Annotated in this window: 47 protein-coding genes (2 of these 47 cut by a window edge); 27 read left to right on the forward strand and 20 right to left on the reverse strand. The window is 71.3% G+C overall.

What is annotated here, in order from left to right; all coding sequences use genetic code 11:
- A protein-coding gene (locus ACZ3IJ_RS03860; protein ID WP_467466060.1) for a VanZ family protein crosses the window boundary here: on the reverse strand, window positions 1-107 show its start. Its footprint begins 475 nt before the window's first position; 107 of the gene's 582 nt are visible here — the first part of the coding sequence; the start codon lies at window positions 105-107; its stop codon lies off the left edge, out of view.
- A 113-nt stretch (window positions 108-220) separates the two neighbouring features.
- On the opposite strand from ACZ3IJ_RS03860, the gene ACZ3IJ_RS03865 reads away from it, so the two are divergent.
- Window positions 221-910 carry a DUF4230 domain-containing protein gene (locus tag ACZ3IJ_RS03865; RefSeq protein ID WP_467466061.1) on the forward strand — a complete coding sequence of 230 codons (690 nt, stop codon included), beginning with the start codon at window positions 221-223 and terminating at the stop codon, window positions 908-910.
- 34 nt (window positions 911-944) lie between these two features.
- On the opposite strand, the gene ACZ3IJ_RS03870 is transcribed toward ACZ3IJ_RS03865, so the two are convergent.
- The 4 genes from ACZ3IJ_RS03870 to ACZ3IJ_RS03885 form a co-directional block, all read right to left on the reverse strand.
- Window positions 945-1,298 carry a UBP-type zinc finger domain-containing protein gene (locus tag ACZ3IJ_RS03870; protein ID WP_467466062.1) on the reverse strand — a complete coding sequence of 118 codons (354 nt, stop codon included), beginning with the start codon at window positions 1,296-1,298 and terminating at the stop codon, window positions 945-947.
- On the reverse strand, window positions 1,295-2,746 hold the full coding sequence (locus tag ACZ3IJ_RS03875; RefSeq protein ID WP_467466063.1) for an ATP-binding protein: 1,452 nt from the start codon (window positions 2,744-2,746) through the stop codon (window positions 1,295-1,297). Before ACZ3IJ_RS03875 ends, ACZ3IJ_RS03870 begins: the two co-directional genes overlap by 4 nt.
- Complete coding sequence (locus tag ACZ3IJ_RS03880; protein ID WP_467466064.1) at window positions 2,743-4,419, reverse strand: NAD(P)/FAD-dependent oxidoreductase; 1,677 nt, start codon at window positions 4,417-4,419, stop codon at window positions 2,743-2,745. The genes ACZ3IJ_RS03875 and ACZ3IJ_RS03880 overlap by 4 nt, the downstream gene beginning before the upstream one ends.
- Window positions 4,420-4,753: 334 nt before the next feature.
- Window positions 4,754-8,128: a pyruvate carboxylase gene (locus ACZ3IJ_RS03885; RefSeq protein WP_467466065.1), complete on the reverse strand. Its 3,375-nt coding sequence runs from the start codon at window positions 8,126-8,128 to the stop codon at window positions 4,754-4,756.
- A gap of 314 nt (window positions 8,129-8,442) precedes the next feature.
- Between ACZ3IJ_RS03885 and ACZ3IJ_RS03890 the strand changes: the two genes are divergently transcribed.
- The 3 genes from ACZ3IJ_RS03890 to ACZ3IJ_RS03900 all read left to right on the forward strand — a co-directional run bounded on the left by ACZ3IJ_RS03890 (window position 8,443) and on the right by ACZ3IJ_RS03900 (window position 13,049).
- Complete coding sequence (locus ACZ3IJ_RS03890) at window positions 8,443-9,657, forward strand: 4-hydroxybenzoate 3-monooxygenase (protein ID WP_467466066.1); 1,215 nt, start codon at window positions 8,443-8,445, stop codon at window positions 9,655-9,657.
- A gap of 122 nt (window positions 9,658-9,779) precedes the next feature.
- Entirely contained in the window at window positions 9,780-11,600 is a 1,821-nt protein-coding gene (locus ACZ3IJ_RS03895; RefSeq protein WP_467466067.1) for a methyltransferase, read from the forward strand.
- A gap of 201 nt (window positions 11,601-11,801) precedes the next feature.
- Complete coding sequence (locus ACZ3IJ_RS03900; protein WP_467466271.1) at window positions 11,802-13,049, forward strand: geranylgeranyl reductase family protein; 1,248 nt, start codon at window positions 11,802-11,804, stop codon at window positions 13,047-13,049.
- Between the two features lie 18 nt (window positions 13,050-13,067).
- On the opposite strand, the gene ACZ3IJ_RS03905 is transcribed toward ACZ3IJ_RS03900, so the two are convergent.
- Complete coding sequence (locus ACZ3IJ_RS03905; RefSeq protein ID WP_467466272.1) at window positions 13,068-14,300, reverse strand: AI-2E family transporter; 1,233 nt, start codon at window positions 14,298-14,300, stop codon at window positions 13,068-13,070.
- Window positions 14,301-14,587: 287 nt separating this feature from the next.
- On the opposite strand from ACZ3IJ_RS03905, the gene ACZ3IJ_RS03910 reads away from it, so the two are divergent.
- The 3 genes from ACZ3IJ_RS03910 to ACZ3IJ_RS03920 are packed head-to-tail and all read left to right on the forward strand — an operon-like array spanning window position 14,588 to window position 16,992.
- Window positions 14,588-14,743, forward strand: a complete 156-nt coding sequence (locus ACZ3IJ_RS03910; protein ID WP_391796139.1) for a hypothetical protein — start codon at window positions 14,588-14,590, stop codon at window positions 14,741-14,743.
- Between the two features lie 50 nt (window positions 14,744-14,793).
- Window positions 14,794-15,978, forward strand: a complete 1,185-nt coding sequence (locus ACZ3IJ_RS03915; RefSeq protein ID WP_467466068.1) for an alcohol dehydrogenase catalytic domain-containing protein — start codon at window positions 14,794-14,796, stop codon at window positions 15,976-15,978.
- A 48-nt stretch (window positions 15,979-16,026) separates the two neighbouring features.
- Complete coding sequence (locus ACZ3IJ_RS03920; RefSeq protein ID WP_467466069.1) at window positions 16,027-16,992, forward strand: LLM class F420-dependent oxidoreductase; 966 nt, start codon at window positions 16,027-16,029, stop codon at window positions 16,990-16,992.
- 88 nt (window positions 16,993-17,080) lie between these two features.
- Here ACZ3IJ_RS03920 and ACZ3IJ_RS03925 read toward each other — a convergent pair whose 3' ends face one another.
- Window positions 17,081-17,980, reverse strand: a complete 900-nt coding sequence (locus ACZ3IJ_RS03925; protein WP_467466070.1) for a TauD/TfdA dioxygenase family protein — start codon at window positions 17,978-17,980, stop codon at window positions 17,081-17,083.
- Between the two features lie 40 nt (window positions 17,981-18,020).
- Here ACZ3IJ_RS03925 and ACZ3IJ_RS03930 point away from each other — a divergent pair, with 40 nt between their 5' ends.
- On the forward strand, window positions 18,021-18,161 hold the full coding sequence (locus ACZ3IJ_RS03930) for a hypothetical protein (RefSeq protein ID WP_467466071.1): 141 nt from the start codon (window positions 18,021-18,023) through the stop codon (window positions 18,159-18,161).
- Between the two features lie 31 nt (window positions 18,162-18,192).
- Here ACZ3IJ_RS03930 and ACZ3IJ_RS03935 read toward each other — a convergent pair whose 3' ends face one another.
- From ACZ3IJ_RS03935 to ACZ3IJ_RS03960, 6 genes are all read right to left on the reverse strand, one after another.
- On the reverse strand, window positions 18,193-19,569 hold the full coding sequence (locus tag ACZ3IJ_RS03935; RefSeq protein WP_467466072.1) for an LLM class flavin-dependent oxidoreductase: 1,377 nt from the start codon (window positions 19,567-19,569) through the stop codon (window positions 18,193-18,195).
- A gap of 74 nt (window positions 19,570-19,643) precedes the next feature.
- A complete protein-coding gene (locus tag ACZ3IJ_RS03940) occupies window positions 19,644-20,600 on the reverse strand; it encodes an ABC transporter permease (RefSeq protein ID WP_467466073.1) in 957 nt (318 codons plus the stop codon).
- Window positions 20,597-21,457, reverse strand: a complete 861-nt coding sequence (locus tag ACZ3IJ_RS03945; protein WP_467466074.1) for an ABC transporter ATP-binding protein — start codon at window positions 21,455-21,457, stop codon at window positions 20,597-20,599. Before ACZ3IJ_RS03945 ends, ACZ3IJ_RS03940 begins: the two co-directional genes overlap by 4 nt.
- Before the next feature lie 4 nt (window positions 21,458-21,461).
- Window positions 21,462-22,526, reverse strand: a complete 1,065-nt coding sequence (locus tag ACZ3IJ_RS03950; protein ID WP_467466075.1) for an ABC transporter substrate-binding protein — start codon at window positions 22,524-22,526, stop codon at window positions 21,462-21,464.
- Between the two features lie 283 nt (window positions 22,527-22,809).
- The gene (locus ACZ3IJ_RS03955) at window positions 22,810-22,971 is read right to left on the reverse strand and encodes a putative leader peptide (protein WP_467466076.1); all 162 of its coding nucleotides are present in this window, start codon (window positions 22,969-22,971) and stop codon (window positions 22,810-22,812) included.
- A gap of 595 nt (window positions 22,972-23,566) precedes the next feature.
- Entirely contained in the window at window positions 23,567-23,794 is a 228-nt protein-coding gene (locus tag ACZ3IJ_RS03960) for a DUF5133 domain-containing protein (RefSeq protein ID WP_391796131.1), read from the reverse strand.
- Window positions 23,795-24,067: 273 nt separating this feature from the next.
- Between ACZ3IJ_RS03960 and ACZ3IJ_RS03965 the strand changes: the two genes are divergently transcribed.
- From ACZ3IJ_RS03965 to ACZ3IJ_RS03980, 4 genes are all read left to right on the forward strand, one after another.
- On the forward strand, window positions 24,068-28,105 hold the full coding sequence (locus ACZ3IJ_RS03965) for a HAMP domain-containing protein (protein ID WP_467466077.1): 4,038 nt from the start codon (window positions 24,068-24,070) through the stop codon (window positions 28,103-28,105).
- A gap of 156 nt (window positions 28,106-28,261) precedes the next feature.
- Window positions 28,262-30,730, forward strand: coding sequence for a GAF domain-containing SpoIIE family protein phosphatase (locus tag ACZ3IJ_RS03970; protein ID WP_467466079.1), 2,469 nt, complete (start codon window positions 28,262-28,264; stop codon window positions 30,728-30,730).
- Window positions 30,731-30,790: 60 nt separating this feature from the next.
- Window positions 30,791-31,159 carry an STAS domain-containing protein gene (locus ACZ3IJ_RS03975; RefSeq protein ID WP_467466081.1) on the forward strand — a complete coding sequence of 123 codons (369 nt, stop codon included), beginning with the start codon at window positions 30,791-30,793 and terminating at the stop codon, window positions 31,157-31,159.
- A 66-nt stretch (window positions 31,160-31,225) separates the two neighbouring features.
- Entirely contained in the window at window positions 31,226-32,425 is a 1,200-nt protein-coding gene (locus ACZ3IJ_RS03980; protein WP_467466082.1) for a PP2C family protein-serine/threonine phosphatase, read from the forward strand.
- A gap of 192 nt (window positions 32,426-32,617) precedes the next feature.
- Here ACZ3IJ_RS03980 and ACZ3IJ_RS03985 read toward each other — a convergent pair whose 3' ends face one another.
- Window positions 32,618-33,130: a MarR family winged helix-turn-helix transcriptional regulator gene (locus tag ACZ3IJ_RS03985; protein ID WP_467466084.1), complete on the reverse strand. Its 513-nt coding sequence runs from the start codon at window positions 33,128-33,130 to the stop codon at window positions 32,618-32,620.
- Between the two features lie 107 nt (window positions 33,131-33,237).
- Here ACZ3IJ_RS03985 and ACZ3IJ_RS03990 point away from each other — a divergent pair, with 107 nt between their 5' ends.
- Window positions 33,238-34,443: a PP2C family protein-serine/threonine phosphatase gene (locus ACZ3IJ_RS03990; protein ID WP_467466085.1), complete on the forward strand. Its 1,206-nt coding sequence runs from the start codon at window positions 33,238-33,240 to the stop codon at window positions 34,441-34,443.
- 138 nt (window positions 34,444-34,581) lie between these two features.
- The gene (locus ACZ3IJ_RS03995; protein ID WP_467466086.1) at window positions 34,582-35,025 is read left to right on the forward strand and encodes an ATP-binding protein; all 444 of its coding nucleotides are present in this window, start codon (window positions 34,582-34,584) and stop codon (window positions 35,023-35,025) included.
- A gap of 11 nt (window positions 35,026-35,036) precedes the next feature.
- Here the strand turns inward: ACZ3IJ_RS03995 and ACZ3IJ_RS04000 are convergent, their stop codons facing one another.
- Entirely contained in the window at window positions 35,037-36,839 is a 1,803-nt protein-coding gene (locus ACZ3IJ_RS04000) for a glycoside hydrolase family 15 protein (protein ID WP_467466087.1), read from the reverse strand.
- A 202-nt stretch (window positions 36,840-37,041) separates the two neighbouring features.
- On the opposite strand from ACZ3IJ_RS04000, the gene ACZ3IJ_RS04005 reads away from it, so the two are divergent.
- A complete protein-coding gene (locus tag ACZ3IJ_RS04005; protein WP_467466089.1) occupies window positions 37,042-38,598 on the forward strand; it encodes a M12 family metallo-peptidase in 1,557 nt (518 codons plus the stop codon).
- Between the two features lie 85 nt (window positions 38,599-38,683).
- Here the strand turns inward: ACZ3IJ_RS04005 and ACZ3IJ_RS04010 are convergent, their stop codons facing one another.
- The gene (locus tag ACZ3IJ_RS04010) at window positions 38,684-40,192 is read right to left on the reverse strand and encodes a DUF4246 domain-containing protein (RefSeq protein WP_467466090.1); all 1,509 of its coding nucleotides are present in this window, start codon (window positions 40,190-40,192) and stop codon (window positions 38,684-38,686) included.
- Between the two features lie 165 nt (window positions 40,193-40,357).
- On the opposite strand from ACZ3IJ_RS04010, the gene ACZ3IJ_RS04015 reads away from it, so the two are divergent.
- A complete protein-coding gene (locus ACZ3IJ_RS04015; protein ID WP_467466091.1) occupies window positions 40,358-42,754 on the forward strand; it encodes a bifunctional serine/threonine-protein kinase/ABC transporter substrate-binding protein in 2,397 nt (798 codons plus the stop codon).
- 30 nt (window positions 42,755-42,784) lie between these two features.
- On the opposite strand, the gene ACZ3IJ_RS04020 is transcribed toward ACZ3IJ_RS04015, so the two are convergent.
- Both ACZ3IJ_RS04020 and ACZ3IJ_RS04025 read right to left on the reverse strand, forming a co-directional pair.
- On the reverse strand, window positions 42,785-43,207 hold the full coding sequence (locus ACZ3IJ_RS04020; protein ID WP_467466092.1) for an ATP-binding protein: 423 nt from the start codon (window positions 43,205-43,207) through the stop codon (window positions 42,785-42,787).
- A gap of 114 nt (window positions 43,208-43,321) precedes the next feature.
- Window positions 43,322-44,128 (reverse strand): phosphatase PAP2 family protein, encoded by an 807-nt coding sequence (locus ACZ3IJ_RS04025; protein ID WP_467466093.1) that lies wholly within the window; start codon window positions 44,126-44,128, stop codon window positions 43,322-43,324.
- Window positions 44,129-44,270: 142 nt separating this feature from the next.
- Between ACZ3IJ_RS04025 and ACZ3IJ_RS04030 the strand changes: the two genes are divergently transcribed.
- The 5 genes from ACZ3IJ_RS04030 to ACZ3IJ_RS04050 all read left to right on the forward strand — a co-directional run bounded on the left by ACZ3IJ_RS04030 (window position 44,271) and on the right by ACZ3IJ_RS04050 (window position 49,024).
- On the forward strand, window positions 44,271-44,552 hold the full coding sequence (locus ACZ3IJ_RS04030; RefSeq protein ID WP_467466094.1) for a DUF3253 domain-containing protein: 282 nt from the start codon (window positions 44,271-44,273) through the stop codon (window positions 44,550-44,552).
- Between the two features lie 151 nt (window positions 44,553-44,703).
- On the forward strand, window positions 44,704-45,078 hold the full coding sequence (locus ACZ3IJ_RS04035; RefSeq protein ID WP_467466095.1) for a PRC-barrel domain containing protein: 375 nt from the start codon (window positions 44,704-44,706) through the stop codon (window positions 45,076-45,078).
- Window positions 45,079-45,301: 223 nt separating this feature from the next.
- Complete coding sequence (locus ACZ3IJ_RS04040; RefSeq protein WP_467466096.1) at window positions 45,302-45,967, forward strand: HdeD family acid-resistance protein; 666 nt, start codon at window positions 45,302-45,304, stop codon at window positions 45,965-45,967.
- A 156-nt stretch (window positions 45,968-46,123) separates the two neighbouring features.
- A complete protein-coding gene (locus ACZ3IJ_RS04045) occupies window positions 46,124-47,290 on the forward strand; it encodes an esterase-like activity of phytase family protein (protein WP_467466097.1) in 1,167 nt (388 codons plus the stop codon).
- 213 nt (window positions 47,291-47,503) lie between these two features.
- On the forward strand, window positions 47,504-49,024 hold the full coding sequence (locus ACZ3IJ_RS04050; protein ID WP_467466098.1) for an APC family permease: 1,521 nt from the start codon (window positions 47,504-47,506) through the stop codon (window positions 49,022-49,024).
- Here ACZ3IJ_RS04050 and ACZ3IJ_RS04055 read toward each other — a convergent pair.
- Window positions 48,987-50,639 (reverse strand): helix-turn-helix domain-containing protein, encoded by a 1,653-nt coding sequence (locus ACZ3IJ_RS04055; RefSeq protein ID WP_467466099.1) that lies wholly within the window; start codon window positions 50,637-50,639, stop codon window positions 48,987-48,989. The two genes, ACZ3IJ_RS04050 and ACZ3IJ_RS04055, sit on opposite strands and share 38 nt — an antisense overlap.
- A gap of 121 nt (window positions 50,640-50,760) precedes the next feature.
- Between ACZ3IJ_RS04055 and lysA the strand changes: the two genes are divergently transcribed.
- From lysA to ACZ3IJ_RS04085, 6 genes are all read left to right on the forward strand, one after another.
- The gene (gene lysA, locus ACZ3IJ_RS04060) at window positions 50,761-52,074 is read left to right on the forward strand and encodes a diaminopimelate decarboxylase (protein ID WP_467466100.1); all 1,314 of its coding nucleotides are present in this window, start codon (window positions 50,761-50,763) and stop codon (window positions 52,072-52,074) included.
- 391 nt (window positions 52,075-52,465) lie between these two features.
- Window positions 52,466-53,950, forward strand: coding sequence for a sensor histidine kinase (locus ACZ3IJ_RS04065; RefSeq protein ID WP_467466101.1), 1,485 nt, complete (start codon window positions 52,466-52,468; stop codon window positions 53,948-53,950).
- 1 nt (window position 53,951) lies between these two features.
- Window positions 53,952-54,359: a roadblock/LC7 domain-containing protein gene (locus tag ACZ3IJ_RS04070; RefSeq protein ID WP_467466102.1), complete on the forward strand. Its 408-nt coding sequence runs from the start codon at window positions 53,952-53,954 to the stop codon at window positions 54,357-54,359.
- On the forward strand, window positions 54,356-54,712 hold the full coding sequence (locus tag ACZ3IJ_RS04075; protein ID WP_467466103.1) for a DUF742 domain-containing protein: 357 nt from the start codon (window positions 54,356-54,358) through the stop codon (window positions 54,710-54,712). The genes ACZ3IJ_RS04070 and ACZ3IJ_RS04075 overlap by 4 nt, the downstream gene beginning before the upstream one ends.
- Window positions 54,693-55,319 carry a GTP-binding protein gene (locus ACZ3IJ_RS04080; protein ID WP_467466104.1) on the forward strand — a complete coding sequence of 209 codons (627 nt, stop codon included), beginning with the start codon at window positions 54,693-54,695 and terminating at the stop codon, window positions 55,317-55,319. Before ACZ3IJ_RS04075 ends, ACZ3IJ_RS04080 begins: the two co-directional genes overlap by 20 nt.
- On the forward strand, window positions 55,316-56,770 hold the full coding sequence (locus tag ACZ3IJ_RS04085; RefSeq protein ID WP_467466105.1) for a cytochrome P450: 1,455 nt from the start codon (window positions 55,316-55,318) through the stop codon (window positions 56,768-56,770). Before ACZ3IJ_RS04080 ends, ACZ3IJ_RS04085 begins: the two co-directional genes overlap by 4 nt.
- Window positions 56,771-56,875: 105 nt before the next feature.
- On the opposite strand, the gene ACZ3IJ_RS04090 is transcribed toward ACZ3IJ_RS04085, so the two are convergent.
- Window positions 56,876-57,671, reverse strand: partial view of a terpene synthase family protein gene (locus ACZ3IJ_RS04090; RefSeq protein WP_467466106.1) — the 3' portion only. It continues 227 nt past the right edge of the window; the window shows 796 of its 1,023 coding nt (coding positions 228-1,023); its start codon lies off the right edge, out of view — the gene reads right to left on this strand; its stop codon occupies window positions 56,876-56,878.

A 57,671-nucleotide genomic window follows, 5' to 3' on the forward strand; every position in this document is an offset into this window, starting at 1 on the left:
ACCCGGCCGGGCCCGCTCCGCCGCGGTGCCTCCTCCGGTGGCGCCTCCCGGGCCTCGTGCTTCTCCCTCGCCGCCTTCTCGACCCGCACGGCTCTCCACGCCTTCATGTCCGTCCCCTCCTCGCAGAGCCCTTCTCGGCTGAACCCGGTTACCCGGGACACGGCCCCGCAATCCGGAGGCCGTTCGGAATGACCGCGCGTACGGAGGGCACCAGACTCCTATGCGAGAAGACACAGAGACCAGACCCTCGCGCATACCGTCGCCGCGTGGACGAGAACGTGGCACCCCACGGTGGCCCGCCGTCACCGCCGTACTCCTCGCCCTGGCCCTGGCCTTCGTCCTGCTGGGGCGGTTCCTTCAACTTCCGGGCCTGGGAGACCTGTTCGGGACCGAGAGCAACGACCGCTCGGGACCGGCCGTGCTGAAGTCGATCCAGGACATGAACCGCCACGAAGGCGCTCTTGGCACCTACCAGGTCGTGGTGGACCTCGAGAAGGACGCCCGGTTCCTGCCCGACGCGATCCGCGGCACCCGCACCCTGTACGTGGCGTACGGCAGCGTCGGTTCGTACGTCGACCTCTCCCGTCTGCGCTCCGACGCCGTCACCGTCGACGAGGAACGCACGACCGCCACCCTGCGCCTGCCCCACGCGCGGCTCGGCGACCCCGCCCTCGACCCCGAGCGGTCCTACACCGTCTCGAAGCAGCGAGGGCTCCTCGACCGGTTGGGCGACCTCTTCTCCGACAACCCCGCCGGCGAGACGGCCGTCCACCGTCTCGCCGCCCAGCACATCGGTGAGGCCGCCCGGGAGAGCGACCTCACCAGCCGGGCCGAACGCAACACCACCGCGATGCTCCAGGGGCTGCTGATCGCGCTCGGCTTCGAGAAGGTCACCGTCACGTACGGCTGACACCATGGAGGAGGCGCTTCACGTGGCTCGGTCCTCAGCGGTGGAGCATGCTCTGCCAGTCCTGGGGGACGCGGTCGGCGGGCCCGGGCGCCGACTGGTCGGCCGGGTGGCCGCCGGGAGGGGTCAGCGGGGGGCCGGACGCGAACATCTCGTTGGTGGCGTAGTTCCAGTACCACTCCTCGCCCGGCTCGAAGCTCTGCACCAGAGGATGCCCGGTGGACTTCCAGTGGGCCGTGGCGTGCTGGGCCGGTGAGGAGTCGCAGCAGGCGACGTGGCCGCACTGGGCACAGCGCCGGAGGTGGAACCACCAGCCGTCCAGGGCGTCGCAGTCCGAGCAGCCGGTGCCGCTGGGCGGGACGGTCGGGTCGATGCCGTCGATCTGGGTCATGTGGGCTCCTCCGCGGTCTCGGCGGCGGTCAGCGGCAGCAGCACCTGGAACCGGGTGTCGCCGGGTACGGACTCGACCTGGAGGCTGCCGTGGTGCTTGCTGACGACGATCCGCCAGGAGATGTCGAGTCCGAGACCGGTGCCTTCGCCGACCGGCTTGGTGGTGAAGAACGGGTCGAAGATCCGGCTGCGGATGTCCTCGGGGACACCGGGGCCGGTGTCACGGAACTCGACGAGCAGCCGGTCGCCCTCCCGGGCCGTGCGGACCGTCAGGGTGCCCTCGCCTCCGGTCGTTCCGATGGCGTGCACCGCGTTGTCGATCAGGTTCGTCCACACCTGGTTGAGCTCGGCCGGGTAGGCGGGTACGGCGGGCAGGGAGCGGTCGTACTCCTTGACCACCCGCACCCGCGGTCCGATCTTGGCGGACAGCATCAGCAGCGTGCTGTCGAGGAGTTCGTGGACGTCGACGTCGCGGTGCGGGGCGCGGTCGAGCTGCGCGTACTGCTTGGCCGCGTCCACCAGGTGGGAGATGCGGTTGGTGGAGTCGTCGATCTCGTCCATCAACAGCTCTGTCTCCACCGTGTAGTTGAGCCAGCCCACGGCCCCCGGCAGGATGTCGTCGGCCACGGTCGCCGCGACCTGCTCCAGCCAGTCCGTGTCGAGCCCGGCCTGGACGAAGGTGGGCGCGATCCGCCAGCCCTCCGGGATGCCGTGGTCCTCCAGCCAGTCCGTCAGCTCGTCCTCCCGGTCCGACGCCTCCAGGGGCGTCAGCACCGGCGCCTTGGCGACGCGCTCGGCGGTTCGCTCCTGGATCTCGATGAGCGAGGCGAGGGCCTCGCGCGAGTACGGCCCCTGGGCGATCACCGCCAGCTTGTGCCGCATCTTGCCGACCCGCTCACGCAGGGTCGCGGTGGCCCTTACGGCCGCCGCCGCCGGGTTGTTGAGCTCATGGGTCAGTCCGGCGGACAGCGAGCCGAGCGCCAGCAGGCGCTCCCGCTGGCCGATCGCCCGCTGGGTGTTCTTGGAGCCGAAGAAGAGCCCTTCCAGCAGGTGCGCCGCCATCGGGAACCACTCCTGCATGATGTCCGCGAACGACTGAGCGGGCAGCACGAAGAACCGGGTGGGCTCGGTCACCCGCATGGTGTTGTTGTACGTCTGCGGGACCCGGTCGCCGAGGTACGCCTGCATGGCCCCCGCGTACACCCCGCGCTGCGAGGTGCGGCTGACCTCCACGTCGTCGCCGCCCACCCTGCGGGAGAGCACGACCGTGCCCTCCACCATCACGTAGAAACACGTGGCCGGGGCGCCCTCGACGTACACCGGACCGGGCTCGAACAGCTCCATGCGCCCCTCGACGCACAACCGGCCGAGCTGTTCCGGAGTGAGCTTCTCGAACAGGAACAGCGAGCCGATCTCGTGCGGATCGCAGGGCGCGGCCTGATCGCTCATGACTGCTCCAGATAGCGGTGGACGAGCATCACGGCCATGGCTCCCTCGCCGACGGCGGACGCCACGCGTTTCGCCGACTGGGCGCGCGCGTCGCCCGCCACGAACACGCCGGGAACACTGGTCTCCAAGTGGTAGGGCGGCCGGTCCAGTTCCCACTCGCCCGGCGGCCGGCCGTCCGGGGTGAGGTCCGGCCCGGCCAGGATGAAGCCGTGCTCGTCGCGCAGCACCGTCCCGCCGAGCCAGTCGGTCAGCGGTGCCGCCCCGATGAAGACGAACAGCCACTGGGCGTCGACCACCTCGCTGTCGCCGCTCACCGCGTCGCGGAGGGTCAGCCGCTCCAGGTGGTCCTCGCCGTGCGCCTCCTCCACGACGGTCCGCGGCCGCACGGTGATGTTCGGCGCCTCCTCGATCTGCTGGATCAGGTAGTACGACATCGACGCCGCCAGGGACTCCCCGCGCACCAGCAGCGTCACGGACTTCGCGCCGCGCGCCAGGAACACGGCCGCCTGCCCGGCGGAGTTCGCGCCGCCGACGATGTACACGTCCTGGCCCTCGCACGAGGACGCCTCGGTGAGGGAGGAGCCGTAGTACACCCCGCGGCCGGTCAGGCCGTCGCAGCCCGGCGCCCGGAGCTGCCGGTAGGACACGCCGGTCGCCAGGATGACGCTGTGCGCGGCGACCTCGGAGCCGTCGGAGAAACGCACGACGCGCGCCGCACCGTTGGCCTCGAGGCCCGTGACCTCGCGCGCCGTGAGGATCTCGGCGCCGAAGCGGGTCGCCTGACGGCGGGCGCGATCGGTGAGCTGCGCCCCGGAGACGCCGTCCGGGAAGCCCAGGTAGTTCTCGATGCGGGAGCTCTGCCCGGCCTGTCCGCCGGTCGCCGACCGCTCGACGAGCACGGTCCGCAGCCCCTCGGACGCCCCGTACACCGCGGCGCCGAGCCCGGCCGGACCGCCGCCGATGACGACGAGGTCGTAGAACTCCGCGGCCGGCGTGGTGGCGAGCCCCACGTGGGCGGCCAGCTCCGGTGCGTCCGGCTCGATCAGGACCGATCCGTCCGGCGTGAGCACCAGCGGCAGCCGGTGTCCGTCGGTGCCGGCCGCCTCGAGCAGCCGCTGCCCCTCGGGCTCGTCGGACGCGTACCAGCGGTACGGCACCTGGTTGCGGGCCAGGAACTCGCGGACGCGCGAGGAGTGCGCCGACCAGCGGTGGCCGACCATCTTGGTCTCGGGCACCGGCCGGTAGTCGCTGGAGCGCCAGGCGGTGAGCAGGTCGTCCAGGACCGGGTAGAGCTTCTCCTCCGGCGGGTCCCAGGGCTTGAGCAGATAGTGGTCGAGATCGACGACGTTGATCGCGTCGATGGCCGCGTTGGTGTCGGCGTACGCGGTCAGGAGCACGCGGCGCGCGCCCGGGTACACGCCGAGGGCCTGTTCGAGGAACTCGATGCCGTTCATCTGCGGCATGCGGTAGTCGGCGAGGATCACGGCCACCAGGTCGCCGCGCAGCTTCAGCTCGCGCAGCGCGTCGAGTGCGGACTCGCCGGACTCGGCGCGCACGATCCGGTACCCGCCGCCGTAGCGCCGCCGCAGGTCACGGGCGATGGCGCGGGAGACACCCGGATCGTCGTCCACCGTCAGGATCACGGTTCGCGCCGCGTCGCCGGCCTGTGCCATGCCTCTCCGCCCTGCGAGCTCCGGACCGACCGGCACGCCGAGGTGCCCGCCGGCTCCCGTCCATCGTAAGTTCGATCGCCCGGCCCCGCTCTGGACCGCCCCGGCGCAGCCCGGCCCCGCTCTGGACCGCCCCGGCGCAGCCCGGCCCCGCCCGGCCCCGCTCTGCCTAGCCCGGTCCCGCCCTGCCTGCCCAGCCCGGCCCCGCCCGGCCCAGCCCGGCCCCGCTCTGCCCCGCCCCGGCCCCGCCCCGGCCCCGCGCGGCCGGTACACCCCGATCGGTGTACCGGCCGTCCGCGTTCCGGCGGTGGCGCACGGCGCGCCACCGCCCGCCCCGTCAGCCGATCTCCACGAGCAGGTCGCCGCCCTCCACCTGCTGGATCCTGCTGATGGCCAGGCGGGACACCCGCCCGCTCCTCGGCGCGGTGATCGAAGCCTCCATCTTCATCGCCTCGATGGTGGCCACCGTCGCACCGGCATCGACCTCGTCGCCCTCGGAGACGGCCAGCGTGACCACACCGGCGAACGGAGCGGCGACATGGCCGGGGTCGGACCTGTCGGCCTTCTCGGTCACCGGGAGATCGGCGGCCGCCGCGTTGTCGCGCACCTGGATCGGCCGCAGTTGGCCGTTCAGGGTGGACATGACGGTACGCATCCCGCGTTCGTCGGCCTCGCCGACGGCCTCCAGCTCGATGAGCAGCCGCACACCGGGCCCGAAGTCGACGGAGTACTCCTTGCCCGGGCGCAGCCCGTAGAAGAAGTCCTTGCTGTCGAGCACGCTGGTGTCGCCGTACGCCTGCCGGTGCGCCTCGTAGGCCTGCGTCGGACCGGGGAAGAGGAGCCGGTTCAGCGTCGCGCGCCGGTCCTTGGCGAGGCCGGTACGGTCCTCCGCGGTCAGCTCCCGCATCGGCTTGGGCCCGGCGCGGCCCTCCAGGGCCCTGCTGCGGAACGGCTCCGGCCAGCCGCCGGGAGGTGTACCCAGCTCGCCGTGGAGGAAGCCGACGACCGAGTCGGGGATGTCGAAGCGGTTCGGTTCCGCCTCGAAGTCCTCGGGCGCCACCCCGGCGCCCACGAGATGGAGCGCGAGGTCGCCCACCACCTTCGACGAGGGCGTGACCTTCACCAGTCGGCCCAGCATCCGGTCCGCCGCGGCGTACGTCGACTCGACGTCCTCGAACCGGTCCCCGAGGCCGAGCGCGACCGCCTGCGTCCGCAGGTTGGAGAGCTGTCCGCCCGGGATCTCGTGGTGGTACACGCGACCGGTCGGCGAGTCGAGACCCGCCTCGAAGGGGGCGTACACCTTGCGGACGCTCTCCCAGTACGGCTCCAGGTCGCCGACCGCCTGCAGGTCCAGGCCCGTGGGCCGGGCGGAGTGGTCGGTCGCGGCGACGATCGCCGACAGCGACGGCTGGGAGGTCGTACCGGCCATGGAGGCCACCGCGCCGTCCACCGCGTCCGCTCCGGCCTGGATCGCCGCGAGATACGTGGCGAGCTGCCCGCCCGCGGTGTCGTGGGTGTGCAGGTGCACCGGCAGGTCGAACTCCCTGCGCAGTGCCGAGACCAGCGTGGCCGCGGCGGGGGCGCGCAGCAGGCCGGCCATGTCCTTGACCGCCAGTACGTGCGCGCCCGCGGCGACGATCTTCTCGGCCAGCCGGAGGTAGTAGTCCAGCGTGTACAGCTGCTCCGCCGGGTCGGAGAGGTCGGAGGTGTAGCAGAGCGCGACCTCGGCCACCGCGGTCCCGGTCTCCCGAACGGCCTCGATGGCGGGACGCATCTGGTCGACGTCGTTGAGCGCGTCGAAGATCCGGAAGATGTCGATGCCGGTGGCCGCGGCCTCCTGCACGAAGGCGTCGGTCACCTCCGTCGGGTACGGGGTGTACCCCACGGTGTTGCGGCCCCGCAGGAGCATCTGCAGACAGATGTTCGGCACGGCCTCGCGCAGGGCGGCGAGGCGCTCCCACGGGTCCTCGGCGAGGAAGCGCAGCGCGACGTCGTAGGTGGCGCCGCCCCAGCACTCCAGGGACAGCAGCTCCGGCAGGTTGTGCGCCACCGCGGGTGCGACGGCCAGGAGGTCCTTCGTGCGGACCCGGGTGGCGAGGAGGGACTGGTGCGCGTCCCGGAAGGTCGTGTCGGTGACGCCGATGGTCGGCGACTCGCGCAGGCTCCGGGCGAAGCCCTCCGGCCCGAGCGCGAGGAGCCGCTGACGCGAGCCGGCGGCCGGCTCGCCGGCGCGCAGCGCGGGCAGCTTGGTGGCGGGGGAGATCAGCTCGGGCCGGGGACCGTGCGGCTTGTTCACGGTGACGTCGGCGAGGTAGGTGAGCAGCTTCGTACCGCGGTCGGCCGAGTGGCGCGAGGTGAGCAGGTGCGGGCGCTGCTCGATGAAGGCCGTGGTGACGTGACCCGCCTGGAAGTCCTCGTCGTCGAGCACGGCCTGCAGGAACGGGATGTTCGTGGACACGCCGCGGATCCGGAACTCGGCCACCGCGCGCCGGGCGCGGTCGACTGCGGTACGGAAGTCCCGGCCCCGGCAGGTCAGCTTGACCAGCATCGAGTCGAAGTGGGCGCTGACCTCCGTACCGGCGTGGGTGGTACCGCCGTCGAGCCGGATGCCGGAGCCTCCCGGAGAGCGGTACGCGCTGATCATGCCGGTGTCCGGGCGGAAGCCGTTCGCGGGGTCCTCGGTGGTGATCCGGCACTGCAGCGCGGCGCCGCGCAGCACGACGGACTCCTGGGCCAGGCCGAGGTCGGCGAGGGTCTCGCCGGAGGCGATGCGCAGCTGCGACTGCACGAGGTCGATGTCGGTGACCTCCTCGGTCACCGTGTGCTCGACCTGGATGCGCGGATTCATCTCGATGAAGACGTGGTTGCCCTCGCGGTCGAGGAGGAACTCCACGGTGCCGGCGTTGCGGTAGCCGATCCGGCGGGCGAACCGCACGGCGTCGTCGCAGATGCGCTGCCGCACCACCGGGTCGAGGTTCGGGGCGGGCGCGAGCTCGATCACCTTCTGGTGGCGCCGCTGCACCGAGCAGTCGCGCTCGAACAGGTGGATGACGTTGCCCTCGCCGTCTGCGAGGATCTGCACCTCGATGTGGCGCGGGTCGACGACGGCCTTCTCCAGGAAGACGGTCGCGTCGCCGAAGGCGGACTCCGCCTCGCGGGCCGCCGCCTCGATGGACTCGCGGAGCGTCGCAGGGTCCTCGACCCGCCGCATGCCCCGGCCACCGCCGCCGGCGACGGCCTTGACGAAGACCGGGAACCCGATGCCCTCGGCGGCCGCCACCAGTTCGTCCACGTCGGTGGAGGGCGCCGAGGAACCTAGGACGGGTACGCCCGCCTCCCGGGCGGCGGCCACGGCCCGCGCCTTGTTGCCGGTCAGCTCCAGGGTCTGCACGCTCGGGCCGACGAAGGTGATGCCCGCCTCCTCGCAGGCGCGCGCCAGATCCGGGTTCTCGGACAGGAATCCGTACCCCGGGTAGACGGCGTCGGCGCCGGCCTTGCGGGCCGCCCGGATGATCTCCTCCACCGAGAGGTAGGCGCGCACGGGATGTCCGGGCTCGCCGATCTCGTACGCCTCGTCCGCCTTCAGCCGGTGCAGTGAGTTGCGGTCCTCGTGGGGGAAGACGGCCACCGTACGCGCACCCAGTTCGTAGCCGGCGCGGAACGCGCGAATCGCGATCTCCCCGCGGTTGGCCACCAGTACCTTGCGGAACATCCTGATCCCTTCACCCTGCCGGTGATGAGCACAACGGATCGCCGTCACGTCCCCGCGCACGTGGTGCCCCGGGATCGGCACTCGCGCGTCGCGCCCGGCCTGTTTCGGCAACGCTAAGGGCTGCGCGGTGGCCTTCTGAAGATCCCACGACAGTGACATGGATCATCGGCATGCCGCCTTCCCCGACGGGTAAGGAGGACGTGTCCGGCGCGCGAGGAGCGGCATCGCCCGGGCAGAATCCTTTTCGCACCATGTACTGCATTCGGGTGATATCCGACCGGCCCCGCAATATTCGGTGCCTATGATCCACTGTTGTGACAGAGAGTCAGTACGCCCGGTCCGACCAGGACTCGGCCGACGTGGTCATCCTCGGAGCCGGCCCGGCCGGCCTGGTGCTGGGGAACCTCTTACTTCGCAGCGGAATCGACTGTGTCGTGCTGGAACGCGCAGGCCGTGACCACGTCCGGAACCGGGCACGGGCGGGCTTCCTCGCCCCGAACACCGTGCGGGTGCTGGAACGCCACGGCCTGGACGCGGGACTGCGCCGACGCGGACAGGAGCACAGCGTCTGCGAGTTCCGCACCGAGGACGGCCGGTTCCGCCTGGACTACCGAGGGCTCGGCCGGGGGGAGCCGCACACGGTCTATCCGCAGCACGAGCTGGTCACCGATCTGCTGGCCGAGTTCGTCGACGCCGGAGGGCGCATCCGCTTCGAGACCGAGGCGGTCGCCGTCTCCGGTTCGGACGGCCCCGCGCCCACGGTGACCGTACGGGAGGAGGACGGGCGTCCCGGACAGTGGCGGGCACGGTACGTCGCCGCCTGCGACGGCCGCCACGGGGCGGGACGGCGCTCGCTGCCTCCCGGCGCGGTCCGGCGCCACCACCGTGACCACGGGGTGTCCTGGCTGGGCCTGCTCGCCGAGGCGCCGCCGAGCCTGGACGCCGTGGGCTACGCGGTCCACCCGCGTGGCTTCGCCGGCCACATGGCCCGCTCCAGCGAGATCACCCGCTACTACCTGCAGTGCGACCGCGGGAGTCGGGCGGAGGAGTGGGGCGAGGACCGCGTCTGGGACGAGCTCGACCTGCGCATGCGCGCCACCGAGTACGGACCCCTGCTCCGCGGCCGGATCGTCCAGCGCGCCGTCGTCGACCTCGAGTCCGACGTGCTCGAACCGCTGCGCCACGGGTCGCTGTTCCTGGTGGGCGATGCCGCCGCCCTGATCAGTCCGTCCGCCGCGAAGGGTGCGAACCTCGCGGTGCTGGAGGCGGAGATCCTGGCCCGGGCCCTGACGGACGACCTCACCCACGGCGACCCGGAGGGGCTCGCCTCGTACTCGGCGCGGTGCCTGGCCCACATCTGGCGGGCCCAGGAGTTCTCACACTGGATGATCCGCCTTCTGCACGGCGATGCCCAGGGCTCTGAGACGGCCTCCCTCTTCCAGGAGCGCCTGCGCCGCTCCCGGATCGACTCGCTGCGCACCTCGCGCACCCAGCAGGACTGGTTCGCCGAGAACTACGTCGGCATCTGAACCGACCCCTTCCTTCTTCCTCTCTCTTCGTCCCGTTCCGGGCCGCCCCGGGGCTGCCGTGCGCCTGCACGGCGTGCTCCGGCGGCTCCGCCCGGGCTTCCTCCTTCACCCACGGACAGGGAATGCATCCCGAACATCCCTTCACCATGCCCGCGGACGCGGCACTCGCGATCCCGACGCCCGCGGACGCGACCCCCGCGATCCCGACGCCCGCGCGGCCCGCGCCCGCCGGAGGCGACGCGGAACGTCTCGGCGCGACAGCCGGATTCGTCCGTGAGCAGGACACGTCCGTCCTGCTGTCACGCGTGCTGCCAGGCCTCGACGGTCCCGAACTGCGCGCGCTGACGGACCGGTGCCGGTTCGCGCACGCGGCCGTACTCGTGTTCCCGCCCGACGAGCCGTCCCTGCGCGCCGACCTCGCGGCGTGCGGGCTGTCGGCCGACGCTCCGGCGCAGCCCAGCGTCGTCGTACGCGAGCGCCTCGCCGCACGCCATCGCCGCGATCCGGCCGATCTCGACGTGAGGATTCTCCGTCCCGTGGTCCGCGGTCCCGCCGAAGAACCACGGGCGGTCGAGGTGTTCGCGCTGACCGTGCCACCGGGTTCCGGACTGTCCGTCATCGCCGCCGAGGAGCGCCGCCACGACCACGAGGCGCACCTCGCCTTCGACGTCGCCCGCCCGGACCCGCTGGTGCTGCGGGGGCTGTTGGCGAGCTTCGAGCGGCACGGCGCCGCGGCCGACGGAGGCGGCTACAACCCGCACGAGGACGGCACCGTCTTCTACTTCACGGCCCCCGCCGACACGAAGACCGCCTACCGGCGCGTCGAGCTGTACGCGAGCGGAGACCACCGTGACGTGCTGGCCGAGCACCTCGCCCGGCCCCTCGCGGCTGCGGGGCGCACGCGCGGGACCGGCGAACCGCAGCCCGCCGAGAGGCTCCTGTGGCTGCTGACCGGCGCCTGGACCACCCAGGCCCTGGCGGCGTGCGCGCGGCTGGGGCTGCCCGAGGCCATGAACCGCCACACCGGGGTCGACGGTGCGCGGCTGGCCCGGGCCGTCGGGGCCCACCCGCAGAGCACGACGACCCTGCTGCGGTACCTCGCCATGCTGGGGGTGGTCTCCGAAGCACCGGACGGATACCGACTCACCGACGTCGGCGCGCTCCTGCACCCCGAGGCCCCGGGCTCGATGCGGCCGCTGGCGCTGATGTACGGCGGCCCCTTCTACCAGTCCTTCGGGCACCTGACCCACACCGTGCGCAGCGGAGAACCCGGCTTCGAGCACCTCTACGGCGAGAACCACTTCGACCACTTCGCCCGCGACCCCGAACTCGCCGCCCTCTTCGACCAGTCGATGGCGTCGAGCGCGGCCATGTTCGACCCTCTCCCCTCGCACCCGGTCCTCACCGCGGCCACCGCCGCCACCGCCTCCGGCCGCCTTCGTACCGTGGTCGACGTCGCGGGCGGCACCGGAGAGCTGCTCGGCCGCATCCTGACCGCCCACCCCACCCTGCGGGGCGTCCTCCTCGAACGCCCTCAGGTCCTCGCGGCGGCGCGGACGTACCTGGACTCCACCGGTGTCGGCGGGCGGTGCGACTACCGGGCGGGCGACTTCGCGGACGTGCCCCCGGGCGGCGACGTCTACATCCTCTCCCGTGTCCTGCACGACTGGGACGACGACCGGTGCCGCGTCATCCTGGGGCACTGCGCCGAGGCCATGCCCCGGAAGGCTGACCTGCTCATCGTCGAGCGACTGCTGCCCGACGACGCCGGCGGCGAGCCTTCGCTCGCCACCGCGTGGGACCTCCACATGAGGTGCAACACCGGAGGCCGCGAGCGCACGGCCGGCCACTACGGCCGGCTGCTCGAGGAGCACGGCCTCGAACTCACGGGCCACACCCCCCTCGCGCTGGGCGCCCACGTCCTCCACGCCCGCAGGCCCTGACGCGCCGCCGGTGTCCGGAGGAGAGCGACTCCTCCGGACACCGGCGCTGTGCGAACCGGCCGTCGGTTCGGCCGTGCCACACGTTCCGCCGGCCCCGGCCGGGGGCATAGTGGTGGGGTGATCACCAAAAGTGACGAGGCCGGCAGCGGCCGCGACGCCGGCAGCGGCCCCGAAGGCGCCGGCGACGAGGAGGCACAGGTCATCGTGGTCGGGGCGGGACCCGCGGGCTCCGCCGCCGCGGTGCACCTCGCGCGAGCCGGTGTGGACGTTCTGCTCCTGGAGAAGAGCGGGTTCCCCCGGGAGAAGGTGTGCGGCGACGGGCTGACACCGCGCAGCGTCTACCAGTTGGTACGGATGGGCATCGACATCGACGCACCGGGCTGGATGCGCAACAAGGGCATGCGCTGGGTCTGCGGAGGCCTCGAAGCCGAGCTGGACTGGCCGCGTCTGGGCGCGCTTCCCGACTTCGGACTCACTCGGAGCCGGCACGACTTCGACGACCTGCTCGCCACCCACGCGAGCGCCACCGGGGCGCGCCTTCGCACCCATGTGAAGGTGACGGGACCTCTGACCGACCGGGCAGGACACGTCGTCGGCGTCTCCGCCACGCGCGGAGCCGGCAAGGAACCGGTCCGCTACCGGGCCCCGTTGGTGGTCGCGGCCGACGGAGCCTCGGCGCGCACGGCCCTCGGTCTGGGTTTCGAGAGGGACGGCAAGCGACCCGTCGCGGCGGCCGCCCGCCGGTACTACCGCAGCGAGGCCCGTACGCACGACCCCTATCTGGAGCTCTGGGCCGACCTGCGGTGTCCCGCCACCGGACGGGACCTGCCCGGGTACGGGTGGGTGTTCCCGATGGGGGACGGTCGCATCAACGTCGGCCTCGGCGCACTGCCGCAGCAACGGCGGCGCAGACCGGTGGACCTGCGGGCGGCCCTGGAGCACTGGCTGCCCCGCCTGCCCGAGGAGTGGGGGGTGCGCGAGGAGAACGCCGACTCACCGCTCAGGAGCGCGCCACTGCCCATGGGACTGAACCGGCGACCGCAGTACGGTCGCGGCCTGCTGCTCGTCGGCGACAGCGCCGGCATGGTCAGTCCCTGGAGCGGCGAGGGCATCGCCCAGGCGATGGAGGCCGCCGAGGTGGCGGCGGACGTCATCGCCCTGGCGCTGGCACGGCCGGCCGGGCCACGCCGGGAACACGCGCTGCACCAGTACCCGGTCGAGATCCGGCGCCGATGGGCGCGCTACTACCGGCTGGGCAACGCCGTCGGTGATCTGGTCTTCTCCCGTTACGGCTTCCGGCCGGTCCTCCACCCCCGTGTGATGGCCTCGCCCCACGTGCTGCGTACCCTGGCCCGCCTGCTCACCCACGTGACCGACGAGCCCGCACAGGACACCATCGACGCCGTCCTCCACGGGCTGCTGCGCCTCGTTCCCACGCCACGACGGTAGCCCGCGTACGGGGGACGGTCACCGCTCAGCCGCCTCCGCGTCGCCTCCGGTGGGGTGGGCGCGGAGGTACCCGACGACGGTGTTGCCCACGGCGACGAGCGGTACCGCCACGACGGCCCCGCCGATCCCGGCGACGGTGCCGCCCGTGGCGACGGCCAGGACGACGGCCAGCGGATGGACCCGGACGGCGCGGCCGAGGATGAACGGCTGGAGCACGTGACCCTCGATCTGCTGCACCACGAGGACGACCATCAGAGCCATCAGCGCGGTGAAGACCCCCTCGGTGACGAGCGCGACGACGACCGCGAGGGCCCCGGAGACGACGGCACCGACGAGGGGTACGAAGGACGACAGGAAGATCACCACGCCGATGGGAACGGCCAGCGGTACGCCGAGGAAGTAGATGCCCAGGCCGATGAAGACCGCGTCGATCATGGCCACGATCATGGTGCCGCGCACGTACGCGGTCAGCGTCCGCCAGGCGCGCGGACCCGCGCCCGCGACGCCGGGGCGCGCTCCGGCGGGGACCAGCTTGAGGGTCCACCTCCAGATGCGCTTGCCGTCGTACAGCAGGAAGAGGGTGGCGAACATGGCGAGCAGCAGGCCGGTGATCACCTCCACGAGCACGGTCACGCCCTGGAGGCCCGTGGACGCGAGTTCACTCGTGCTCGTGCCGATGCTGTCGCTCAAGTTGTCGGCGATGTCGTTGATCTGTTGCTCCGTGACGTGGAGCGGGCTTTTGATCAGCCACTGTTTGAGTTCGTCGATGCCCTCCTGAACGCGGTCGGAGAGGTCGCCGAGGTTGTCCAGCACCTGCCAGACGACGAACCATCCGACGAGTCCGAGCAGCACGAACCCGCACGTCGCCGTCAGCGCCGTGGCCGGCCCCCGGGAAAGGCCGCTCCGGTGCAGCCGGGCCACCGTCGGCTGGAGCAGAGCGGTGACCAGGAGGGCCACGACGAAGGCGAGCACGACCAGGCGTACCGCCCCGATCACCCGCATGAGCACCCAGAGCGTGGCAGCGAGCACCAGGAACCGCCAGCCGGCCTCCGCGGCCACCCGCACAGGCCACGGGACCGACGCCGCCGGCCCTCGTGCCGGGGGATCGACCTCGCGCCGTTCCGGAGGAAGCGACTCCTCCCATGCCCGGTGGTCCTCCGCGTCCCGCTCGGCCTGCAGCCGTGCCCGACGCTCGCGGAGCGCCGCGGCACTCTCCTTCACACGTCCGGGCCACCGGCGCAGGCGGGGCAGTCGAGGTCGGTCCACCGAGGAGACCCTCCAAGTCGCTTCCCAATTCGGACGAGGTTCCCCCCAGGCTGGCGCGTGCGCGGCCGTCCGGCACCCCGGGCGGGCGCCGTGTGGACCGACTCGGGGTCGTCCCGGGCCCCGGACGACCCGGGGGAAACCGTCGCCCGGCACCCATACGGCGGCCGGATGGGGGTAGGCGCCGTTCGTGGGTGACGGGACATCTGCCCTGTCGCCCGCGGGCGTCGGCCGACTCGCCGGGAGTCCGGCCCCTCCAGAGACTGAGGTAAGCCATGATCCTTGTCGGAGTCATCCTGCTCATCATCGGACTCGTCGCCGGGATATCGATCCTGTGGACCATCGGGATGATCCTGGTCCTCATCGGCGCCGTCCTGTGGGTCCTCGGAGCCGTGGGACACGCGGTAGGCGGCCGGCGTCACTACTGGTAGACGCCACGACCGGTAGCACCTGTGCCCAGCAGGTTAGGAGGAGACAGGTCATGCGCGCACTGACCTGGCAGGGAACGCGGGACGTCCGCGTGGAGTCGGTGGCCGATCCCGCGATCAAGGATCCCTCGGATGTCGTCGTCAAAGTGACCTCGACCGGTATCTGCGGCTCCGACCTGCACCTGTACAACCTGCTGGGCGCCTATCTGGAGCCCGGAGACATCCTCGGGCACGAGGCGATGGGCCTGGTCGAGGCGGTCGGACCGGAGGTGTCCACGCTCTCGACCGGGGACCGGGTCGTCGTCCCGTTCAACGTGTCCTGCGGGCAGTGCTTCATGTGCGACCAGGGTCTGCACTCCCAGTGCGAGACGACCCAGGTGCGTGAGTACGACAAGGGCGCGTCGCTGTTCGGCTACACGAAGCTGTACGGACAGGTCCCGGGCGGTCAGGCCGAGTACCTGCGCGTGCCCTTCGGCGACACACTGCCGGTCAAGGTGCCGAAGGGACCGCCCGACGAGCGGTTCGTCTACCTCTCCGACGTACTGCCGACGGCCTGGCAGGCCGTCGAGTACGCCGACATCCCACCGGGCGGTTCCGTGGCGGTGCTCGGGCTCGGGCCGATCGGCCTGATGGCCGCCCGCATCGCGCTGCACCGCGGCGCCCGGCTCGTCATCGGAGTCGACCTCGTCCCCGCCCGTCTCCAGCGGGCGAGAGAGTCCGGCGTGCGCACGCTCGACCTCACCGGCCACGGCAAGCGGCTCGTCGCCGAGGTGCGGAACCTGACGGACGGACGGGGGACCGACTCGGTCATCGACGCGGTGGGCATGGAAGCCCACGGAGCGCCCCTGGCCGCGGCCGCACAACGCGTCACGGCACTGCTGCCGGACGCCCTCGCCCGTCCCCTCATGGAGCATGCCGGAGTCGACCGCCTGCCCGCTCTGCACACGGCGATCGACCTGGTGCGGCGCGGGGGCACGGTCTCCGTCTCCGGCGTCTACGGAGGGGCCGCGGACCCCATGCCCCTGCTGACCATGTTCGACAAGCAGATCCAGCTGCGCATGGGGCAGGCCAACGTCCGGGCCTGGGTGGACGAGATCCTGCCTCTGCTCGACGACAGCGATCCGCTGGGAGTGGAAGGCTTCGCCACGCACGTCCTGCCCCTCGAAGAGGCGCCGCGCGCCTACGCCATGTTCCAGGCGAAGGAAGACGGCATGATCAAGACGCTGCTCCGCCCCTGAGCGGGAGACAACGGGTTTCGAGGTGCCGAATCCGGCAAGCCGCGCCATATGGTACGCATCGGCTACACCATGATGACCGAGCAGGCAGGGCCCCGGGAGCTGGTGTCCCACGTCGTCGGGGCGGAGCGCGCGGGCTTCGACTTCTCCGTGATCTCCGACCACTCCTTCCCCTGGCTCGACTCCCAGGGGCACGCGCCGTACGCGTGGAGCGTCCTGGGAGCGGCGGCGCAGGCGACCTCGCGCATCCCGCTGATGACGTTCGTGACGTGCCCGACCTTCCGCTACCACCCCGCGGTGATCGCGCAGAAGGCCGCGACGATGCAGCTCCTCAGCGACGGCCGCTTCCGGCTCGGCCTCGGTTCCGGCGAGAACCTGAACGAACACATCGTCGGATCCGGCTGGCCGGCCGCCCACGTCCGCCTGGAGATGCTGGACGAGGCCGTCGGCATCATCCGCGACCTCTTCGACGGTGGGTACGTCACGCATCACGGCACGCACTTCGACGTCGAGAACGCCAGACTCTGGGACCTCCCCTCCACCCCGCCTCCCATCGGCATCGCCGTGTCCGGGGAGCGGTCCTGCGAGATCGCGGGCCGCCGCGCGGACGTGCTGGTCTCCACCGAGCCGAAGGGCGGCCTGATCGAGGCGTTCGCGGCGCACGGCGGCGCCGGCAAGCCGTGCGTCGGCCAGCTCCCGGTCTGCTACGACCCCGACCGCGCGTCGGCCGTCGCCCGGGCGCACGAGCAGTTCCGCTGGGCCCTCGGCGGATGGGAGGTCAATGCCGAGCTGCCGGGCCCGAAGGGCTTCGCCGCAGCCACCGCCCACACCCGCCCCGAGGACGTCGCCGAGGCCGTCCCCTGCGGCGACGACGTGGACGCCTTCGTCGAGGCGGTCCGCCCCTACGCCGAGGCCGGATTCACCGAGGTGGCCCTCGTCCAGATCGGGGGCGACCACCAGGAACCCTTCCTGGACTGGGCGGAGACCAAGCTGCTGCCCGCACTGCGGGAGCTGTGAGGGAGCCGGGGACGCCCGACCCGGGCCGGTCCCGGGTCAGGCGTCCCACCGGCTGCCGGGCAGGACGTCCGCCCGGCGGCCGGTCGGCTCAGGCCGCCGCTGGGGTGTAGTGGGCGGCGTCGTCGCCCTCGATCACCCGGCTGAGCGTTCCGTCGACACCGGCCGGGACGTCGCCCGCGACGGTCACGCGGTGCAGCAGGCGCGGCAGGTCGCCGTAGTCGTCGGGGGCGTAGTGCTGGGTGATCCGGTTGTCGAACAGGACGAGGTCGCCCGGCTGCCACGTCACGCGCACGATGTTCTCGGGTCGCGTGACGTACGACTGGAAGAGGCGCAGCAGGTCCCGGGAGTCGGAGGGGCCGAGGCCGACGATGCTCTGGGCGAAGCCGCCGATGAACAGCCCCCGTTCCCCGGTCTCGGGGTGGACCCGGACGACCGGGTGGGCGGTGCGGTACCGCCGGGAGACGAACTGCCTGCGGTGTTCGGCCGCCTTCTCGCTCTTCGGAGCGGCGTAGTCGTAGTCGTTGGTGTGCACCGCCCACAGCTTGTCGGCCAGCTCCCGCAGCGGCTGGGGCAGATCCGCATAGGCGGCGCCGGAGTTGGCGATGAGCGTGTTGCCGCCGTAGGGGGGAACCACGATGCTGCGCAGCGTGGACGCCTTCGGCGGTGTGCGGACGAACGTGACGTCGGTGTGCCAGTGGTTGGCGCGGATGCCCTCGTCGCCGTCGACGGGCAGGATCTGGGGCCGGCCGTCGACGGACGGCACGGTCGGATGCGCGGTGGTGAGCTCGCCGAAGAGCGAGGCGAAGCGGAGCTGGCCCGCCTCGTCGAGCCGCTGGTCACGGAAGACGAGCGCCTTGTGCTCCAGGAGCGCGGAGTTGATCTCGGTGACGACGGCGGGGGCGAGTTCGGCGCCGAGGTCCACGCCGTGGATCTCCGCGCCGATACGGCCTCCGATCCTGCGGACGTCGAAGCCGGTGCTGGTGGTCATGGGAGGGATCCTCTCGAAGGCGGTCAGAAGGTGTCAGAAGGTGATGGACGGTGAGTGGCTCGGCGTCTCCGGCGTCTCCGGCGTCTCCGGCGTCTCCGGCGTCCCTGGTGTCCCGGGCGTCCGGGCCGTCCCTGGCGTGCCCGGCGTCCCGGCTGTTCCGGGCGTTCCGGCGGACGGGTGACAGCTCGAGGCGAGCCGGACGCGCGGCCGTGTCATGCGGTCCGCCGCTCCGCCGTCGCCGTCGCGGCGCCAGCGGACGTCCGGTCGGCCGCCCTGCCGGCCGGGCGGGCGAGCCCGTAGTGCTCCCGCAGGGTGCGGCCGCCGTACTCGGTACGGAACAGGCCGCGGCGCTGGAGGATCGGCACGACATGGTCGACGAAGTCCTCCAGTCCGCTCGGCAGAAGAGGCGGCATGATGTTGAAGCCGTCGGCGGCGCCCTCGGTGAACCACTCCTGGAGCTCGTCGGCGATCTGTTCCGGGGTGCCGGCGAAGACACGGTGGCCGCGGCCGCCACCGAGGCGGGCGATGAGCTGGCGCACGGTCAGTCCGTCGCGGCGCGCGATGTCGGCCACGAGCGTGAAGCGGCTCTTGTTGCCGTTGATGTCCCGCTCCTCGGGCAGCTCGGGCAGCGGTCCGTCCAGGGCCACCCCCGTCAGATCGGTGCCGAGCATCCCGGACAGCTGGGCGAGTCCGTACTCGGGGATCTGCAGCTCCGTGAGCTCCTGCTCCAGCGCACGTGCCTCGGCCTCGGTCGAGCCGATGACGGGCGCGATGCCCGGAAGGACCAGCAGCTGGTCCTCGCCGCGGCCGTGGCGCGCGAGCCGGGACTTGAGGTCCTTGTAGAACGCCTGGCCGTCGGCGAGCGTCTGCTGGGCGGTGAAGACGGCCTCGGCGTACCGCGCGGCGAACTCCTTGCCGTCCTCCGACGAACCGGCCTGCACCAGCAGAGGGTGGCCCTGAGGACTACGAGGCACGTTCAGCGGCCCCTGCACGACGAAGTGCTCCCCCCGGTGATCGATCGCCCGTACCCGGTCCGTGTCCGCGTAGACGCCGCGCTCGCGGTCGAGGAGGATCGCGCCGTCCTCCCAGCTGTCCCACAGTCTGGTGGCGACCTCGACGAACTCCCGGGCCCGCTCGTAGCGGAGCCGGTGCTCCAGGTGTTCCTCCCGGCCGAAGTTGCGGGCCTCGTTCACAGTGCCGGAGGTGACGATGTTCCAGCCGGCCCGGCCGCCGCTGATGTGGTCCAGGGAGGCGAACTTGCGGGCGGTGTGGAACGGCTCGTTGAAGGTGGTGGAGACGGTGGCGATCAGTCCGACGTGCTCGGTGACCGCCGCCAGGGCCGACAGCAGGGTGAGCGGTTCGAAACCGCCGAGCGCGTTGTGCCGGGCGTTCCCCCACAGGGCGAGACCGTCGGCGAGGAAGACCGAGTCGAGCAGCCCGCGCTCGGCGGTCTGGGCGAGCTGCTGGAAGTACCGCAGATCGGTGACCCGTTCGGGCTGGGTACGGGGGTGGCGCCAAGCGGCGTCGTGGTGGCCGGCGTTCATCAGGAAGGCGTTGAGATGGAGCGTGCGGGGGCTGGTCGCGGTCATGGGTTCCTCGGATCGGGGGCGGCGGAACGAGCGGGCGTTGCGAGGAGGTGGGGGCCGGTGCGGGCCGGGACGGGTCAGGAGGCGGATACGCGCCAGGAGCTGAGCCGGCGCTCCAGGACGACCAGGAGCTGGTTGAAGGTCACGCCGATGGCGGAGATCGTGATGATTCCCGCGTACATCTGCGGGATCGCGAAGTTGTACTGCGAGGCGTTGATCAGATAGCCGAGCCCCGCCTTGGCGCCGATCATCTCGGCGGCCACCAGCACCAGGATCGACCCCGCGCCGGCGAGCCGGATGCCGGTGAACATCACGGGCACGGCGGACGGCAGGATGACCTTCTGGAAGAGCCGGGGTGCGGACAGGTCCATCGACTTCGCGAGCTTCAGCAGTGTGGGGTCGACCGTGCGCACGGCGCTGATCGTGTTGAGCAGGATCGGCCAGGTGCACGCGTACACGACGATGGAGATCTTCGAGGTCTCCCCGATGCCCAGCAGCAGGACGAAGACCGGCAGCAGGGCCAGCGCGGCGGTGTTGCGGAACACCTCGAGCAGCGGACCGAGCAGATCGGCGACGGGCCGGTACCAGCCGATCAGCAGCCCGAGGGGTACGGCGACGGCCACGGCCAGACCGAATCCGCTGAACGAACGCACCAGGCTGGCGTAGGTGTTGTCGGCGAGCCGGCCGTCGGCCGCCAGCTCCCACCAGGCGACGAGCACCTCGCTGAACGGGGGCAGGAAGGTCCGGTCGACCAGTCCCAGCCGCGGCGCGGTCTCCCACAGCAGCAGCAGGGCCACGATGGCCGCGGACCGGGTGACCCCCGTCGCCAGGAGGGACGCGGACCGCCGGAGCACCGGGCGGACCCAGGCCGCCCGGGAAGGGGCTCGGGGCGAGGGCACGGGCGCCGAGCGCGTGACGGAAGAGGCGGGGGCGGGGCTGACCTCGCCGGGGCTCGACGGGCTCGACGGAGGCGGCGCGTGCTGCGGGCGCTGCGGGGGAGCCTTCTCGGTGGTGGCGCGGGTCGTCAGGCTCATGCGGATGCCTCCTGCTTCTCCAACTGCTGGGCCCTGGCCACCTCGTCGTGCAGCAGCGACCAGATCTGGTGACGGTGGCGCGCGAACTCAGGAGCGGAACGGATGTCGTCCGTGTCGGTGCGGGAGCCGAGGACGACCGGTACGACCTGCTTGATGCGGCCCGGCCTGGACGTCATGACGGCGACGCGCTGCCCCAGGTAGACGGCTTCGTCGATGCTGTGCGTGATGAAGACGACGGTCTTTCCGGTGCGTTGCCAGATGCGGAGCAGTTCGTCCTGCAACGACTCACGGGTCTGGGCGTCCAGCGCGCCGAACGGCTCGTCCATGAGCAGCACGTCCGGGTCGTAGGCAAGGCTGCGGGCGATCGCCACCCGCTGCCGCATCCCGCCCGACAGCTCGTGCGGGTGCCGGTCCTCGAACCCGGACAGGCCGACCAGATCCAGGAACTCCCGTGCCCGCGCCGCCCGTTCGCGGCGCGGTACACCGGTCGCCTCCAGGCCGAACTCGACGTTCCCCTGCGCGGTGCGCCAGGGCAGCAGCGCGTACTGCTGGAAGACGATGCCGCGGTTCAGGCCCGGGCCGGTGACCGGTGCGCCGTCCAGCAGGATCCGTCCGCCGGTGGGTGGGGTGAGGCCGCCGAGCATGTCGAGGAGCGTCGACTTGCCGCAGCCGCTCGGGCCCACCAGGGCGACGAACTCACCCGCCGCTATCTCCAGGTCGACGCCGTCGACGGCGGTGAACTCGCTGGACCCGCGTGTCCCTCGGGTCCGCGAACCGCCCCTCGTGGTGGACTCCTTGACCGTGAAGACCCTCCGCACGTCCTCGAACACGATCTTGGGTGTGGTGGATGCCGGCATGGGATCAGCTCTCGCTCTTCGAGGCGGAGGGAGCCGGCGAGGTACGCGCCGCGCCCGCCTCGCCCGCCCTGTTGAATTCATTGGTGTAGAGGTCGTCGACCGTGACCTGGTTTTTCGGGATGTCGCCGCGTTCGGCCAGCCAGTCGACCCACAGCTGGAGTTCCTTGCCGGTGATCCGGCCCGCCGGCTCGGCGACGCCCCAGGAACGCCAGTACTTGAGGGGTGTGGCGTCCTCGTTGCGTCCGCGCTTCTTCACGATGTCCGTCATCCGGGCGATGACCTCGGCGCGCGGAGTGGTGCGCGACCACTCGATGGCCCGTCCCACGGCGGTGACGAAGGTACGGGCAGTCCCTGGGTTCTGCTCGAGGAAGCGGTTCGTCATCACATAGGTGCCGGCACTGAACGCGCCGAGCAGGTCGAAGTCCGTGAAGAGCGGCCGGATTCCACCAGTCGCGAGGGCCTTGTCCCGCAGAATGCCGCCGAGTACGGCCACTCCGATCTGTTTCTGGCGCAGTGACTGCTCGGTGTTGACGGGAGGCACGACCAACGGCTCGACCTTGCCGATCTCCGCCTTGGACAGCCCGCCACGCTGGAGATAGATGTCGAGCATGGCCTCCGCGTGGGCTCCGAGGGTGTTCATCCCGACCTTCTGGCCGGTCAGATCGCGGGCGGAACGGATCGGGCTGTCCTCGAGGACGTAATAGCCGTTGTAGGCGTGCCGGTCGGCACCGTAATAGCTGATGACAGCCTTGATGGGGGCCTTGTTCGCGGCCAGTTTGACGACCGCGCCGTTGAACGCGCCGCCGAAGTCCGTCTGTCCGGTGGCGGCGGACTGGATGTCCTGGGGGCCGCTGATCGTGTTCCCGACCCACTCCAGCCTGACGTCCTCCAGGAAGCCGAGATCCTCGGCCAGCTCCGGCAAGGTGACCTGTCCCGCCCAGCCCTGGTACCGCAGTGTCCGGGTCCGGTCCTTGCCTGAGGTCCCCGAGCTCGTACCGCAGCTCACCGCGACCGCGGAGAGTCCGAGCAGCGTGATGAACCGTCGTCGGGTCGATGTCGTCGTGGTCATGGACAGTCCTGTTCACATTCGATGGAGCGGCGGGGTCGTGCTTCTGCCGACTTCTTCCGCGCATGGCGCGGAAACGCGCGTCGATACGGTTTCCCGTCCCGGAGCGGGCGCGTTTCAGGAAGGGGCGCGTCGGAATTCCGCACAGAGGAAGGGAGAACGCCGAAACGACGGGAAGAGAAACGAGGCCGGATGAATCCCAGCGGGGAGTCCGGTCGTCTGCTGTGGACGCGAGGAACCGCGATCCACGGTGGGGCAAGGAGCAGGAGAAGGGCCTGCCGAGGGTCTATCGACCGACGGCACAGATGGCGCTGGCTTGACGTCGGAGATCGACGTGGAGCCGCGCGGCGAAGTTCTCGAAAGTGCTCACGGCCAAGAGACTTGCAGCGAAAACCGGACGCGTCAACGTCGCGTCCGGTTGCGTCTCGCATACTGAATCGACTGACATACGCGTGAAGCACGGCGTTCACAACCGGCCCGAACGAAGCCCGGAAACAGGCCTCCGCCCGGGGCCGGCGGGGCCTCCTGGTGGCGGCCGCACCGAGTCTTCTCAGCGGCCTGGACGTCGATTTCTCGGCGGGCAACCGTGGCCTAGAGCCCGGTTCACCTCGTTCGAGAACGGCTGGGGCCGCATGACCACCAGAAGGTCACCTCCGCGTCATGCGGCGGCACGCCCGTCGAGGTCCTACGGATCGGCGCCGTGGCGAACGGTGTGCGCACGCCCGACGCCGGGTGGTTCGGACCACACCAAGGGGAGATCCTGCTGACACCGCGGCACGGCACCACGACTTCCGTGACCCCTGACGGTGATCGGACGTGAACTCAGCGAGGCGGCCACTGACCGGGCGAGCCGGCGCGGTGGGGGTGAGGACCGCCGACACGGTGTGGACGCCAGGTCGTCGCCGAGCGTCCCGTCCGCGCCGACCGCGCCGACCGGGGTCCTGGCAGGATCCTCCGCAGAACCCGCGTCAGCCCCACCGTATGACCGACATCACCAAAGCGGTCCTCACCCTGGAGCGGCGACGCTGAGAACGCTCGCCGAATCAGGCCATCAGGACCGAGTCGTCCTCCGGGCGCGCACCGGGCAGGCGGTACCGGGCGGCGATCAGCGCCGCGTCCACATCACGTGTGCCGGTGGAGACACACAGCGTGTACGCGACGTCGTCAAGGCGCTGCCGTACCTCGGCGCCGCCGTTCTCCGCGTGCAGCACCTTCAGCGTCTCGTACTGCTCGATCAGATTGCTCAGCACCGCGGGATGGGCCATCAGCACAGTGGATCTTCCCCTCGTCGGCAGGGCGCGACCGCCCGGTTCGCAGCGGCGGGTACCCCGGGGCCCGGGTTGTATGCGGGCCGTCGCATCGGCTCGTTCCAGCCGCTTGATTCCCACCGCTCTCCTTGTGACGATCACAGGGGAGTAGGGTCGTCATAATTGCCGTACGGCAACGGTCGAGGTCGGGGCCGTACGGGACGGGGTGCGGTCCTACCGTCGCCCGCGACCAGGTGTGGTCCCTGCGGGTACCCGGCGAGCGAACGAGGATGAGGCATGTCTGAGACGACGATCGAGGGCCCCTCGGCCGTGCCGCGGTCGGGACCGGCGGCGGTGGGGGAGTCCGAGCTGCGCCAGCTCCTGGACGGCCTCACCGCCGTGCGGGACGGAGACTTCGGCACCCGGCTGCCCGGCACGGCCGAAGGGCTGATGGGCGAGATCTCGACTGTGTTCAACGGGATGGTCGACCAGCTCTCCCTGTTCACCTCCGAGGTGACCCGCGTCGCCCGGGAGGTGGGTACGGAGGGGACCCTCGGCGGGCAGGCCAAGGTGCCCGGGGTCTCCGGAACCTGGGCGGACCTGACCGAGTCCGTGAACGCGATGGCCGGCAACCTGACCACTCAGGTCCGTGACATCGCTCACGTCGCCACCGCCGTGGCCAAGGGCGACCTCTCCCAGAAGATCGACGTGGACGCCCGTGGTGAGATTCTGGAGCTGAAGAACACCATCAACACGATGGTCGACCAGCTCTCCTCGTTCGCCGACGAGGTCACCCGCATGGCCCGAGACGTCGGCACGGAGGGCATTCTCGGCGGTCAGGCGGACGTGAAGGGCGTCTCCGGAACGTGGCGCGATCTCACCGACTCCGTCAACTCCATGGCCGGCAACCTCACCGCGCAGGTGCGCTCCATCGCGCACGTCGCCACCGCCGTGGCCAAGGGCGACCTCTCCCAGAAGGTCGACGTGGACGCCCGTGGTGAGATCCGGGAGCTCAAGAACACCATCAACACGATGGTCGACCAGCTCTCGGCGTTCGCCGACGAGGTGAGCCGGGTCGCCCGGGAGGTCGGCACGGAGGGAAACCTGGGCGGTCAGGCCACCGTAAGGGGCGCCTCGGGCACCTGGGAGGACCTCACGGACAACGTCAACGTGATGGCGTCCAACCTCACCGGCCAGGTGCGCTCGATCGCCCAGGTCGCCACCGCCGTGGCCCGGGGCGATCTCTCCCGCCGGATCACCGTGGAGGCGAAGGGCGAGGTCGCCGCGCTCGCCGACACCATCAACACGATGGTGGACACGCTGTCGGCGTTCGCCGACGAGGTGACGCGAGTCGCGCGCGAGGTCGGCACCGAGGGCCGCCTCGGCGGACAGGCACGAGTGCCCAACGTGGCCGGCACGTGGAAGGACCTCACCGACAACGTCAACTCGATGGCGAACAACCTGACCGGCCAGGTCCGCAACATCGCCCAGGTCACCACCGCCGTCGCCAACGGCGACCTGTCGAAGAAGATCGACGTCGACGCGCGCGGCGAGATCCTGGAGCTGAAGACCACCATCAACACCATGGTCGACCAGCTCTCCTCGTTCGCGGCCGAGGTGACCCGGGTGGCCAGGGAGGTCGGCAGCGAGGGCCGTCTCGGCGGTCAGGCCGAGGTGGAGGGCGTCTCCGGCACCTGGAAGCGACTGACCGAGAACGTCAACGAGCTCGCCGGGAACCTCACCCGCCAGGTCCGCGCCATCGCCGAGGTCGCGAGCGCGGTCGCCGAGGGCGATCTGACCCGCTCCATCAACGTCGACGCCTCGGGCGAGGTGGCCGAACTCAAGGACAACATCAACGCGATGGTGGGCTCGCTGCGCGAGACCACCCGGGCCAACCAGGAGCAGGACTGGCTCAAGTCCAGCCTCGCCCGGATCTCCGAGCTCATGCAGGGCCACCGCGACCTGGCCGTCGTCGCCGACCTCGTCATGGACGAGCTGACCCCGCTCGTCTCCGCCCAGTACGGAGCGTTCTACCTGGCGGAGGACGGCGCGGACGGGGTCGAGCTGGGGCTCGTCGGGTCCTACGGGCTCCCCGCGGAGAACGCCGGCCGTGACCGCTTCCGGCTGGGCGAGTCCCTCGTCGGCCAGGCCGCCGGCAGCCGACGGATCATCGCCGCCGAGAACGTACCCGGCGACTACGTGTACATCTCCTCGGGGCTCGGCAGCACGGCACGCGCCAGCCTGATCGTGCTGCCGATCGTGGTCGAGGACCAGGTGCTCGGCGTCATCGAGCTGGCGTCCTTCTCGCCCTTCACCTCCGTGCACCGGGACTTCCTGGGGCAGCTCATGGAGACGGTGGGCGTCAACGTCAGCACCATCGTCGCCAACGCCCGAACCGACGAGCTGCTGGACGAGTCCCAGCGGCTGGCCGACGAACTGCGGGCACGTTCCGAGCAACTGCAGGTCCAGCAGGACGAGTTGCAGCGGTCCAACGCGGAACTCGAGGAGAAGGCGGCCCTGCTCGCCTCGCAGAACCGGGACATCGAAGCCAAGAACCTCGAGATCGAGCAGGCCCGGCAGGAACTCGAGGACCGGGCCCAGCAGCTCTCCCTCGCCTCCAAGTACAAGTCCGAGTTCCTGGCCAACATGAGCCACGAACTGAGGACCCCTCTCAACAGCCTCCTGATCCTGGCCCAGCTGCTCGCCCAGAACCCGACCCGCAACCTCACGGCCAAGCAGGTCGAGTACGCGGGCATCATCCACTCGGCCGGATCCGATCTGCTCCAGCTGATCAACGACATCCTCGACCTCTCCAAGGTGGAGGCCGGGAAGATGGACCTCAACCCGGAACGGGTACAGCTGCGCCGGCTCCTCGACTACGTCGAGGCGACGTTCCGCCCGCTCACCACGCAGAAGAGCCTCGCGTTCACGGTCTCCACCGCGGCCGGCGTGCCCGTGGACCTGGTCACCGACGACTCCCGTCTGCGGCAGGTGCTGCGCAACCTGCTCTCGAACGCCGTCAAGTTCACCGAGCGCGGCGGCGTGGAGCTGTGCATCGAGCCGGCGTCGGACGACGAGCTGCCCGCGACGGTCCACCGCGGCGGCCCCGTGGTCGCCTTCCGGGTCCGGGACACCGGCATCGGAATCGAATCCCAGCACCTGGAGGCCATCTTCGGAGCCTTCCGGCAGGCGGACGGCACCACGAACCGGAAGTACGGCGGCACCGGCCTCGGCCTGTCCATCAGCCGGGAGATCGCCTACCTGCTCGGCGGAGGCCTCACCGCGGCCAGCGAGCCCGGTGTGGGCAGCACCTTCACCCTCTATCTGCCGGTCGCCCGGGCCGACTTCAAGGAACAGTCCACACACGTCCTGGTCGCCGGTCCCGACGGCGACCCGGAGCCCACGGCCTCCGGGGAAGCCGCCCCCACCGGCCGTCCCGCGCTGCCGGTCGCCCCGCAGTCCCGGCACCCGCGGCAGCAGCCCCGGCGCCTCCTCGTGATCGAGGAGCGCCCGCGCGGACTGCTCTCGCTCGTCGCCGAGAACGCCGTCGCGGAGCTGACCGCCGGCCGGGGCCGCGGCGACCGGGAGGACCTGGAGGTCATCGCGGCCGTGGGGCCGGCGGAGGCCGCGGCGGCCCTCGCCGCCCAGCCGTTCCACTGCGTGGTGATCGAGGTCGACATGGCCGACGGTGAGGCGCTGCGCTTCCTGGACGCCATGGACGGGGACGCGGCGCTGCGCACCGTCCCGGTCCTCGCCCACAACAACCGCAGGCTCACCGACGCCCACGAGCGGGCGCTTCAGGAGCTGGCGGGCCGACGACCGCTGGAGCTGATCTCCAGCCTCGACGAACTGCGCGAGCGCATCGCCCTGCACCTGTCCGCGGACCAGCCGGGCGAGGTCGTGCCCCTGGTGCGCGGCGAGCACCGGCCGCCGGTTCCCCACACCATCGACTCCACCCTGCACGGCCGTACGGTGCTCGTGGTCGACGACGACGCCCGCAACCTCTACGCCCTCAGCGGCATCCTGGAGCTGCACGGCGTCAACGTCCTGCACGCCGAGAACGGGCGGGAGGGAATCGACGCCGTCACCGCGCACCCCGACATCGACCTGGTCCTGATGGACGTCATGATGCCGGAGATGGACGGCTACACGGCCACCTCCCGGATCCGGCAGATGCCGGCCCATGCCGACCTGCCCGTCATCGCGGTCACCGCCAAGGCCATGCCGGGGGACCGAGAGAAGAGCCTGGCCTCGGGCGCCAGCGACTACGTGACCAAGCCCGTCGACGCCGACGACCTCATCGCCTGCATCCGCCGGTGGCTCCACGACGGATAGCGCCACGGTCCCCCCGCAGGTCCGCCGGTCCACCGGCCCGCCGGTACGCGCCACCGGCGCGTCCGACGAGCCCATTCCGGCGGAGCCTCCGCCCATCCGATCCGTCCCGATCCGTCCCGCGGCCCAGCGCCGCCGTACCCGAGGAGAGCCACCGTCTTGAGTGCTCCCCACCACCACGGCGAACACCCGGTCGTGGGTCCCCAGGGGGACGGCGCTCCGACGCCGACCGAGCCGGCCGGAGTCGCCACGGCGTCCGTCCCCGCGGACGCCGAGCGACACCTGTCGGACGACCGATCCGCCGTCGGCCGGCTCGCGGCGACGGTGGAACGACTCCGGGGAGAGGTGCGCGCCGCACACGCCGCTGCCGAGGGGCGCGCCCTGATCGAGGTCGCCAAGGGAGTCGTCGTCGAGCGGCTCGGGTGCGGACTGGCGCGGGCCGCGCAGCAACTCGCCGCGCTGGCCGACCAGGCCGGGATCTCACAGCTGGAGCTCGCCGCGGACATCGTCAACCAGGCTGCCCGGGACCGGGTCTCCGAGGTCGCGGAGGACTTCGTCAGACGGGCCACGGCCGAGTCGGGTAGCGACGCCGAGCCCGGCGCTTCGGTCGCCGTACGCCTGCGTACGGCCGAGAGCGCCGCGCTCAACGCGGGGGACAGCCAGGCCTTCGCCGAGTCCCTCCTGGCGCACGCCCTCCTGCCCCTGGGCGCCAGCGCCGTCGCCATCTGGACCACCGGCGCCGACTCCTCCCTCACCCTCCGCGGTCACGCGGGCTTCGGCGCGGACGAGCCCGCCCGATGGCGCTACGTACCGCCCGGGGTGTCCACCGTGGCCCGGCAGGCGCTCACCGGCCGTCGAACGGTCTGGCACTCCTCGCTCGGAGCCACCGGCATCCCCTCGATCGGCCACACCCGCCACCCCGACGGCGGTCGGGTCGCCGTACCGGCCGGCACCGGCGGCCGCATCCACGGGGTCCTGGAGATCTGCTGGCCCCGGCCGCTGGAGCCCCAGCCCCAGGCCGTGGAACGCCAGATCGAGGCCCTGGCCGAACTGTGCGCCCACACGCTGGAGACGTCCCCCGGGCAGCCGGTGGGACCGCGGTCCGGCCAGCCCGACGCGGTCTCCGAACTGATCGAGCTCGCCGACGGGCTCTACGACCCCGTCCTGGTCCTGACCCCGGACCTGGACGTCGACGGACGGCTGCGGGACTTCCGTATCCGCCACGCCAACGCCCACTTCCAGGATCCGGCCGGCCGGTCCCGGGGCGCCCTGGACGGCGCCCTGCTGCTGGAGGCGTACCCCATGGCCGCCGGCGAGAGCGAACTCTTCGAGCGGGTCGAGCGCGTCTACGCCACCGGTGAGCCGTTCCGCGCACGCCGGACGCGGCTGACCGCCCTCGTGGACCAGGTGCCGCTCTCGTCCTCCGCCGACATCAGCATCAGCCGGCACGGTGACTGCGTCCTGCTCGTCTGGCGCATCGAGGACGAGTCCGCCCGGCTCGCCAGCCTGCTGCAGCACGCCCAGCGACTCGGCCGCATCGGCGGCTTCGAGGAGGACGTCCTCACCGGAGAGATCACCTGGAGCGGACAGCTCTTCGACCTCTTCGGCCAGGACGTCGGTGAGGCGCCGGTCTCCGTACGCGACCTCACCGCCCACGCCCATCCCGACGACGCCGTCGCCATCGGCCGGTTCCTGCGGGCTGTGCTGCACCAGAGGCGGCCGAGCTCGACGGCCTTCCGCATGCTGCGCCGGGACGGAGTGACCCGCCACATCCGGGTGATCGCCGAACCCGCCCTCGATGCCGATCAGCGGCTCCTCGCCGTGCGGGGCGCCTACCAGGACATCTCCGCGCAGCACTGGACGGAGGTCGCGCTGGCCGCCACCCGGGACCGACTCGCCGTCACGGAGCAGGAAGCGGCGGAACGCAACCGCCTGACCCTTCAGCTGCAGCACGCCATCATGCCGCCGACCAAGGCTCCCCTCGCCGCCCCCGGCCTCGACGTCGCCGTGCGCTACCGGCCGGCCGAGACCGAGTCCCTGGTCGGCGGCGACTGGTACGACGCCGTCGTGCTGCCGTCGAGGAAGATCCTGCTCTGCGTGGGGGACATCGCAGGCCATGGCATAGGGGCCGCCACCGGCATGGTGGTCCTGCGCAACGCCATGCGCGGCCTCGCCGTGACCGGCGCGGGCCCCGCCCAGCTGCTGTCCTGGCTGAACAGCGTGGCGCACCACCTCACGGCGCAGGTCACGGCCACGGCCGTCTGCGGCGTCTTCGACCCGGAGACGCGCACGCTGCGCTGGGCCAGGGCAGGACACCTGCCGCCGGTACTCGTACGGGGATCGGAGGCCTCCGCCCTGCCGATGCTCAAGGGGATGCTGCTCGGCGCCGTCGCCGACGCCGCGTACGAGGAGGCGGAGATCCAGCTCGAGGCGCACGACACGGTGCTGATGTACACCGACGGTCTGGTCGAGCGGCGGGACACCTCCGTGCACGACTCCGTCACCCAGCTGCTGACCATGGCCGAGGCCCCGGCCGACACCCTCGAACGGCGGCTCGACCTCCTCCTGACGCACAGCAAGTCCGACACCGACGACGACACGTGCCTGATCGGCGTGCGGGTGGCGTGACCACACGCCCCCCCCGCACACCATGACCGACCATTCCCCCACCCGTGGAAAGCAGGGAACATGACCGAGCGAGAAGTGAACCTGGATGTCGAAGTGGAGACCGTCGACGCCGGCACCGCGGTGCTGACCGTCGGAGGCGAACTGGACCTGGACACGGCCACGCTGCTCCATCACCACCTGGCCAACCAGTTCCTGCACGGCCGGCGCCATCTCGTCCTCGACCTCTCCGCGCTGAGCTTCATGGATTCGTCCGGACTGAACGTCCTGATCAGGGCGGCGCGGGAGGCCCGGGAAGCCGGGGGAGACCTGCATCTCGCCGCGCCCGCGCCCGCTGTGCGGCGCATCCTGGAGATCACCGGTCTCACCATGACCACCCCGCTGCACGCCGACGTGGCCGAGGCCCTGGTCGCGGCCGGTCGCGCGGCATAGACGAAGGGCCTGCGGTCCCGCCCGTGGAAGGGCCCGAGCGTCGGGCACAAGGAGAAACGGAAGCACGTGGAAGAGATCACCGCCGTCGAGCAGGCACTGCGCCGGGCCGCCCCTCACCTGCTGGTGAGCGTGGTGGAGGAGAGCCTGCGGAAGCACTGCGGCGCACGGCGGGTGGAACTCAGGCTGGCCGACTACGGCCTGCGCTCGCTCCAGCTCGTCGGAGGAACGCCCGAGACGACACCGGCGGTCCTGATCCACGACAGCCCGCAGGGACGCGCCTTCGGTGCCCAGGAGCCGTACGTCATCCACGCCCCCGACTCCGTGGAGGCGCACCTCCCGGTCACCGTCAGGGGTGACCGGATGGGCGTCCTCACCGTGTCCCTGCCGGCGGCGAGCGACCTCGCGGTCCTGCTGCCCGAGCTGGGGCACGTCTGCGGGGCGCTGGGCCACGAGATCCTCGTGGCGGAGCGCGACACGGACCTGTACGTCCTGGCACGGCGGGCCACACGGCTGACGCTCGCGGCCGAGATGCAGTGGCAGCTCCTCCCGGGCCGCTCGTGCGCACGACCCGAGTTCGCCCTCGGCGCGCACCTGGAACCCGCCTACGCGATCTTCGGGGACAACTACGACTGGTCGGCCTCGGCCGACCATCTGACCCTGACGGTCACCAACGGGATGGGGGAGGGCATCGAGGCAGCGCTGCTGACGAACCTCGCCATCAACGCGCTCCGCAACGCCCGCCGGGCCGGCCTCGGCCTCGCGGACCAGGCGGCTCTGGCGGACCAGGCCGTGTACGCGCAGTACCGCGGCAGTGCCTTCGTCTCCGTACTCCTGCTGCGCTTCGATCTCGCCACGGGCGAGGTGGAGGCCCTGGACGCGGGCTCGCCGCGCCTGTGGCGCCTGCGTGACCGCTCCGTCGAGCCCGTCTCCTTCGACGCACAGCTGCCCCTGGGCATGTTCGAGGACTCCGTCTACGTCCCCCAGCGCTTCACGGTGCGTCCGGGGGACCGGCTCCTCTTCGGCAGCGACGGGGTGTACGACGCCTCCTCTCCCGAGGGGGAGAGCTACGGACACCGGGCGCTGGCCCGCGCGCTCACCGCGACGAGGCTGCTGCCGCCCACCCAGGTCCCGGGGGCGGTGCTGCGGGAACTCGCCACGTACCACGGCGGCACCCCGCTGGAGGACGACGCGCTGGTCGTCTGCCTCGACTGGCACGGGCGAGAGGGAGGACACGACTCCGTACCGACGGAGACCGCCGGCTCCTGAGCAGCCGAGCCGGCCCGCCCGGCCGCGCCCCCCGGTGTCCCGTCCGGGCGTGACCCTGTGTTCATAGTTGCCGTGCGGCAACTGTATCCTTGAGGCAACACCTGGCTCGTGCCCGGGATAGACACGTCGTACCAGAGGGTGACCAGTGGGACATGGGGCACGCGGCCGGCCGGAGCGCACGGCACGCAGACGTCAGGCCGTCCGGACGTCCTTCAGCGGCGCGCCCGGACGGGACGTGGGCGGCGCGGACACCCCGTCCAGCGCGTCCTGGAACCCGGTCAGCCCGCGCAGCAACGCCTTGCGGCTCGTCGGGGACATGGCGGAGATGACGGCCAGCAGCGCTTCCTCGCGCTGGACCCGGAGGTCCCGCAGGTACGCCTTCCCGGGGGCGGTCAGGTGCAGTTCGAGCTGCCGGCGGCTGACCGGACTGGGCAGCCGCTGCACGAATCCCAGCGCCTCCAGGCGGTCGCACATGCGGCTCACCGAAGGCGGCGCGGAGCCGAGCAGCTCACCCAGGGTGCGCAGGCTGATGCCCTCTTCGCGATCGAGGCTGTAGAGGACACGGAGCTGGGTCGCCGACACCGGTGTCGACGACACCATGTCCCGGCCACGCTCCCACAGCACCTCGAGCAGCTCGATGAGCTCACGGGCGGCCTGTGTCGTCTCCTCCGGTTCCCGTCGGGACGGGGCGGGCTTCGGGTCCATGGCTACCGACACTCCTCAGACGTCCGGGGCCGAGGACGTCGGCCGTGCGACACGCCAGTCATCTCCACATCTCTCCAGAAGGCGGTACTGATTCGGTGGATCGACGCGTGACAACGGAACGCGCTCTGCGCGGAGCGCCGCCACACCGCCTTCTGGACTCCCTCCGGGTCGAACTGGCACAGCTCGTCGCGGCACTCTCCGTCGACCTGCTGCTCGTCGATTACGGGCTGACGTCGCTGCACCCCGTCGAACCGGTGCAGGCTCCGGCCGCGGTGCAGCACGTGACCGTGGGGTCGGGGCCCGCGGGTCGTGCCTTCTCCACCCAGCAACCATATCTTTTCGGTGGTGACGGGCCCACGGCGACCATGTTCCTTCCTGTGACGGTTCGGGGCGATCGGTGTGGCGTCCTTGTGGTCGTCCTTCCCTCGGACCGGGTCACGGCGCGATCGACCGAGGATCTCGTCCATGTCGCCGAGATCCTGGGACACGCGCTGCGCGTCGCCGACCGGCACACCGATCTCTACCGCCGTACGCGACGGGCACGCCCCCTCAGCGTCCTCGCGGAGATGCAGTGGGGAGTGCTCCCCGGACGGGCGTGCTCCGGTGCGGAGTTCGACCTGAACGCCTACTGGGAGCCCTCCTACACCTCGGGCGGGCACGTCCTGGACTGGTGCGTGACGGAGGAGGAGCTGACGCTGGTCGTGGCCAACGGCACCGGTCCCGGCACCCAGTCCGCACTGGTGAGCAGCCTCGCCCTGAACGCGATCCGTAACGCCCGCCGTGCCGGACTCGACCTGGTCGGCCAGGCGAGCCTCACCGACCAGGCGCTGTACGGGCAGCACCGGGGCGAGAGGTCCCTCTCCGCCCTGCTGCTGAGCTTCGCCCGGGCCACCGGCGAGGTGCGGGTGGTCGACGCGGGCTCGCCGACCGTCTGGCGGCTGCGGGGAACCGTGACCGAGCGGATCGACCTGGACCGCCAACTGCCCCTGGGGATGTTCGAGGACACCGTCTACGCCCCCCAGCACCTGCGCGTCCTCCCCGGTGACCGGCTGGTCTTCCTGGCGTGGGACCGGAGCGAAGCCGCGCCCGACGGGAACGACGAGGCCCTGGACCTCGCGGTCGGCCGGGTGATCGACCGTACCCGGCTCGTCCCAGGCCGCGACGCGCCCCAGGCCGTCGTCCGCGCGCTGCGCGAAGCGCCCGGCACCACGCCGGACGACGTCCTCGTGGTCTGTCTGGACTGGCACGGCCGGGGCGGCGAGGGGAGCGGAGGGGACGGGGGCGCGGCGTCCCAGGTCGTACGGCAATCCTGAAGATTCCTCGCCGGGAGGGCGGTCCTGTCCGTATTCTCTGCATTCTCGGCCTGGGGATGAATGGAAAGCGCGCAACAGGGAAGGGCGAGGTACGAGAGTGAAGCACGGTGCGCAGCCGGGCGAGGGGAGGGTAAGCGGATGACGGACGCGATCGCCGAGGAGCGTGCGACCCGGAGTCCCATGCGATCCGGGAGTGTCGACTACGACGGAGCGGACGCCGCCGACGGAATGATCGGCTCCGCCCGCGACTTCACGGTCGACTTCCTCGCCGGCCCGACCGCGGCGGAGCACCCGCCGGTGCCGCGCCGGTGTGTCGACCTGGCACGGCTCGTGGTCAGCGAGATGGTGACGAACGCGGTACGCCACGCCCCCGGCCCTTGCCGGCTTCTGCTCGAACTCTTCGAGGACACCCTGGAGATCTCGGTGTTCGACCGGGCGGAGGCGTCGCCCGTCCCCCGGGGCCACGACCCCGGGCGCATCGGCCAGCACGGCGTCGAGATCATCCTCGCCGTCTGCGAGAGCGTGAGCGTGGAGCCGCTTCCCTCGGGCAAGCGCGTCAGAGCCCGCCTCCGCCTCGCCTGAGACCACTTCCGTCAGACGGCCTGGTGAATGGCCCAGGCGGCGTTGACCAGGCCGATGTGACTGAACGCCTGTGGGAAGTTGCCAAGAAGGTGGTCGCCCTCGGGGTCGACCTCCTCCGAGAGCAGTCCGACGTCGTTCGCGCACCGGGCGGCCCGTTCGAAGACCTCACGCGCGGCCCCCGTGTCCCCGGCCAGGGCAAGTGCCTGGGCGAGCCAGAACGTACAGAGCAGGAAGGTCCCCTCGTCACCCGGAAGCCCGTCGTCGGCCCCCACGTACCGGTAGACCAGACCGTTCCCGCCGACGAGCCGAGCGCGTACGGCATCGATGGTGGCCCGCATCCGCGGGGCGTCGGCGGGCATGAAGCCCACGATGGGCATCATCAGCGCCGAGGCGTCGAGAACGGCCGAGCCGAAGGCCTGGGTGTACGCCCCGGCCTCCTCGCTCCAGCCGTCCTCCTCGACCGCGGCCGCGATCTCGTCCCTGGCAGACGTCCACTCCGGTACACGATCGGACGCGTCGAGATCGTCCGCCAGGTCCAGCGCGCGGTCGACGGCGACCCAGCACATCAGCTTCGAGTAGAGGAAGTGCTGAGGGCCGCTGCGCACCTCCCAGATGCCCTGGTCCGGCTCACGCCACCGCCGGGCGGCCGAATCGGCGCAGCCGGCGAGGAACGCCTTCGTGGGCGCGTCCAGACCACGGAGGTAGTCGCGCAGGCGATGGGCGGCCGAGAGCAGCTCCCCGTACACGTCGAGCTGTCTCTGCTCCCACGCGCCGTTGCCCAGGCGGACGGGGCTGCTGTCGCGCCAGCCGGGCAGATGGGGGAGGACCCGCTCGGTCAGATCCCGCTCGCCGCGGATGCCGAACATGATCTGCATGGACGACTCCTGGCCGGGGTCGCTCGCCGCCGCGTGGGCCATCCACCGGAAGAACGCCTGCGCCTCGTCGGGACACGCGGCCACCCAGAGCGCGTCCAGTGTGAAGGAGGCGTCCCGCACCCAGGCGAACCGGTAGTCCCAGTTGCGGACGCCTCCGACAGTCTCCGGCAGGGACGTGGTCGGGGCGGCCACGATCGCTCCGGTCGGCTGGAAGGTGAGCCCCTGGAGGACACGGCCGCTGTGGTGGACGAGATCGGCCCAGGGCCCCTCGTACGACTGGTGGAGCTCCGACCACGAGCGCCAGCCCCGGACGGTGTCCTCCAGCTGCGTCAGGATGGTGTCCTGGGCGAGCAGGACGGGGCTCTTCCCTGCGGGAACCTGCTGGAGGGCGAAGGCAGCCGTCTCGCCTGCCCTCAGCGCGACCCGGCCGCGAGCGCTGCCCGACAGCTCCAGCGGGACCGGGCTGCACAGGCCCAGGGTGTCGGGCCCCCCATGGCACCAGACGCCACCGTCCGTCGGAACGAGCAACGGCTTGACCAGTCCGTACTCGGGCCGGGGGGCGAACTCGACGTCCACGTCGGCCCGGCCCTCCGTGCACTCCACCACACGGAGCAGCAGATGCGGCGCGTCCCTGCCCAGGTCGTGCCCTCGCTCGTTGAGGCCCGAAGCCAGGGCGTCGGTCACGCTGACCACACCCGGCTCCGTGCGGTACTCCGTCCGCAGGACGAGGGTGCGGTCCAGATAGCGCCGCCGCACCTCGTACGGAGCGGCGGGCGTGATCGACCAGTGGCCCGCCTCGGCGCCGAGCAGACGCGCGAAGGTCGCCCGGCTGTCGAAGTGGGGCAGGCACAACCAGTCCACGGAGCCGTCCCGCCCGACCAGCGCAGCGGTCTGGCAGTCCGAGAGGAGTGCGTAGTCCCCGATCGGACGGTCGCTCATCCAGCCCACCTACTCGCAGCCCCTCTCCCATCCTCGCTCGTTCTCCCGGACCGGGCAGCCGGGAACAGGGCCCCGGTCCCGGCTCGCCCGGTATTCGGGTGAACCTCGACCCGGTCGGCCGTGCGGGACGGACGGGCGGGAGTGGAGGGCTCCCCGGCACGGAAGGCATGGCGGAAACCCCCACTGAGAGGCTCACGCCCCCATGTCTCGACGCTTCCTGGTCGCCGCCTGCGCGGCGGCCACCGCCTTCGCCGCCACCCTGCCCCTGGCCCTGACCGCACCCGCCTCCGCCGCGCCGGGTGGGGGAGGGAGCGAGCACGAGCCGTGGGTGGTGCGTGCCGCCGCGCAGCGCGCGGACGCCAAGGCGTTCAGTTCCCTGTGCGGCAAGCAGAAGGACGGCGTACCCGAGCGCCGCACCTTCCCGCTGTTCGGGAAGGAGAAGGGCTTCACCGCCGTGGCCGACTTCACCCGTCGGCAGGCGAACGGCACGGTGTACTGGAGCGGCCATGATCCGAAGAACCCGGAGAGATCGATCGCCGTCTCCGTCATCGGGGCCTGCAGGAAGGGACCGGTCACCCTCTCCGGCGTCATCACGGAGAACTTCCGGCAGTACGAGTACGAGCCGCTGGCCAAGCGCCCCGGCTGGTACGAGCTGAAGCAGATCGACTCCCTGGCGCTGCCGCCCAGCGGGCGGGGCGTCGACACGGTCAGCGTCCCCGGGAAGAAGCCGCACCACCCGTCGCACCCCCACCACCCGCCGAAGCCGGGTCTGCGCGCGGCCACCCTCAACGACCCGGCCGCCATCGACATCGTCGTCGGCTACACCCCGGCCACCGTCGCCACCGTGGGCACTGTCCAGGCGGTCCTCTCCAGCATCACCTACGGCGTGAACCAGCTGAACAAGGCGCTCGCCTTCAGCAACGTGCCGGCCAGCGTCCACGTCGTGAACACGTACCTGACCGCGGACCCCAACGTCCCCCGCGAGAACGTGAACACGCTGCTGTCCATGATCAGCAACCCGGCGAACCCCGTTCTCGGCGCCCCGGCCGCCGCTCAGCGCCAGACCTACGGCGCCGACCTGGTGGCGCTGATCGCCGCCGTCCCGTACGAGGACAGCTCCGGTGCGGCGAGCCTGCCCGACCCGGCGACCTCCGCGGCGACCGACACCGCCGCCTTCTCGGTCACCAGCCTCGGCTCCGTGACGGCCTGGGAGAACCTCGGGCACGAGATCGGCCACAACTTCGGCCTGAAGCACGACCGCGCGACGATCGCGCGGCAGGGTGGAACCACCCCCGCCGGCACGTTCAACTACGGCTGGGTCACCCCCAACGGGCAGCACCGCACGCTCATGGCCTACTCCCAGTCCTGCCCCCAGGCGTGCACGGTGGTCAACGCGTACTCCAACACCGAGCGGACCTGGAACAGTCAGGCCCTGGGCGACGCCAACAACAACAACGCCGCCGCCGCGCGCGGCAACGTCGACGCCGTGGCCGCCTACCGTGCCTCCACGGTGACCAACCGTGTCTCCCTCACCGTGATGCATGACCCCGAGGGCGCCGGCATCGTAAGGGTCAGCCAGTTCGGTCCGTACGCCCCCGGTACGCAGGTCACCGTGACCGCGGTCCCCAACCCCGGCTTCCAGTTCGACGCCTGGGCGGTCGACGGCATCGAGCAGGAGGGGAACAACCCGAGCTACCAGCTCACCATGAACGCCAACCGGACCATCAACGCGCTGTTCACCCCGATCGCGCAGCCGTAGCGACTGCGGGGCGGAGGGAGCGCACAGCTCCGCACGCGAAGGCATCCCTCCCGGCCATGAGAGGGATGCCTTCCGTGATCCGGGTTCAGTGCTCGCAGAGGGAGAACTCCCGCTCGTAGAGCTGCTCGTTGTGCTCGTCGACGAAGAACTTGCGTTCCCGCATGAGCTGTTCGCGGTAGGCCTTCGCCTGTTCGAGCGTCATGGTCGACGTGTCGGACCAGGGCTGCTGCGGCGGCACGTCGGAGGTGGAGACGATCCTCTCCGACGGGTCGACGAGGAAGAACGCGAGAATCTTGCGATGCCCCGGGCGGGTCGGGTCGGTGAGGCGGAACGAGTCGACGCGGTGCTGCAGGACGTTCGGGAACGCCAGGCAGCGGCCCGCCGGGGTCGACGCCGATCCCAGCACCTGGTTCAGCGCGTCCTCGTCCTCCAGGCCGTACACCTCACGCAGACCGTTGTCGTCGTTCTGCTCGTAGTCCGGGTCGTCCAGTGCCGCCCGGAAGCTCAGCCGGCTCTCGGTGATGTTCTCGCTGTCCCAGTAGTAGATGCCGGTCGAGACGATCCGCTCGTTCATCATCCCCTCGACATGCCAGGAACCGCCGGCGTACTCGGGCTTGTCCGGGGTGAGATGGATCGTGGCGAGCTTGACGATGACCTGCAGGCCGCGTCCGCGCAGGCCGACTCGCGCGGACGCGTCGGGCACCTCCGGCGCGGTGAAGGCCGGGGCGTCCGGAACGACCGGGCGGCGGTTCTCCCACCATTCGTCCTGAGCCACCTCCCATGCGCGGCGGGCCTCCGCGTACGCCTCGTCGTCACCGTAGGAGGACCTGATCGGATACTCCGGCTCCGAGTCGTACCACCCGTAGGGATCGGCCTCGATCCGCAGAGGACGCGGATGGCGCAGATCGGTGAGCACGTTCTCGAACAGGGGGAGCAGGCGCGCGAACAGGTCCGGCAGGACCGAGGCCAGTTCCCGGTGATCCTCGGGGTGGACGTTGTTGACGTACGAACGGAAGGTCACATCGCCGTCGTCACCGACCTCGACATCCGTGGGCAGCCACTGGAACTGCTCCGAGAACTCGTGCTTCGAGTACCGGTCCGTCGGATTCTGCCAAGCCCGCTCGGGGCCGCCGCTCGCCTCTCGCACCAGGCAGAACAGCGAAGGATGCACCAGATCCAGTACCTGGCCGTCCGATCCGGGGTGCCAGTCCTGTTCCTCTCCCGGGACCTGTTCCAGAACCTCGACCGCCTCGCGCAGCCGGGTCCTGAGCTTCTCGTCGACCAGCGTGTCCGACTGCCACACCCCGTCGACGGCGGACACCTCGACACCGGTGCGTCCGTCCCGCAGCGCGGCGTAGTGCACGAGTTCGTCGAGCACATGGCGCACCTGCGCCTCGGTGAGGCCCTGGGCCACGGCCTCCTGGGTCCACCGGGCGACGATGTCGGCGTCGTTCATCTTGTCGAACCACCCCGCCTTCGCCCGAATGTGCGCGCTGCACTCCATCATCTGAAGCTCGCGCAGCGTCCGGGGTTTCGCGAACGCTATGGAGCGCGAAGCTTGAAAGGGCAGCGGGAAAGCGGACAGGCCAGTCAATTCTCTCGGTCCTCCGAGTCGGTGTGCGGTGGCCGGAAGGATACGTGAGTGGACTGACACCACAGCCGCGGCCGATGCCGGACCCTTCGCGACCCCGGTTCCGTCCGCGTGATCAAGCCCGCTCTTCCGCCACCTGATCGGCTCGGCAGGACCTAGAGTGTGCGCGTGACCGAGCAGAATCCCGAACTCATCGCCGGCCGGTACCAATTGGTCGAGCGCATCGGCCAGGGCGGTATGGGCCGGGTCTGGCGTGGCCTGGACCAGCAGCTCTTCGGGCGCGAGGTCGCCGTCAAGGAGATCCTCTTCCCTCCGGGCATGGAGGACGGCGCCCGCGCCGCGCTGCTTCGGCGGTTCACCGGTGAGGCCCGCGCGGCGGTCACTCTGAGCCACCCCGGTGTCATCACCATCCATGACGTGGTCGAGCACAACGGCGCCCCCGTCATCGTCATGGAGTTGATCCGCGGGCAGTCCCTGGCCGCCGCCATCGGCGAGCGGGGGCGCCTCCCCGTGCGGCGGGTGGCCGAGATCGGCGCCGTCATGCTCGACGCCCTGGCCGAGGCGCACGAGGCGAGGATCGTCCACCGCGACATCAAGCCGGACAACGTGCTGCTGGCCAAGGACCGCGTCGTCCTGACCGACTTCGGCATCGCCCACCTCGCGGACGCCACGACCAGGCTGAGCCACAGCGGGATCGTCATCGGCACACCGCACTACATGCCGCCGGAGCAGCTGGAGGGCAAGCGTCCGACACCGGCCAACGACCTGTGGGCGCTCGGCGCCACCCTCTACCACGCGGTCGAGGGGCGCCCGCCGTTCGACGCGGAAGGGCTGCACGCCCTCGCCGTGGCCGTCTTCACGAGCCCGCACCGGCCTCCGGTCCACGCCGGTCCGCTGGCCCCGGTGCTGGACGCGCTCCTGACCAAGGACCCGGCGCAGCGCCTGAGCGCCGCGGAAGCGGCCGAGATGCTCGCGTCGGTGCTGCGGTCCGCCGAACTCGCCGCCGACGCGCCCGCACCGACCCCCGAGCCCCCGCCCACCCCCGCGCCGGCACCCGCACCGGACGAGCCGTCGGACGCGGTCGTGGAGCACCATTCGGCTCCGACGATGCCGCAGCAGGCACCGTCGCCGACGCCCTCGATGCCCACCCCCACGGTCCTCGACTCCGAGGCCACCACCGGGGCTTTGCGCGACGACGTACCGGACCGACCGACGGCCCCGCCCGTGCCGGTACCCCCGCCGGAGGACGCGGTCACACTCGGCGCGACCGACGGGCGGCAACACGGTGAGCGCGTCGCCTCCGCCCGGCGACCTGGCCTCACCCGGCGCTCCGCGGTCCTGGCCACGGCGCTGGCCGTGCTCGCCACCGGGTCCGTCCTGACCTGGGCGCTCGGCCGGGACGACGACGAGCCCAGCGGCGGAGCCGCCGGCAGCGGGGCGAAAGGCCCCTCCGTCACCGTGGTGATCGGGGTGGACGCGCCACTGAGCGGCGGACTGTCCTCGATGGGTGTCGGAATCAAGAACTCCGCCGACCTGGCGGTGAGAACCGCCAACGAGTCCAGGCACGTCCCCGGTGTGACGTTCGAGACCAAGACCCTGGACGACGCGGCCGACCCGGCCAAGGGCGCGCTCAACGCCGCCCGGTTCGTGTCCGACGAGAAGCTGCTGGGGGTGGTCGGCCCGCTCAACTCCGCCGTCGCCCGGACCCTGGTGCCGCCGCTCGCGCGGGCGGACGTGGTCAACGTGTCACCGGGCAACACCGACCCCGTCCTGACCCTCGGCCCCGACTGGGCCACCGGCACCAGGGCCCGTCCCCACTCCACGTACTTCCGCACCATCGCCACGGACGTCGACCAAGGGCCCTTCGCCGCCCGGTACCTGCACGAGGCGAAGAAGACCAAGCTGTACGTGATCGACGACGCGAGCGCCCATGGCACGGCCCTCACGTCCGGTCTCACCGCCGAGTTCACCAGACTCGGCGGGACCGTCGTCGGCACCGAACAGGTCGACCCCGCGGAACGCGCCTTCGGGGGCCTCTCCGTCAGAGTGCGGTCCTCGGGCGCCGACGCCGTCTACTTCGGCGGCTACTACGACACCGCGGCCCCGCTCTCCCAACAGCTCGAGCAGGCCGGGGTGGACATCCCCCTGATGGGCGGCGACGGCATCTTCGACCAGCAGTACCTCACGTCGAACCCGCAGGCCGAGGGGGACCTCGCGACCAACATCGGCCTGCCCGCCGAGGAGTCGCGGGCAGGCCAGGACTTCCTCACCCGATACGAGAAGGCGGACTACCCGGAGCCGGCCGGCTGGTACGGCCCCTATGCCTACGACGCGACCTGGACCCTCATCGAGGCGGTGAAGGACGTCGTGACGGCCAACGGCGGCACCCTCCCCGACAACGCCAGGGCCAGGCTCCCGCGGGCCGTCGCCGGGGTCGGTTTCGACGGCGTCACCGGCCGCGTCGCGTTCGACGGGCAGGGCGACACGGTCAACCGAGGGCTGACGGTGTACACGGTGAAGGGCGGTGGCTGGCAGCCCGTGAAGAGTGGCACCGCCACCCCCTGAACGCGGGGGAGGGGCGCCGCGCTTCGACGCCTACGCCCGGCCGGCCGCCGACGGCGGTTGGAAGCAGGCGGTGACGTCCTTGCCGTGAGGACAGGGACGGGCCTGCCACTCGTCGGCGAGGGCGTCGATCAGGAACATCCCCCGCCCACCGAGGGCCGCTTCGTTCGCCTCACGCTGGTGCGGCAGCTCGGGGGAGGAGTCGTGCACCGTCACGTGCAGGCACTTCTCGTCCCAGGTCAGGATGAGCTGGGCATCGCTGCGGGCGTGCACATGGGCGTTGGTGACCAGTTCGGACACGGCCAGCACGACCGAGTCCACCAGATCCGGCGCCGTACGTGTCCAGCCGAGGGCCACCAGATGCTCGTGCGTCCAGTCCCTCGCGGTCTTCACGCCCTTGCTGATCGGCAGGGAACGGGCCCACCCGACCGCTCTCAATGACGGGTCCTGTGCCATCGTCCGTCCCTCCTCGGCTGACGTCCACGTTCGTCCCGCCTTCCCTCCGCGGGGGGACCCAACCGCCCGCCCACGACGCGGGGACGCAATCGCCCGCCCGCGACGCCACCTGTCTCAACGGGAGCCTGGCCGGTCGACCGGCTCCGGGGTGTCCGTCGCGACCTCGGGCTCAAGGCCCTCGGCGGGTGTCGTACGGGAGCGGCCGACGTCGCCGCGCCACGCCTCGAAGGCGAGCGTGGTCGCGGTCACCACCGCGAGCCCCAGGAACCAGCCCCCGACCACGTCACTCACCCAGTGCACCCCCAGCGCGACCCGTGTGTACCCCACACCGAGCACCGCGACGGCCGCCAGGACCCACGGAACCGGCCGCCAGACCCGGGGGACCAGGGGGAGCAGGACCAGCAGCAGTACGGCACAGGAGGTGGTGGCCGTCATGGCGTGCCCGGAGGGGAAGGAGAAGCCCGACGCGTGGGCGACAGGATCCGGCAGGTGCGGCCGGGCCCGCTCGACCACGTGTTTGACCAGCAGTCCCGCCAGCCCGCCTGCCGTCGCGGTGACGGCCGCCCAGGCGGCGAGCCGGTAGGCCCGCCGCCGGAGGAGCCACACCACCACGCCGGCCACCAGGAGCCGCATGGTCAGCGGCCCCCAGGCGACGTGCGTGAGAAGTTCGAGCACGCGTACCCAGGCCGGACTGGCGAGCGCGGAACGGTGCAGCCGATCGGCCACCTCCTGGTCGAGACGGAGCAGCGGGGCCCAGCGCGACTCCAGCAGGACGAGCGCCAGGGAGAACGGGACGGCCGCCAGGGCGGTGAGAGCCGCGCCCACCACCAAGCGCACGCCGAACCGGGCGTCGGGCCCACCGCGGCCGGTCACGAGCCGTCCGAGACGACGCTGCCAGGTACTGCTGGAACGCTCAGCCATGGTCGGTACGGGTGTCCTTTCCGTGGTTCGCGCCGGGTGGACGTCGAGCAAACGCGATGGACGGCGTATTACCTGCCACGGGCGCCTCATGCGTCCGCCGGACCGCCCCGGCCCCCCGTCCCACCGGTGCGACACTGGGAGGGTGACGGACAGCGAACAGCAGAGGGACCGGCGCCTGGAACGCGCCGTCCTCGAGCTGCTGGAGCGTCGGGCCCCCACCGCGACGATCTGCCCCTCTGATGCCGCTCGCGCGGTGTACGAAGGGGACGACGACGGCTGGCGCGCACTCATGGAACCGGCCCGCCACGCGGCCGAGCGGCTGGTCGAGGCCGGCGAGGTGGAGATCACGCAGGGCGGGCGCCCCGTCGATCCGAGTGAAGCCCGCGGCCCGATCCGTATCCGCCGGGCCGACTCCGGGACCTGATCGCCGCGCCCGCACGGCTCGCGTGTGTGGGTCTGCGATCGAGGGGCAGGCGGTCCCCCTGAGGTTGCGGCGGAACGCGATCTGTTCCTGCCGAACCCATGGTGAGCATGTGTCTCGACGAAGCGTCCCAGAGAGCGGAGTGGTGATCGGTATGGCGGAGAACGTGTGGAGCTACGGTCAGGCGTTCAGCCACCTGGTGGGTACGGACCTGACCGGCTGGCGGGTCGAGGCCACCGACGGGCACATCGGCAAGGTCGACAAGCACTCCCACGACGTCGACGACGCGTACCTGGTCGTCGACACCGGCGTGTGGATCTTCGGCAAGGAAGTGCTGCTTCCCGCGAGCACGGTGGCCCGGTTCGACCTGGAGAACAACACCGTGCACCTCGGCCTGACCAAGGACCAGGTCAGGAACGCACCGGAGTTCCACACCGACAAGCATCTCGCGGACCCGCAGTACCGGGAGGAGATCGCCGTCTACTACCGGACGGGCGGGTGGTTCGGGGGCGGACAGGGCCCCGTCTGACAGTCGAGCGGACACGACGGGCCGGTTCCCGCACCTGGGTGCGGGAACCGGCCCGCGCCGTCACCGCCCGCGCCGTCACCGCCCGCGCCCGATTCGCCGTCGCTCGTGGGGGCTTCACCGGTGGCACGTGAGGCCGACGGAGCCCCCCGGGCGCATGCTTGTAGGCAGAGACACCGCGGCCGGGAGGACGCACCGCTCGATCACGTGCGGACGAGGAGGAGCCATGACCACGCCTCAAGGCCCGACACCGACCACCGAGCCCGGACCGGCCACCGTCGGGACGGCCCAGGCCGACCCCGCCGACCAGCTGGCGCGCCTCGGCCGTTCGTGGACCTGGATCCTGGGCGCGGCGATCGTCACGCTCGTACCGGGCGTCATCGCGCTGGTCTGGCCGGACGTCACCCTGCACGTCCTGGCCGTGCTCATCGGGCTGTACCTGCTGGTCATCGGCGGCTTCCGGTTCGTCAGCGTGTTCGCCCAGAAGGAGCAGGGCGAACGGCTCCCGGGGCTGCTCATCGCCGTGCTGTTCGTCCTGGGCGGGGTGCTGTGCCTGCGCAATCCGCTGCAGACGATCGCCGCACTCTCCCTGATCGTCGGCGGCGTCTGGCTGGTGTCCGGCATTCTCACCCTCTACACGGCCGTCGCCAGCACGTACATGCCGCACCGCGGGGTCGTCATGGGCGTCGCGGCCCTCGGCATCGCCGCCGGCATCGTGGTCCTCGCCCTGCCCACGGAGTCCGCCCAGGTCCTGACCCGGCTCCTCGGCCTGTGGCTGGTCCTGCTCGGCCTGGCCGAGGCGGCCGTGGCCCTGGCCTGGCGTTCGGCACTCCGCAGGGCGGGCATGACGGGCCAGAACGCCTCCGGGGCGACGGCCGACCCGACGGCCTGACCGGTCTCTCACCGGGAGTGCGCCCCCGGCGCACGACCCGGCGGGAGAGTGGCCGGGACCTTGAGCGGGGGATGACCCTGCGGTCCCCGGCGACTCCACAGCAGTACCCGGTTGGGTGACTGCGGCGCGCAGGCGGCTCAGGCCAAGATCATCGGCATGAGATCCTCCTTGACGCGCCGTGTGTTCGCGACGGCCCTGGTGCTCGCCTCTTCGCTGTCTCCCGTAACGGCCTCGGCGGCTCAACCCGACTCCGAAGAACGGAATTCGGAACACGCCGCGCCCGCTCGCCTGCTCGGCGAAAAGATCGTTCCGCACAAGCTCGACTTCCGGGACACCACGGTCGGCGGTTTCTCCGGCATCGACCGCAACCGGTGCACCGGCGAGTACGTGTTCATCAGCGACGACCGCTCGAACCTCCAGCCCGCCCGCTTCTACACGGCCAAGCTGGACGTGGACGCCGATGGTGTCCACTCGGTCGACTTCACCGGTACCCACCCCTTCCTCCAGCCGGACGGATCGGTGTATCCGTCGCCGGCCCTCGCGGACGGCAGGGCCGTCGATCCGGAGGAGATCCGGGTCGATCCGCGCAGCTGCACCTACTGGTGGGCGCAGGAGGGCGACCGCCCCACGGCGGCCGGGGCACCGGTCATCCAGCCGTCCATCCAGTTCGCCGCCCGCACCGGCGCATACCTCGGCCGGCTGCCGCTGCCGCCCAACTACGAGGTCACCACGGAAGAGCGCGGGCCGCGCCGGAACCAGGCGATCGAGGCGATCACCTTCGGGTCCGACGGCAGGGTGGTGACCAGCGCGATCGAGGGTCCGCTGCTCCAGGACGGGCCGGTGCCGGACCTGCAGCACGGAGCGCTGGTCAGAGTCACGAAGCAGACGCGGAACGGCCGGGTACTCGGACAGTTCGCGTACCCGATCGAGAAGATCTTCGCCGAGTCCGACCCGAGCAGTCCCTGGGGTCCGGACACCGGTGTCCCGTCCCTCCTCGCCTTCCCCGACGACCCCGACCGCTACCTCGTCCTGGAACGTACCTGGGTCGCCGGCTCGGGGTACAAGATCCGCCTCTACGACGCCACCACGCGCGGGGCGACCGACGTGCGGGCGATGGACTCCCTGGCGGGTCAGTCCGTCGTGCCGATGCGCAAGAGGCTCGTCGCCGACTTCGACACTCTGGGCCTGTCCACGGTCGACAACACCGAAGGCATGACGTGGGGTCCGCGCCTCGCGTCCGGCGAACGGTCGCTGATCCTGGTCAGCGACGACAACTTCGTCGCTGACGCGGTCACCCAGATCGTCGCGATCGCCGTTCGCTGAGACCGGGGGACATACGGCGCCCCGGCCGACCACGTCGGCCGGGGCGCGTCGCCGACGGTGGCGCGCCCGCCGGAGCACCGTGTCTATGGCCGATCGGACAACGTCGTCCGTCGAGCACAGGCGGCCGATCCGTTGGCCCGGTCGTCGTCGCCCTACAGGATCCCAGCAGCGCCCGGGTGCCCCGGGCGGACGGAATTCTGAGGAGCACGGACGATGCCGACGTTCACGAGAGCGGTCATGCGCCGCAAACCACTCGACCAACTGGTGCGCGAGGCCGACGGAGGGAGTGGGCAGGACGGGCTGAAGCGCACCATGGGGCTCGGGCAGCTGACCCTGCTCGGCATCAGTTCGGTCGTGGGAACAGGCATATTCTTCGTCCTCGGGTCGAACGTTCCCAAGGCGGGACCGGCCGTCGTGCTCGCGTTCGCTCTGGCGGCCGTCGTCGCCGGCCTGGGGGCCCTGTGCTACGCGGAACTCGCGGGCGCGGTACCGGTCGCGGGCAGTACCTACTCCTACGCGTACGCCTCGCTGGGCGAGGGCGCCGCGTATCTGGTCGCCTGGTGCCTGATCCTGGAGTACGGAGTGGCCGTCGCCACCGTCGCCGTGAGCTGGGGCCAGTACCTCAACGAGGTCACCGACGCCCTGTTCGGGTTCACGCTCCCCGACGTGATCAGCCAGCCGCCGGGCGCCGGCGGAGCGGTCAACCTGCCGGCGCTGGCCGTGGTGCTGCTCTGCTCGCTGCTGCTGGTCCGCGGCACCCGGGAGTCGGCGATCGCCAACGCGGCGATGGTCTGCGTCAAGATCGGTGTGCTGGTGCTCTTCGTCGCCGTCGCCCTCACGGCCTTCGACGGCGACCGGTTCACCGACTTCGCCCCGCACGGCGTGGCCGGCGTGACGCTCGCCGCGTCCGGGGTCTTCTTCTCGTTCATCGGCTTCGACACGGTCTCCACCGCGGGCGAAGAGGTCCGCGACCCCCGCCGCACCGTGCCGCTGGCGATCCTGCTCACCCTGCTCGTGGTCACCGCCCTGTACGCGGCGGTCGCCCTGGCCGGTGTCGGCGCCCAGGACTCGGCGCGGTTCGGCGAGCAGGCGGACGCCGGAGAGGCCGTCCTCGCCGCGATCCTCCGGGATGTCACAGGCGCCGGATGGCCGGCGCTGGTGCTCTCCGCGGGGGCGGTGGTGTCCATCTTCAGCGTGGTGCTGGTGACGCTCTACGGGCAGACCCGCATCCTGTTCTCGATGGCCCGCGACGGGCTCGTGCCGGGAGTCTTCTCCCGTGTCGACCGCAAGCGGCACACTCCGGCCAGCAACACGTGGATCGTCGGGGCGGGCGTGGGGCTGCTCGCCGCCTTCGTGCCGCTCCAGCAGCTGGCCGATCTGACCAGCCTCGGGACGCTGATGGCGTTCGTCGCCGTCGCCGCGGCGGTCGTCGTCCTGCGGCGTACGAATCCGGACGCGCCACGCCCGTTCCGGCTGCCGCTGCATCCGCTCGTCCCGGTCCTGACCGCCGTGTCCTGCCTCTACCTGGCGTGGCTGCTGCCCGGGCTGACCTGGGGCCTGTTCGGCGCATGGCTGTCGCTGGCGGCGGGGCTCTACCTCGGGTTCGGACGGCGCCACTCCCGGCTGGAGCGGACCGACCCGGAGCCCGTTCCCCCGCGGCCCGTTCCCCCGGCGCACGAGGTCACGGCGGCCGAGGTCACTGCGTCGGACGCCCCGCCCGGCCCGATCGTCTGAGCTCCAGCCAGACGGCCAGCCGGACGTCGGGATCGTCGAGGTCGAGGGCGAACAGCTCCCGCGCGCGCCGCAGGCGGTGCCGAAGCGTGTTCGGGTGCACCCGCAGCCGGCCCGCGGCCGTGGCGATGTCGCCGAGTTCGTCCAGCCAGGCCGTGATCGAGGCCCCGTAGCCGGTGCCCTGTTCGGCGTCGTGGGCGAGCAGTTCGTCGATGCCGGACAGCCGGAGCCACGGGTGCCGTTCCAGCTCGTCCCCGATCCGGTCGAGCAGGATCCGGTGGCGGACGTCGGCGACCGTCGTCACGTCGGCCGGGGCCGGAGCGTCCGCCGTGGCCCGCAGAATCGCCTCGGCCTCCCTGCGCAGGGAGGCCGAGGCGCCCGCGCTCCGGCAGGAGCGACTCAGCGCGGCCCGCATCCCGGGTGCGACGGCCCGCCGTACCGCCGCGAGCGCGGTGTCGGCGAACCGACTGCCGTCCCCAGCCTCCGCCGAGCAGGGCACCAGGACGAAGACCACCCCGCCCGTCGCCGCGACGGTGACGTCCGGCCGGTGCGCCGCCGCGTGCCGGGTCAGTTCGGCCTCCGCGTGCTCCTGGACGGTGGCCAGAGCCGCGCTCGGGACCGGGAACGTCTCCGCGGCCGTCGCCGTCCCGGCCGCGGCGAACGCCAGCAACCGGAAGGGCACTCCCGTACGTATCCCGAGGAGCGCGCATGCCTCCTCCGGCGCCGAACCCGAGTCCAGCAACGCCAGCAAGGTCTCGCGGCGCAGCCGCCGTTCGGCCTCCGGCAGGTTCAGCAGCCGCAGCAGGTGGGGGGCGACGAGCCGCGCGGTCTCCGCGAGCGCCGTCATGCCTTCCGGGGAGATGCCGCCCTCCGGCTCGATCACCCACAGGGTGCCCAGCGGGAGCGATCCCGCCCGCACCGCGACGGCGGCACGCGGCAGTTCCTCGTCGATGGCCGGGAACCGGACCACCGTCTGCGCGGCGAGCACCCGCTGGTACTGCCTCGGCTGGTCGGGCCGCCCCGGAAGGTCCTCGATGCGGCGCAGGAGGATGCCGCGTTCGCGGGGCGCGTCGATGCGGACACCCGGGACGCTCGAGTACGCGATGACCCGCCGGGCCAGGTCCTCCACCACGGCCGCGCCCCCCACCACCGACGCGAGATGGTCGGTGAGCGCGTACAGCTCGCCGGCGACCGGTACGGCCCCGAGCAGGGACGACGCGCCGGCGCCGGTGATCGCGCAGCTCAGCACGGCGTCGATGTTCCGCCAGGGCAGATCGTCCTCGGCGGCCAGCACCGCCACACCGTGCCGCTCGGCCTCGCCGACGAGCGGCGCCATGTTCTGCCCGCGGCGTTTGACGACGAGGGCCGCGCAGCCGCGGCCGGCCGCCTGGCCCGGCAGCGCGAGCACACGGGGATCCGACGGATCGACTCCGACCAGGAGCAGAAGCCCGCCCGGCGACTCGGCGATCCGGTCCCCGGCGTCGTAGATGACCGTCCCCCGCACGGGGGTACCCAGACCGGCCGGGGCGGTGAGCAGGCGGATGCCCGCGGGCCCGGCGCCGTCCAGCACGCCGCCCAGGGTGGCCGCGCCGTCCAAAGAGGTTGTGAGATCGGACAATGCTGGTCTCGTTTCGTCGGCCGATCGACAGCGGCACTTCCGGTGAAGCCCCGCCAGGATAGCCACAGGAGAACACCGGACGAACCGAACGGAAGTGCGTTCCATGCTCATCGACCGACCTGTGACCACCCCTGCGCATCCGCTCGTCGAACTCTTCCCCGAAGGCTCCCACCTGGATGAACGGGAGCAGCTCGTGGTCGGAGGATGCAGCCTCGGGGAACTCGCCGACCGGTTCGGCACTCCGGCGCTCGTGGTGGACGAGACCGCGCTGCGCGGCCGGGCCCGCGCGTACCGCGACGCCTTGGACCGGTATTGGCCGAACAGCCAAGCCGTCTTCGCCTCCAAGTCCTTCCCCTGCACCGAAGTGGTCCGCACCCTGGTGGAGGAGGGCCTGGGGGTCGACATCGCGGGAGGGGGCGAACTGGTCACGGCGCTGGCGGCCGGAGCCGACCCCGAGCACATCGTCATGCACGGGAACGCCAAGACCGACGAGGAGCTCGCCATGGCGGTCGCCGCCGGCGTGGGAACCGTCGTGATCGACAACCTGCACGACCTGGAACGCCTGGAGAACCTGGTCACGTCAGGAAGGCAGGCCGTGCTCCTGCGCGTCGTCCCCGAGGTCGACGCCGACACGCACGCCGCGATGATGACCGGACACCGGGGCTCCAAGTTCGGTCTGACGGGCCGCCAGGCGAAGGAAGCCGCCGACCGGATCCGTCGCAGCTCCCGGCTGCGGCTGGACGGGCTGCACGTGCACGTCGGATCCCAGCTCATGGGCACCGAACCGTTCCGGCGCGCGGTCGAGGCCGTCGCGGCACTCCCCGGGCTCGGGGACCACAGCGTGTACGACCTCGGCGGCGGCCTGGGCGTCCGCTACACCTACGACGACCGGCCCCCGACCATCGACGACTACGTCAGGACCCTCACCGACGCCGCGCGGGAGCACCTGCCCGGCGACGCCCGGCTGATCGTCGAACCGGGCCGGTCCCTGGTGGCCCCGACGGCCGTGACCCTGTACCGCGTCGTCACGGTCAAGCCGGGCGAACGCCCGCTGGTCGCGGTGGACGGAGGCATGGCCGACAATCTCGAACCGATGTTGTACGGCCAGCGGTTCGAAGCCACCCTCGTGGACAGGGTCGGCGGGGGAGAGGCCTGCGACCTGGTCGGTCGGCACTGCGAATCGGGCGACACCCTCATCCGGGACGTCCCCTTGTGCTCCCCGCGCGCCGGTGACGTCGTTGCCGTCCCCGTGACAGGCGCCTACTGCTACTCGCTGGCCAACAACTACAACGGCGCGCGCAGACTCCCGGTGGTCTTCTGCCGCGACGGCCAGGCGCGGGAGGCGGTCCGCCGGGAGACGTACGCCGACATGTTGCGCCGCGACGCGGTTGCCGTACACCCGCGCGCCCTGCCCTTCCTCCAGCCCCGTTCCTGACGGCGAAGCGCGGCGTCCGTCCGGGCCCGCGACGAGTCGGCGACAGAATCTGATCAGTTCATTGCATCTAAGGCTCGGTGATTGGCTGCTTTATGGATGGAAGGCGACCGGTGGAGGCTGTCCTTTCGGCAATGTCACACGGCGAACCCGAACTGACTATGCTCCCCGATGTGTTGCGCTGCGCTCACAGCGAGTCATGGACGCTGTGATGCGTACGGAATGTGGCCGCGGAAGGAAAGCGGTTATCGGCGCTATCTCGAAGCGACCCGTAGGGGCCCGTCGGAAGACGCACACATGTCCGACGGTAGCCCGTTGTTCCTTTCGGCGCACCGCATTGCCTCAGTCCGCTCATCTCAGACCGTATAGGGACCCCCTGATGGTTCGTGCAGGTGTGATTTCCAGATCCCGGTCGACCGCAAGAGTCGCCCGGGTATGGCTCCTCCCTCCCGGAGTCCTCGCCGCGGCCTCCGTCATAGCGTGGGCCGCCTCTCCTGCACAGATACGGACACCGGTTGCCTGGTGCGGCCTCGTCGCGGTCGTCCTGACGGTCGTCACCTCGGCCGCGACGTCGCGCCGGCTGCTCGCGGCGGAGGCCGCCCGCCACGCGCGGGCACGGGCCGAGGCGGACGAGTCCCACGCGGAGCGGGTGACCGCGCTGATCGGACGCCTGGCCGATCAGCGGGCCACCACCGTCTGGATGGCGGAGCAGCTCCTCCCCGCGGCCGTCGCCCGCCTGCAGAAGGGGGATCCCGCCTCGGAGGTCCTGCAGGCCGTCGACTTCGGCGGACACCTCGACGGCGAGTTCACCGAGGCGCTGAAGGGCGCCCTGCAGACGCTCCTGGAAGCCGTGGAGGCCGAGGAGTACACGCGCGACGCCTCGCAGCGGGCGCTTGTGGCGGTCGCGCGCCGGGTTCAGGCGATCGTGCACCAGCTCGCCAAGGACCTCCACTCCATGCAGATCATCCACGGCACGGATGTCGTGGTCTCCCGCGGCCTGCAGGACATCGACCACCGCAACGCACTGATCGGCCGCCTCGCGGCCAGCATCGCGGTCCTGGGCGACGCCAGGCCCGGGCGCCAGTGGTCCAAGGCGATCCCGCTCTACGACGTCCTGCGGGGCGCCATGTCACGCATCGTGGACTACCCCCGCGTCAGGCTGCAGTCGGTCGCCGAGGTGGCCGTGGTCGGTCCGGGTGCCGAGCCGCTGATCCACCTGCTCGCCGAACTGCTCGACAACGCCACGACGTTCTCGCCGCCGCACACCCCCGTCGAGGTGACCGCGAGCGAGGTGCCCTCCGGCATCGCGATCGAGATCGAGGACCGCGGGGTCGGCCTCACCGAAGAGGTACGGCAGCACGTCGAACGCGTCATGGCACAGGCGCAGTCGGGCATCAACCTGGCGGGCCTGGGCGAGGTGACGCAGCTGGGCCTGCCGGTCGTCAGCAGACTGGCCCGCGAGCACGGCTGCGAGGTCCACCTGCGCACCTCCGCCTACGGAGGCGTCCGCGCCGTCGTCCTGGTTCCCAGGAGTCTGATCACCACCGTGCCCCAGCCCGTCGTCAAGGCCCCGGAGCCGATGCGCAACCGTACGGGCGGCCTGATCCTCCCCCGGCGGGCGCCGGCGCGCGAGACCGTCAGGGATTCCGGCGAGGTCCGGAAGACCGCCAACGGGCTTCCGCAGCGGCGACGGGAGTCGCCCGTCCCGAAGCCGGTCGTACTGGCGGCGCCCACGCCCCCCGTCGCTCCGGCCGCCCCGGGGGGCACCTCCGGCACATCCCGTGAGCCGGGCCTGATGTGGGAGGCGTTCAACGGCGACAAGCGATCGGCCGCCGAACCTTCCACTCCACCCAACGAGCCGTCAGATGAGGTCGAGTAACATGCAGCCACTGCCCAACATGGACTGGATGCTCAAGGAGCTCGTGGGCGGCGTCCCGTACGTGCGACACGTGGTGGTGCTGTCGTCGGACGGCCTGTGCATCGGGCAGGCGAACACCGCACCCGACACCGCCGACGCGATCGCCGCCGCCTGCTCGGGCATCCAGAGCCTGGCGAAGGCCATCGCGCAGATGTTCCCGCACGGGGACAGTTCGACCCGGATGGTCGGCATCGAGGCCGACGGCGGGTACTTCTCCCTCATGGCGGCCGGTCCCGGTGCCTATCTCGCGGTGCTCGCCGACCACGAGGTGGACGCCGGACTGCTGGGTGACCGCATGCGGACACTGGTGGTCCGCATCGGCCAGCACATGACCAGCCCACCTCGTGAGGACATCGGGCAGGCGATGTGACATCAGAGAACCAAGGGCCTTGGGATGAAGGCACTCCCGTTCCGCTCTATGTCATCACCGGTGGCGAGGTCTCCGCGGCCAAGAGGTTCAACCTGGTCACCCTCATCGCGGCGAGGGCCGAGCCCGAACCCGCGATGCAGCCCGAGCAGGCGGCCATCCTCACCCTCTGCACGTACCCGCTCTCCGTGGCCGAGGTGTCGGCGTACCTCCGTCTTCCCTTCAGCGTCGTCACCGTGCTGCTGTCCAGACTCGTCGACGACGAGCGGGTCGAGGCCATCGCACCCGTGCCCGTGGCGGCATTCCCCGAACGAGGCCTGCTGGAGGCGGTGATCCATGGATTACGCAAGCTCTGACACGACGACCGACGCCGGCCCGCGCGGCACCGACGTACTGCTGCCGCACAGCGCCAGAGGGGTCAAGGTCGTGATCGTCGGCGGCTTCGGAGTCGGCAAGACGACCATGGTCGGGTCGGTGAGCGAGATCCCGCCCCTGACCACCGAAGAGACCATGACGCAGGCAGGCGTCGGAATCGACAACAACCCCGGTGCCGAAGGCAAGAAGACCACCACCGTCGCGATGGACTTCGGACGGATCAGCATCAACCAGGAGCTGATCCTCTACCTGTTCGGCACCCCCGGACAGGAGCGCTTCTGGTTCCTGTGGAACGGGATCTTCGAAGGCGCCCTCGGCGCGGTCGTCCTCGTCGACACACGCCGCATCGAAGTCTGTTTCGAGGTCATCACCCGCCTCGAAGACCGCCGCGTCCCGTTCGTCGTGGCCGTCAACACCTTCCCGGAGGCTCCGCAGTACCCCCTGCCCGATCTGCGCGCCGCCCTGGCCCTCGGCGATTCCGTCCCCCTCGTCACCTGTGACGCACGGGACCGGGCGTCCTGCCGTGACGCCCTCCTCTCGCTGATGGTCTACCTGCACACCCTCGCCGCCGACCAGGAGAACGCATGACCGTGCCACCTGCCGAACAGGACACCGAGAAGTCCGGGGCCACCCCGCCCCCCGGCTGCCCGGCCCACGCCGCCACGGGAACCGACGGGGCGACGCGGCTCTACGGAGCCGCCGCCGAGACGGACCCCATGGGTCTGTACGAGGAGCTGCGGTCCGTCCACGGACCGGTGGCGCCCGTTCTGCTCGACGGCGACGTGCGCGCCTGGCTGGTCCTCGGGTACTCCGAGAACCGCGAAGTGGCCACCCGCCCCACCCAGTTCTCCCGCGACCCCCGCGTCTGGCACGGCTGGGAGAGCGGGGAGATCGATCCCGCCACGTCTCCGCTCGTACCGATGATCGGCTGGCGCCCCGACTGCGTCTGCGCGGACGGTGAGGAACACCAGCGACTGCGCGGAGCGGTCACGGCAGGCCTCGGCCAGTTCGACCACCGGGGCGTCCGCCGCCACATCACCCGCTTCGCCCACCACCTGATCGACACCTTCTGCGAGAGCGGCGAGGTGGAACTGGTGGGCCAGTTCACCGAGCACCTGCCCATGCTCACCCTCACCCACCTCCTCGGCATGTCGGACGAGGCCGGCCCCAAGCTGGTCCACGCGGCCCGTGACCTCTTCAAGGCCACCGAGACCTCGCTCGCCAGCAACGCCTACGTCCTGGAGTGCCTCGAACAGCTCGTCGTCGAGAAGCGGGCCCGCCCCGGGCACGACATCGCCTCCGCGCTGATGGCCCACCCCGCCCGGCTCACGGACGAGGAGGTCCAGCACCACCTGCGCCTCATCCTGCTCGCGGGCTACGAGACGACCGCCAACCTCATGTCGAACGTCCTGCGCATGGTCGTCACCGATCCCCGGTTCCGTGGTTCGCTGGCCGGTGGCCAGATGACCCTGCCCGAGGCCGTCGAACAGGTCCTCTGGGACGAGCCGCCGCTGATGGTGTGCCCCGGCCGATGGGCCAACGGAGACACCGTCGTCGGTGGACAGGAGATCAAGGCGGGAGACATGCTCCTTCTCGGCCTCGCCGCCGGAAACGTCGACAAGGCGATCCGGTCGGACCCCTCGGCCCCCGTGCACCACAATCGCGCGCACCTGTCCTTCAGCGCCGGCAACCACGAGTGCCCCGGCCAGGACATCGGCCGCATCATCGCCGACGCCGGCATCGACATCCTGCTCACCCGCCTTCCGGACATCACCCTGGCCGTCCCCGAGGAGAGCCTCACCTGGCGCTCCTCCACCTGGGCCCGGCATCTGACGGCGCTTCCCGTGACGTTCGCCGCCCGCCCACCCCAGGCGCCCGATGTCCCGGCCCCGCTTCCGGCCCCGCCCACCCAGAGCGGCGGAACGGGGTCAGAGCCGGCGCCCGGTGCGACGACCGTCTCCGGCCCCGAGGCCCGGGTGCCGGGACCGCGTGCCTCGTGGTGGACGCGCGTGGGACGACGCCTCCTGCGCCGGGGATAGACCGGCCGAACGGCCGGTGCACAGCGGGCCGTCGTATCGGAGGCGAAGGGGTGCCGACGCGTGTCGGTCGGCACCCCTTCGTACAGGGCCGCTTCCGTACTCCCGTCAGGAGATGTCCGTGGAGGTGTAACGCGGTGCGCCGGTGTACCAGGCATGGAGGCCGGACAGAAAGCTGCACGCTCCCCGGAGCCACGTCTCCAGTTCGGCCCGCTCGGCATGCTGCAGCCCGGAGCGCCGTACGAGCTGCGGCAGGGCCTGCTGCCTGAGGTGCTCGAAGTCCCGCAGCCGGGCGTTCACCAGATTCAGGGCAGCGGGTACGGCGTCGTGGAGGCTGATGGCCAGGGACGTGCCGACGACGAGGACGAGGTTGTTGACGTCGTGCTCCTCGTGCACCTCCCTTTCGAACGAGGCGACGTCGTTCGCCAGCCCCATGAAGTCCATGAAGGCGTCGAGAAGGGCCCGCACGGTCCGGTGGTGGCGAATCCGCTCGGGTATTCGCCCTCCGGTGGCCAACTCCACCGAATAGAGGGCGGTATGAGCGGCGAAGCTCTCACGTCGGAACGGGGCGTAGTCGATCAGATGGGGAATGCGGCCGCTGCGGCTGTTGGCCAGTTCCTCGACTCCCGCGTCGATGTATTTCGCCAGGGCCCGGTTGAAATCGTGTCGCCAGTGCGCCAGCCTCGGCGGGAAAAGGCTCTGCTGCAGATCGGCGATTCCCCTTTCCACGGCATTCGTCGGTTCCGGTAACCGGGACCCGTTCTCCGGTCGGAGGAAGGTGTGCAGCCGGGCGGTGAACGCCTGCGCGCCGGCGAGATCACCGGTCTGCTTGAACGCCGCGGCGAAGTAGTCGTCCCAGGCGAGAGCCCAGATGTTGAACCGGTGATTGAGCCGGAGGTCGGCG

It is taken from the genome of Streptomyces sp. NPDC013317 (genome assembly GCF_055563155.1).

Coding starts and splice junctions, on each gene's coding strand:
- ACZ3IJ_RS04045 (WP_467466097.1), top strand. CDS start 46,124: ATGAGATCCTCCTTGACGCGCCGTGTGTTCGCGACGGCCCTGGTGCTC.
- ACZ3IJ_RS03985 (WP_467466084.1), bottom strand. CDS start 33,130: ATGGACCCGAAGCCCGCCCCGTCCCGACGGGAACCGGAGGAGACGACA.
- ACZ3IJ_RS03870 (WP_467466062.1), bottom strand. CDS start 1,298: ATGACCCAGATCGACGGCATCGACCCGACCGTCCCGCCCAGCGGCACC.
- ACZ3IJ_RS03935 (WP_467466072.1), bottom strand. CDS start 19,569: ATGACCGCGACCAGCCCCCGCACGCTCCATCTCAACGCCTTCCTGATG.
- ACZ3IJ_RS03925 (WP_467466070.1), bottom strand. CDS start 17,980: ATGACCACCAGCACCGGCTTCGACGTCCGCAGGATCGGAGGCCGTATC.
- ACZ3IJ_RS03875 (WP_467466063.1), bottom strand. CDS start 2,746: ATGAGCGATCAGGCCGCGCCCTGCGATCCGCACGAGATCGGCTCGCTG.
- ACZ3IJ_RS03975 (WP_467466081.1), top strand. CDS start 30,791: ATGACCGAGCGAGAAGTGAACCTGGATGTCGAAGTGGAGACCGTCGAC.
- ACZ3IJ_RS03865 (WP_467466061.1), top strand. CDS start 221: ATGCGAGAAGACACAGAGACCAGACCCTCGCGCATACCGTCGCCGCGT.
- ACZ3IJ_RS04020 (WP_467466092.1), bottom strand. CDS start 43,207: ATGGCACAGGACCCGTCATTGAGAGCGGTCGGGTGGGCCCGTTCCCTG.
- ACZ3IJ_RS03955 (WP_467466076.1), bottom strand. CDS start 22,971: ATGTCAGTCGATTCAGTATGCGAGACGCAACCGGACGCGACGTTGACG.
- ACZ3IJ_RS03915 (WP_467466068.1), top strand. CDS start 14,794: ATGCGCGCACTGACCTGGCAGGGAACGCGGGACGTCCGCGTGGAGTCG.
- ACZ3IJ_RS04025 (WP_467466093.1), bottom strand. CDS start 44,128: ATGGCTGAGCGTTCCAGCAGTACCTGGCAGCGTCGTCTCGGACGGCTC.
- ACZ3IJ_RS03940 (WP_467466073.1), bottom strand. CDS start 20,600: ATGAGCCTGACGACCCGCGCCACCACCGAGAAGGCTCCCCCGCAGCGC.
- ACZ3IJ_RS04005 (WP_467466089.1), top strand. CDS start 37,042: ATGTCTCGACGCTTCCTGGTCGCCGCCTGCGCGGCGGCCACCGCCTTC.
- ACZ3IJ_RS04085 (WP_467466105.1), top strand. CDS start 55,316: ATGACCGTGCCACCTGCCGAACAGGACACCGAGAAGTCCGGGGCCACC.
- ACZ3IJ_RS03950 (WP_467466075.1), bottom strand. CDS start 22,526: ATGACCACGACGACATCGACCCGACGACGGTTCATCACGCTGCTCGGA.
- ACZ3IJ_RS04000 (WP_467466087.1), bottom strand. CDS start 36,839: ATGAGCGACCGTCCGATCGGGGACTACGCACTCCTCTCGGACTGCCAG.
- ACZ3IJ_RS03945 (WP_467466074.1), bottom strand. CDS start 21,457: ATGCCGGCATCCACCACACCCAAGATCGTGTTCGAGGACGTGCGGAGG.
- ACZ3IJ_RS03920 (WP_467466069.1), top strand. CDS start 16,027: ATGGTACGCATCGGCTACACCATGATGACCGAGCAGGCAGGGCCCCGG.
- ACZ3IJ_RS04080 (WP_467466104.1), top strand. CDS start 54,693: ATGGATTACGCAAGCTCTGACACGACGACCGACGCCGGCCCGCGCGGC.
- ACZ3IJ_RS03965 (WP_467466077.1), top strand. CDS start 24,068: ATGTCTGAGACGACGATCGAGGGCCCCTCGGCCGTGCCGCGGTCGGGA.
- ACZ3IJ_RS04050 (WP_467466098.1), top strand. CDS start 47,504: ATGCCGACGTTCACGAGAGCGGTCATGCGCCGCAAACCACTCGACCAA.
- ACZ3IJ_RS03880 (WP_467466064.1), bottom strand. CDS start 4,419: ATGGCACAGGCCGGCGACGCGGCGCGAACCGTGATCCTGACGGTGGAC.
- ACZ3IJ_RS03910 (WP_391796139.1), top strand. CDS start 14,588: ATGATCCTTGTCGGAGTCATCCTGCTCATCATCGGACTCGTCGCCGGG.
- ACZ3IJ_RS03885 (WP_467466065.1), bottom strand. CDS start 8,128: ATGTTCCGCAAGGTACTGGTGGCCAACCGCGGGGAGATCGCGATTCGC.
- ACZ3IJ_RS04070 (WP_467466102.1), top strand. CDS start 53,952: ATGCAGCCACTGCCCAACATGGACTGGATGCTCAAGGAGCTCGTGGGC.
- ACZ3IJ_RS03995 (WP_467466086.1), top strand. CDS start 34,582: ATGACGGACGCGATCGCCGAGGAGCGTGCGACCCGGAGTCCCATGCGA.
- ACZ3IJ_RS04035 (WP_467466095.1), top strand. CDS start 44,704: ATGGCGGAGAACGTGTGGAGCTACGGTCAGGCGTTCAGCCACCTGGTG.
- ACZ3IJ_RS04040 (WP_467466096.1), top strand. CDS start 45,302: ATGACCACGCCTCAAGGCCCGACACCGACCACCGAGCCCGGACCGGCC.
- ACZ3IJ_RS03895 (WP_467466067.1), top strand. CDS start 9,780: ATGCATCCCGAACATCCCTTCACCATGCCCGCGGACGCGGCACTCGCG.